Origin of the sequence: Rheinheimera sp. SA_1, from assembly GCF_001669775.1 — a bacterium.
Lineage (GTDB): Bacteria > Pseudomonadota > Gammaproteobacteria > Enterobacterales > Alteromonadaceae > Pararheinheimera.
This window is the reverse complement of the sequence record NZ_LXWK01000011.1, coordinates 1,326,446-1,384,116: the sequence shown is the minus strand read 5'-3', so window position 1 is coordinate 1,384,116 and position 57,671 is coordinate 1,326,446. Positions and strand designations below refer to the sequence as shown.

The following is a 57,671-nucleotide window of genomic DNA, read 5'->3' as shown; positions in this document are numbered from 1 at the left end:
GACGTTATTTGCGGTGCAAATCACTTTGGAAGGGCAAGTGGTGGCGATGGGACGCTTGGTTGGTGATGGCGGTTGTCATTGCCAGGTCTGTGATATCGCGGTATTACCGGAACATCAGGGCAAAGGCCTCGGTAAAATGGTGATGCAGGCGCTGATGGATTACATCCATCAGGAACTGCCCGATAGCTGTTACATCAATTTAATTGCTGACGGCGACGCCCGTTATCTGTATGAAAAATATGGCTTTACTGACGTCGCTCCGGCGTCCATTGGCATGGCTTTGATGTTACGACGTCGCACATGACAATAAAAACATTCATCGCAGAACTCTGGATCTGACAGCGGTGTTTTTCTTACATGTTCAATGTAAAGAAGTTGTTGAAATCAAGAGGTATTACCGCTAGGGTGTGGCGATTACCCCGATACTTTAAACCGTCCAAAAATGAGGGACTCTAAATGGAATTTCCACTGGATTTATTAACCAGCCCGGCTTTGTGGCTGACCTTGGTCTTATTGTTCACCTTGAAAAAAGGCATTCACTTTGTGCCGCAAAACCGCGGTTATGTGATTTACCGTTTTGGTAAATACACCAAAACCTTAAGCTCTGGCTTGAATTTTATTGTGCCTTTTATCGAATCTATTGAAGCGGATCGCAATTTAAAAGAACAAACCTTAGTTATTCCACAACAATCAGCCATTACCAAAGACAACATCGCGCTGATGATCGACGGTGTGCTGTTTATCAAAGTCATTGATGCGGCTGCTGCTACCAACAATATTACCGATTACAAATTAGCCTGTACGCAACTGGCGATGACGTCGATGCGTAACGCCATCGGCTCCATGGAGCTGGACGACTGTTTCCAGAATCGCTCGGCGATTAACGCCAAAATTCAGGAAGCGATGCAGGAGGCGACTCAGCCTTGGGGCTTAATCGTGCTGCGTTTTGAATTGCTGGAAATTGGCATTCCACCGTCGATCAAAGAAGACATGGAAAAACAAATGACCGCCGAGCGGCAAAAACGCTCTGCCATTCTGACCGCCGAAGGCGTGAAAATTGCTGCAATTACCACCGCCGAAGGTCAGAAGCAAGCCAGGGTTCTGGACGCGGAAGCGGCAAAAGCGGAACAAGTATTAGCTGCGGAAGCCAGCAAAGAAGCGCAAATTCTGGAAGCGACCGGTAAAGCCGAAGCGATCCGCTTAGTGGCGTTTGCTGAAGCTGCTGCCCTGACCACCATTGGTGAATCTGCGGCCACTACAGAAGGCCAGAAAGCAGTGGCATTGACGCTGGCACAAGGCGCGATTGAAGCGCATAAAGCCATAGCGAAACAAGGCACTATCGTACTGACCGATGGCAAAACCGGCGACAATATTGCCAATACAGTGGCGCAGGCGATGGCGGTTTCAACAGCGGTAAATCAGTCGGCTGCACGCCAGTAATTTTTGATATATCAATAAGTTGCCGCCACATCAGCCGTTGTTTCGGTGCTGGCGGCAAGTCTGCCAGTTTTTAATGGCAAAAACCGGTATTTGGAATAAGAGAATTACCCTATGCAAAGCATTATGGATTATTTCGCCCAACACCACGACCAGTTGTTATATACCATTGCTGCCATCAGTTTGTTGGTTGAGCTTGGGGTGTTAGGTATGAGCGGCCCCTTGTTGTTTTTCTCCTTGAGTTGCCTAATCACCGGAGTGTTGGTCAGTGTTGGGCTGATTAGTGGGTGGGAAATGGAAGTATTGCTGGTAGGTGTCTTGTCATTCGCCAGCGCAATCCTGTTGTGGAAACCTTTTAAAAACTATCAAAATTCTAAAGAAACGCCGAACACCAGCAGCGATATGATTGGCCGTCAATTACTGGTCAAGACCGCAGTCAGTCAAGATGCCGGTAGCGTCGCTTATTCCGGCATCGAGTGGCAAGCGCGCTTAGCCGCTGGTGCCACAGCCAACATAGCGCCGGGCGCCCACGCAGAAGTGGTGGCAGTGGATGGATCTTTGTTGTTGGTGAAGGCGCTGTAATTCAAGGTGGCAACGAACACTAGGGCGCCACTCACCGCGAAAGCGGTAGTGCGCCAGCTGGTGATTTGATCCGAACCGGCGTGATGGCGGACTGGCTTTCGGCTGAGTCGCGCCCTACGGTTGGTTGCTAATCACCCAGCGTAGGGCGTCACTCACCGCGAAAGCGGTAGTGCGCCGGAATTGTCTGTCTGGATTGCTATACGGTTATTTGGGCAAACGGCGGACTAGCCTTCGGCCGAGTCAGCCCTACATTTTATCTATAAATTCATATATTTGCGTAGAGTGTCAATCTCCTGATCCCGCTGTAACACCTAGCGTAATGTCCATGGTTACTCATTAAAGCTTAGTCTGGAAAATCTTTGGAAAACCTTATTTGGTAAGGCTATTCAGAGCTTTCCAGAAATCTTGATCGATTGTATTTAAGGCATAACCCAATTCACTAAAAGTCCTGTTTCACCAGATTGTGGCTTTGTTCCAAAAGCTGACTTTGGCTGCTTTTAAATAGCAGTTTTTGAATAGTCCACGAAAATGACTAAGCTCTCTATCAGCAGTAAAGACTGATTTAACGTATCGCATTCCTCAAGAGTTTTTTAATCACCGTCTTGCGAGCGCGAAACCGTTCCAGCACTTACCTACTTTGGTGAATATTGCTGGAAGCGGTTGAATTAGCGTAAGTGAAAGGTTAACTTCTTTTGAGTAAAATTCATGAAGAAGGCAATAGAATTTGCGTCTTGCGGGTTCTTTGCCTTTGAAAAAATACTGTTAAGCGCCCCAAGTGCCCCGCGACTTGTAGACACCTCAAAAGAGTTATATAAAGTCTCTAAGGAGGTGCCCAATGACACATATAAAAAGGAGTTTATGAATTAAATGATTCCTCATGAAATAGAGATAAACAAAATAGCAGTTGTAACTGTCATTTTAAGTATTCTTTTATCAGTTATAACCATCACTATTTTTGAAGTAAGTCCTCAACTATTGCCACTTAAGGCTGGTGTGATGATGAGCGCGATTGGTCTCTTGTGGTTCGTATATGATAAATACTTATGGAAAATACCGATTTTTAGAGTAATGGGGTGGCTTTGTTCTACTCCAAATCTAAATGGTCGTTGGGAGGGGACGGTGGATAGGGATGGGGAAAATACTCCTCACCCTTTTGTGATGGAAATTAGTCAAACAATGACTAAATTAAAATTTTACACCTATACAAAAAGATCCAAAGGCGAGAGCATTGCAGTGAAAATTGTTAAGGATGAATTAGACCAAAAATACAAATTGATAGCATATTGGAGAACTAGAGCAGCTAATAGAGAAGATGATTCAAAGTATGATGAATTTAATGGGGTGTCAGTTATTGATATTAGTTTCGACGACAATGGTATTCTAATGAGCGACTTCTATTTTACAGACAGAAACCCGCATACAAGAGGAAAAACTGATCTAAAGTGGGTCGGGGTAAAAACCATTGGGAGATTTAAATGAAAGTATACGAAATTGGGTATTTGTTCTCTCAGATTGGTGGGCGTTACCCAGGAATAAGCATTCCAGAAGAAGATGTAGCAGAGTACCTAAGGTTGATTGAACAATTGGTTGGCCATCAGGAATATCACAAACTAACTGAAAATCAAATCCGAAGAGACGGGGGTGAATACCATGTTACTTTGTTGACGCCGCAAGAATATGGGCGTAGTAGTTACGAAGATGTAGAAAAATACATTGGGAAGGAAATTAGTCTCAATTATTTAGGACTCGGCAAAGTTAAAAAAGGTAGAGATGAAGTTTACTTTGTAGTAATTGAGTCGCCACAAGGTGATTTAATTAGAGAAAATCTTGGATTTACCGAAAGAGATTTCCATATTACTTTGGGATTTACAAGTAGAGATATATTTGGTGTTCGAAAGGATGTCAGCACTCTAATAAACGGCTAATAAACGCAGCTACAGAGACATGTTTTACGCTGCGCTACAAACATGCTCGTGCTGCGAGCGTTATACAAAGTACGGAAACTAAGATACATTTAAGTGATAGAGCAAAGTATAAATACCTAAAGTTTTTCGGCTATTTATGTATTTTGTTTGGTTTAGTGAGTGGCTACGGTGCAATTCAAAACTTGTTCGATCCTGACTTTTTCGTCATCATCAATGATGTTAAGCGCTCAGATCCAGAGGCAAAACTCATCAGCCTAGCTTTTCCCGTGATCGCTATATTTATCGGTATTTTACTTAATCTAATTTCCCAAAATGAAGTTACATCAGTAAATAATGCTCGCTATAAATTCTGGTCTATTTTCAAGAAGTAAGAGCAAGTAAAACAAGCCGCGTCAATTGCCCCCTTCGGCCGCCCGCAACTTCCCCAATAAAGTAGACGCCTATCACAACGATGAGATAGGCAAAAATGGCAAAATTACGCAGTGACCAGCGGGTTGTGATCATGGTCAATTGAAGATTTGGGTTAACAGAACAACCACCTGCAGTAGCGCACCGGTAAACCCAATCATCCTGTTTTCGCATTCAGTATCACCACACAATTGACAGCCTTTCGCCAGTAATAAGTCGCTTGGGTTATTACATTTTGTTACAAGCAAATTAACTTTTTTTAGTTTTAGCGCTTGATTGACTGACACCTTAAGGTATCATTTGGTAATCCTAGGTTGCAGATGAGGCGCTTAGGTATCAATCAAGTACGATAAACTAAGGAGAGTGATGATGACGGTAAAAAATTTAACAGTAGCCGAAAATGAGCTGATGTACTTAAAACACAATGCACTCTTTGGCATCTTTTGGGGTTTGTTGGTCGCCGGAGATTTCCTGTATTCGTTGCTAAAATCGTTTGGCGTTGATGGCTGGGTCATCACATCGGTCGGGTTTCTGTATGTAATTGCGATAGTATTGTTTTTTGTAACATTGTCGAAATTGAGCCGCTATAGCAGCGGTATTAGCAAACGGGCTTTTTGGTATGGCAATTTTACCGATGAATTTAGTGGATTTTTAAACCAACAAGGTTATAAATCCAGCTTTTATACGGTCACCCTGGTGTTGACTGCAACTTGGGCTTTTGCCGGTATTGATGACTTTTCTGCCTGGTTTGATGCTGTGGTGTTAAGGGATTACGCTGGAGCACTGATTTGCATCATGATGTGGGCTTATGCAGTGCCAGTATTGCTGGGATTGAGAGCTGAACATGAGTGACGAACTGGATAACAATATTGCAAAGCTGCGCAGCAAACGTAAGCTGTCGCAGCAAGAGCTGGCCGACGCGATTGGCGTGTCCCGCAAAACCATCAGTTCGGTAGAAACAGGCCGCTTTACCCCTTCAGTGGTGATTGCATTAAAGTTGGCGCAGTTTTTTGCGGTGCCGGTGGAAGCGGTATTTACCTTGCAACCTGTGGACGAATAACCACAGGTTGCTGCTTGGTACGGATAAACCCTTGTTTATTGCCAATACACTTGTGGCATGTTTACGGTGGATGGGTCTTTGTTGATGGCCAAGGCGCTATAAAGCGACCGTATGAACTTTGTCATTTTCCCGGAGTCTATCTGTGCGGCTCTGTGCTTTTTATCTGATATATCACAGCGACTGATCTAAATCTGCGGGCTTCACGTAATGTTGTGTTGGCGTTTGCACGAACATTGATGTTGCCCACTGTCTGTCTCACCACTTCACAGTAACCTTGCCAGGCTCTACCGATCAGCAGTCAGGCTTGCTGGTTAAAAATATTCCCAAGCCTAATCAGTAAGATAAAAGGGTAATTTATGAACATCATAAAACGACTTTATACCGGCTTTACCGTATTGCTCGTCATCATGCTTGGCATCACTATTTTAGGGTTAGTTAAAATTGGGATAGCTGATAAAAATCTAAATCAATTGTCAGAACAAACTGCTGTTGAACAGCGGCAAGCGATTAATTTTCGGGGCAGTGTACATGATCGGGCAATTTCGATTCGCGATGCAGTGCTTGCTGGCAGGGTGAATGATGCGCAAAAACACCAGGCTGATATCGTTCGTTTAAATGATTTTTATCAAAAATCTGCGGTCACGCTTGACGATATGTATGCAAAAGTGAAACCCAGCACTACAGAAATCAGCTTGTTGCAAGACATCAAAGATATTGAACAGTCAACTCTGGCGGCAACTGCAGATTTGCTTGAAATGATTAACGCAAATAAGTTTTCCGAAGCGACTTTAGTGCTGCAGAATTCTATTTCTCCTGCTTATAGCGAGTGGTTAAAAAGGATCAATAAACTCATTGATGAGCAGGAAGGCAAAATTCAGCAAGAAGTCACTGCGGCCCGCGAGCAAACCAATAGTTTTCAATCAATTATGATTACGGTTACGATCATTGCGATGATTATTGGGAGCATTGTTGCCATACGATTGGTCAAGGCGTTAAAACGAATTGTTGGCGGTGAACCGGAGTATGCAGCTTTAGTCATCAATAAAATTGCGTCCGGTGATTTAACCATCAATGTTGAAGCCTCGACTGACAACAGTATTCTCGGCGCGGCCAAAGCACTCTCCAATCATTTAACCGGGATGACCAATAATTCCATGCGGGCAGCTGCTGAATTACTGGCAGCATCCGGCTCGTTATTGCACACTTCACAACAGAATGAAGATTTGATGAGCCATCAAAAATTTGAAACAGAACAAGGTGCGACGGCCATCAGTCAGATGTCTTCTACCGTACTGGAAGTAGCCAATCACACCAGCACTGCTGCCGCGTTAGCCCAAACCGCTATGGATGAATTCAGCGCTGGTCAAAAGGAAGTCAGTAAAACCCAACAGAGCATTAATGCGCTGGCAGATAAAGTGACCGAAGCTGCCGGAGTGATTAACAATTTGTCCGAAGACAGCCACCAGATTGCGAAAGTGCTGGAAGTGATCCAGGGCATTGCGGAACAAACTAATTTACTGGCGTTAAATGCCGCGATTGAAGCAGCACGAGCTGGGGAACAAGGCCGTGGTTTTGCGGTGGTGGCTGATGAAGTGAGAAATCTGGCGCGGCGCACCCAAGAATCGACCCGGCAAATCAAGGCTGTGATCGAGAAAATGCAACAAAGCTCAGTACTGGCCGTGACGGTGATGAAAGAAGGTAAGTCACAAGCCGATTTGAGCGTGGAACAGGCAAAATGCGCCGGTGAATCATTAAACGCTATTAATCTGTCGGTGACACGGATCAGTGATATGAACATCCAGATAGCGACCGCGGCTGAAGAACAGTCGGTAGTGGCTTCTGAAATCAACCGCAACTTCAGTCAAATCACCAGCTCTGCGCTTAAAGCCGAACACGAGGCCGGTAAAATTACCAGTGCTAGCCATCAGCTCGAAGCATTAGCGAAAAAGCTGGAATTAAATGTGAAGCAGTTTAAAACCAATAGAACGGTGTAACCGGTTAGCTAGCCAGGCACAGCAAAAATCTTCGTTTGCTGTGCTGGTGTCGAATTGTTCGTTGTCCGGTACAAAATATTCCAATCATGTTGGCGTCCTGTCACTTTACAGCAAGCACTTCGCGGCAAGTGCGCCAACATTCATTGAAGTTAGGTTCCCTACCTCATCGTCACAAACTCCTCCGCTGAAGTAGGGTGAATCGCCACACAGTTATCAAAATCAGCCTTAGTGGCGCCCATTTTAATTGCCACCGCAAAACCTTGCAGCATTTCATCAGCGCCAAAACCAATCACATGTAAGCCGACGATTTTTTCATCTTTACCGGCACACACCAGCTTCATCCGGGTCGGTTGGCGGTGGCTGGTCAGCGCGCTGTACATGGCGGTGAATTCACTTTGGTAAATCTTTACGCTATCACCAAACTGGTCGCGGGCTTCTGGTTCGGTCAGGCCGATGGTGCCGATGGCCGGGTGTGAAAACACCACCGTTGGTACCAGTTCGTAGTTGAGGTGTAGGTCAGTTTTACCGTTAAACAAGCGTTCGGCTAAGCGACGACCCGCGGCCACGGCGACTGGTGTTAAGGCCAGGCGGCCGGTGTTGTCGCCGATGGCGTAAATGCCCGGCACATTGCTGTTCTGGAATTTGTCGGTCTGGATAAAACCTTGCTCGTCGGTGCTGACGCCGGCGGCTGCCAGATTTAGTTTGTCGGTGGCCGGGGTGCGGCCGATGGCCCAAATCAGGCAATCGACTTCCAGCGTACGGTTATCACTGAGCTTTAATAACAAACTGCTGTCGGCTTGCTGCTCTACCGCATTCACCTGCGTATGTGGATGTAAGGTCAGGCCATCCCGCGCCATTTGTTCGACCAGCGTGTCGCTTAAGATCGGATCAAAGCTACGCAGCGGTTTTTCATGTCTGACTAATAAATGGGTTTCCGAGCCCAGTGCATTCAGCACCCCGGCAATTTCCACAGCGATATAACCGGCACCGACAATCGCCACTCGTTTCGGTTGTTCGGCCAGCGCAAAAAAACCATCACTGTCGATGCCAAAACGGGCGCCTGGAATTTCTGGCCAGCTTGGTCGGCCGCCGGTGGCAACACTGATATGGTCGGCGCTGTATAAAGTGCCGTTAACATCGATGGTGTTTTTATCAATAAAACGGGCAAAGCCTTGAATGACTGTGACATTGTTTTTTGCCAGAACTCTGTCGTAAGAGGCATGAATACGGCCAATATAAGCTTCGCGACTGGCCACCAGTTTGCTCCAGTCTAAAGCCGGAACTTCAACCGGATAACCGTAATCCGGCGCCAGTTTCAACGCTTCTGCCACCTGTCCGGCAAACCACATGGCTTTTTTCGGCACACAGCCCACATTAACACAGGTGCCACCCAGCGCTTTGGCTTCGATAATGGCGCATTTTTTGCCGTGGCTGGCCGCGCGATTGACGCTGGCAATACCACCGCTGCCGCCACCGATGGCGATATAGTCAAAATGTTGAGTCATAAGTTGGGTCCTGTGTGAAAGCGACGAAAAGCGAAGATAAGCAATGAAGATTGTTATATGGGGTCGGCCGGGTATTTGCAAGAGCTGGCGGCGGTAGAGCACGCAACCTCAGACGACTGGGCGTTTTTCCCCGATCGCTGTATAGTAATACAGTATTGCAACGTCGATGTGCAAAATACGAATTTAGATCAGGAGCTTAGAATGGATGTGATCAGTAACAACCCAACCATGGGCTGGCTGGTATTACTGGTAATGATGCTGCTGGTGCTGCTGGTGCTGCTATGGCAGCTTTGGTCGCGTCAGCGACTATATGCAATTTTGCGTCTGGAACAAGCCCGAACGGAAACGCAACTTGCCGCCACCGCGCAGCAACTGCAGGAGCATAAACATCAGCACTTTGCCCTGAACGATGAGCTAAAACAGCAGGCGCAGCATTATCAGCATCTTAAAGAAAAATACGACCGGCTGACGGTATTATTGCAGGAGCGGCAAAGCCATTATCAAAGCCAACTCGCCTTATTAAAAGACAATAAACAACAGTTAAAACAAGAGTTTGAATTGTTGGCCAATGAAATTTTGCAACGCAAGGGCGAAGACTTTAAACAGCAAAGCACTGAAAGTTTATTGCAGTTATTACAACCGCTGCAGGCTGATATGAAAGGCTTTCGCGATAAAGTGGAATCGATTCACACCGAAGAGCTGAAACAACGCTCTGAGCTGAAAACCGAGCTGGTAAACCTGCAAAAACTGAATTTTGCCATTACCGACCAAGCCGCCAGATTAACCAATGCCTTGCAGGGCCAGAAAAAAGTGCAGGGCAACTGGGGCGAATTGATGCTGGAAAACGTGCTGGACAATTCCGGCCTGCGGGCTGGCGTGGATTACCAGCGAGAAGTCAGTTTTCAAACTGATGAAGGCCGTCGTCGGCCGGATGTGATTATTTATCTGCCGCAACAAAAACACCTGGTGGTTGATGCCAAAACCTCTCTCGCTGCGTATACCCGGTATGTCAATGCGGAGCAAGATAACGAGCGTACATTGGCGCTGGCCGAGCATTGCCAGGCAGTAAGGGATCGGATTGTTGAGCTGGCGGATCGCAACTACTATCAGCTCAATGGCTTAAATTCACCGGAAGTGGTGTTTATGTTTATTCCGATTGAATCGGCTTATGTTGAAGCGCTGAAACAAGACCCCATGTTGTACCAAAAAGCGCTGGAGCGAAATGTGCTGGTCGCGACGCCGACCACGTTATTGACCAGCCTGAACATAGTGCGGCAGCTATGGCGGTTTGAAGATCAGAACAAACACAGTGCTGAACTGGCTAATCGGGCAGAGAAGTTCTACGCCAAGCTGACATCTTTTTTGGATAGTATGCAGGGCGTTGGCAAACAACTCGACAAAGCGCGGGAAAGCTACGATAAAGCCTTTGGCCAACTCTACAGCGGTAAAGGTAACCTGATTAAACAAGCGGCCGAATTTAAGGAACTTGGAGTGGCAGTGAAAACTGAAATGGCAGCCGATTTGCTGGAAAAAGCCAATCTGGAATTGCCCGGGAGTATAGAAAGCTGATGGTGAAGGTGCTGCTTCGCAGGTTGCAGATCGCATGGTCCATCGGCTTACGCTCCATCGGCTTGCAGTTCATAAGCTTCCAGTCCATCAGCTTAGCGCCCTGTGGCGTGATGTTCGTCATGCTGGCATTTCCGGTACAGGCTGTGAACCGCGCCGCGGAACCAGCCTGTAATTTAGTGGCGCATCTAAATGAAAACAAAGAAACAGTGGCCAAAGAAGGCTTGTCGATGCCACGTTGGTACGAATTACACCACCGTTTGCTGCGCTTATTAACCGATGAAGCCGGTTGTTCGCTGGAAGTGATCGGCAGCCCCTGGTCGCGTTCGCTGACCTTGTTGCAGCAAGGTAAAATCGATTTGATGTTGACGATGTCCTACACCGAAGAGCGGAATCAATACGCGGATTTTATCGGTATTCATTACATGGAAGAGTCGGTGCTGGTGCTGCATAAAGATCATCTGGCGACAGTCAAACAACTGGCCGACATTAAATTATTACCCGGGCCTATCGGCGTGCTGCGTGATGCTTTTTACGGCGCTGCTTTTGAGCAAATGAAAACAGAAGCGGCCTACCAGCCATTTTTACAATATGCCAATAGCCTGACCCAAAAGCTGAATATGCTGCAGCGCCATCGGGTACTCGGCATGATCGAAGACAAAACTCAGTTTTTAGAATGGAGCAGGGCCTATCCGGAACTGGCCGCTACTTATCAATTCAGCCTGACCTTGCACCGGGCGCCGGTATATATAGTGGCAAGCCGCAGCAGTTTAACCCCAGCCCGCCGGCAGCGGTTGCAGCAGGCCTGGCAACGGGTGTACGGCAAGCCAGCGCATCTGGCCATCCTGGCTGAATTTGGCTGGTCGTTACAATGAGCCGGCTGCCGAGTTCCATCCTGCCAGCGCCAACTTTAACACCATCTGGATCATCCCTGGCAGAAGCACAGACGATCACGCAACAAACCAGACCTATCGCCTGGGTTGGCGGTGCTCTGGACCCTTCGACCCGGTTGCTAAAACGTTTTGTGCGGCCAGGACAGCAATATTTTCGCTGGACTGAACATCGGGCGCTTCGTCAGTGGTTGGATGCACACCGCGATCAACCAACTTTGCTGATTGCGCACAGTTATGGCGCCAGCACTGCAGTTGCGGTAATCGCCGCTGGCCATCCGGTAACCGAGTTAGTGACTATTGATCCGGTCGGCTGGCGTAAACCAAATGGCAAAGCAGTGCTGCAACATTGTCAGCATTGGCATAATTATCAGGCTGCCGACAACCGTTTCAATTTTGCCAATCTGGTGGCGGTGGTGGGTGGCAACTGGCGACACTGGCCAGCCGCATTTGCCCATCAACACCTGACCGTTCCTGCTGATCATGCCCAGATTGTGGCGCAGGTGCTGAAGTCACTGCGTGACAAAACTACAGTCTCCTGAATATCCCGATTCATCGGCTATTTGTCGTTTTTGTTTTGCTGGATGTGTTGCACTGCTTTTAGAAAACTCCGGCCAGGCAGTTCCCACTTTTTGTCTGCCTTAGCCAAAAGCCAACAACGAATTTTGTAATCCTTTGTAATTGATTTGTCTGATTAAAATCATCGACTACTATAGATAGAGGTCAGATTTGTTTCTGATTCGATACTGAATGGCAGTGCGACAATGGGCGAAAAAGGCCGACTTTGAACAGCAGACTGGCGTGGTGATTTGGCATAACTCTGAGTTACAGACTTTATCAACCGTAAATTGCTTGTTGCCGAATCTCCTAATTTAGTTAATATTGAGAAGAATAGGCAGTTTTGCTTATAAAAAATCTATACCCAAAATCATTGAAGATGCAGGTAGGCCACGGTGGTTACCGTGACCAGTGAGCTTCAGCGAATGAGCGAAGGCGACGATCCTGCATCGTTCAAGGATGAAAGGTATATAAAACAATAAAATAATCCTTATCCAGGAACGGTAAAAATGAAACCAACATTGAGAGTCAAAACCCCTCTCGCCTTAGCAATGAGTTGCTTATTTGCAACAACGGCGTTTGGGTTACATGCACAACAAGCAACCACCGAAGAAGATAAAGCGGTTAAAGAAGAAGAAACCGAACGGATTTCCGTCATCGGTTCCCGTATCCGCAGTGGCGGTTTTGATAATGCCGCGCCGGTGTCGGTGATTAATGCCGATGTCGCTGTTAGTCAGGGTATTGGTAACCTCGGTGAATTATTACGCAGCTCAACCCTCGCTGCCGGCTCAAACCAGGTGACGTCAGCTTCTTCTACTGCCTTTGTTGAAGGTGGTGGTACCGGTGCTGAAACCTTGTCATTACGCGGTTTGGGTGCCAACAGAACGCTGGTACTGTTAAACGGCCGTCGGGCCGGCCCTGCTGGTACCCGTGGTGAAGTTGCGTCCTTTGATATGAACGTACTGCCAATCGAAGCCATTGAACGGGTTGAGATTTTAAAAGACGGTGCATCGTCTTTATACGGCTCTGATGCAGTTGCCGGTGTGGTGAACATCATCACCAAAAAAGGCGACGATGCTTCTATCAACGTCAACATGAACCAGCCACTGGAAGACGGTGGCGAAACCATGAGTGCCAACGCCACTTACGGTAAAACGGTCGATAACGGTTCGTTCCGGGTGTTAGTCGACTACAAACTCGATAAAGAACTGGCTAAAGGTCAGCGCGATTTTTACAACTGTGGTGAGCGTTATGTCTTTAACCCAACCACCGGCGAACGTGCGGACAATATCGACCCAAGAACCGGTAACTACCATTGTAGCGATTTGCCATGGGGTCATGTCTGGATATACGACTATCAGGACGAAGGCGGCAACGTGCGTCCAGGCACCAAAGCGCAATACGATTATGATGGCAATTTAGGCAAATATATCCCTGGTTTTGCGGTTGATCCTTCAAATCCTGGTTTTATGGTCACGCCTCCAGGCTGGTTCCCGGTCGCCTATGACAATAAAAGCGATGCTGTATTTAACTCGGATCACCCATTTCAGGATTTGGAATCATTAATTCCTAAAAAGGAAACGATCACCGCTTACGCCCAAGGTGATATTTCGCTGAATGACGACGTCACGTTGTATGGTGAAGCGCTGTTAAACCGTCGTGTCACCAATACCAATGGTTATCGTCAGTTCTGGGGATATGTCTACAGCGAAACTTTCGGTGGTGGTAACCCGTTATCGACTGGCTGGCGCGGTGACCAATTTTACAGCCCTACGCCAATTACCGATCACGATGGCTCTGAAATTACCGTCGATTACCGTCGTTTTGTCATTGGTGCCAATGGTAATCTGGGTGACTGGTTCTGGGATGTGTCTTATCAAAACAGTAACAGTGATGGCGATTACACCAACAAGCTGATTTATAAAGACTCTGTCGATATTTCGGCCTATGCCACTGGTTCTTGTGTGGGTCAAAAGACGGCAGTCCGCGGCGCTACTTGTATTGATGTGCCATGGTTGGACCCACAGTTCCTGGCCGGTAATATGAGCCAGCAAGTCAAAGACTTCTTGTTTAGCGAGGAGACCGGTAACACCATTTATAAACAGCAATCACTGGAAGGTTTTATTACCGGTGACGTGATGGATTTACCAGGCGGCCCATTAAGTTCGGCCTTTGGTTTTGCTTTACAACGTGATGAACTAATTGACACACCAGGAGCTGTAACGCTGGCGAAAAACGTCTGGGGTGCTTCGGCTGCGGGTATTACCGCAGGTAAAGATAACTCCAAAGCAGTATTTACTGAGTTTCAGATCCCGGTGTTAAATGATTTAACGCTGATTGAAGCGCTGGATGTTACTGCTTCAGCCCGCTACACCGATGTTGATTCTTACGGTAGTGACACCACGTATAAACTGGGCTTTAACTGGATGCTGGGTGAAGGTTTCCGGATCCGGGCATCACGCGGTACTTCGTTCCGTTCACCTGCACTTTATGAGTTGTACCTGAACGAACAAACCAGCTTCCTGGGTCAGCGGACAGTTGATCCATGTATTCGTTGGGGAACGATTACCGATCAACAATCAAATATTCCGAAAAATTGTGCTGCAGCTGGCATTCCAAGTAACTACACCGGAGGGGCTTCTTCTGCAACGGTCATTTCGAGTGGTGGCGCTGGTAACTTAAAAGCTGAAACTTCAGTGTCTGAAACTTATGGTTTTGTCTGGACACCTGATTTTATCAACTTCAGTATTTCAGCGGACTATTTTGATATCGCCATCGATTCGGAAGTGACCGAATTAACCGGTGCTCAGGTAACCTTTGGTTGTTACAATTCAGATAACTTCGCCATAGAACCACTGTGTAACCTGTTTACCCGCAGCACCCTCGATCGGCGTATTGAGACCATCCGTAGCGGTTTCCGTAATATCGCGACTCAGCATAACCGTGGTGTGGATATTGAAACGGCTTATGATATCGATACCGATTATGGTACCTATTCAGTCAGTTATGAACATACCATCCAGTTGGAAGCGACCCGTCAGTTGTTCGCCAACAGCGTGCCGGAAAGTTATGTCGGTGATTTTGGTCGTCCAAAACACGTGGGTAACTTACGTTTAGGCTGGGAGAAAAACGACTGGTCGGCGAACTACAGCATACGCTATGTTGGTGATGTGTCCGAACACGAAGAATATGGTAACGGTACTTACCGTGATACCACCACCATTCGTGGTCAGACCGTGAAGCTGGTGTTAGCTGCCGATGCGCAGATGTATCATTCAGCCTCTGTCACCAACAAAATGGGCGATCTCGGTTTAACCGCGACGCTGGGTGTGGCTAACTTGTTTGATGAAGAGCCTCCTCGCGTCAGTTACACCGGTGGTGTGCAGCGCCAAGGCAACTCAGCCTTCTACAGTATGTATGATCAGCTGGGACGCCGGGTGTTCGTGAACCTGTCATATCAGTTCTGATGTAATACAACACCATCAATGCCGGCACGGGCTTTCGCCTTGCCGGCATTTTTTTCTGCTGCAGTTGCCGGCTACTTTATGGTAGTTTCTGTAGCATCTACCCGTACACCAGCTGATGTTCTGTCGTCAGCCAAGAATAAGAGAAACTCTGATGCCAAGAGTCATTGCCAAACCTGACACCCTGAATGATTTAAATCCAAATTTTGCACAAGTGCCTTTGGCGCAACCGGTATTTATTAATTCCGTGCCTAAATGTGGCACGCATTTAATGCGCAATATCTTCCGGATGTTTGTGCCGGTGGCGCAGCAATACCATAAAATGTTTATTCAAATTCCGGTGTTACACCAGCATCTGGCCGCCTTTTCCGCCGAATCTCCGATGCTGAGCTGGGGTCATCTGCTGTTTTCTGATGATTCAGCGATTGCCTTACGTAAAGCGAAGGTGCAGCACGTGGTGGTGGTACGGGACCCGTACGACTGGGTGCTGGCCCGGGCCAGATTCTTTTTATCTGATACTTTTCAAGGCTCAATTGATCATCTCAAGGGTGGCAAAGTTTCGATTGATGAAATGTTGAATATGATGATATTTGGCATTTACCAAAAAGCGCCGACTTTAAATGAAATCTTCACCCACAATGCAGTGGCCTGGATGGGCACCGGGGTGAAATTGGTGCGGTACGAAGATGTGGTGAAGCATCTCAAAGCGATTGATAAACCTGAAGCCGAGCTATTTTTTAAAGATTTGCTCAGTGTGCTGAATCTGCCGCACTGGCCTGATGATTGGAAAGAACGCATTTTGACTGGTTCTGATCGCAAGCAAAGTGGTACCCATCGTGAAAATCTGGTCGGTTTGGAAGCAGAAATTCCGGATGAACTGCCACTGCTGCAAAAGCAGCTGGTGGAATATGCCGCGCCGGGGTTGCGGCATTTGTTGGGGTATTATTAGCGCTTGCTGTGGCGGACCCGGTGAGTCCGCCCTATGCGGTTTTCAATAAAATGTTATTGATAAATAAAGAATTGTAGGGCGCTACTCACCGCCAAGCGGCAGTCCGCCGCATGGCGACTTCACCTTTTACGACATCACCAGATGGTTACTTTGGTCTTGTAACCGCTGACACAGCTGTTGCACTGTGGTTTTAATTTCCGGTTGTACAGTGCCCGATTGCAGCAGCTGTTGCTCCAGTTCGCTGGCCAGTAAACTTAAGTCGGTGAGGCCAAATAACGCTGCCGTGCCTTTGAGTGCATGCGCCTGATAACGGGCGGCCGACCAGTCGGCTTGCAAACAGTTTTGTTGCAGTTCCGCCATTTGGCCTGGCAAGGTTTGCACAAAACGCGCCGTCATGGCTTCCAGTTCTGCTGTTGGTAACTGCAGTTGCTGGCGATGATGCTTGCCACCCAAAAAGTGACTTAACACTGCAGCGAACTTATTGCGATCAACAGGTTTCGCCAGATGGGTGGCAAAACCGGCCGCCAAATAGCTTTGTACTTCATGGGTCATAGTGTTAGCAGTGAGCGCCACACAAGGTGTATCAATACCGGCAGCCCGCAGCAACGCAATGGCGGCGACACCATCCATTTTCGGCATTTGAATATCCGACAGGATCAAATCAAAATCACCGGTTAGCGCTGTTTCGACCAATAACTCGCCGTTTTCAACCGCTGTCACATCCAATCCGGCATGTTGTAACATTCGCACCAGCAGCTGACGGGTGTCATTCTGATCTTCGGCCAGTAAAATCCGGCCGCGCATTTGTTGCCGTGGCAGGGGGGTTGGTGCGGTGCGTTGTTGTTGCTCCTGAATATCGCTTGGCTGCTGCAGCCAGATGCTGTCTGGTAGCACGTCCAGGTTGATGGCGGCGACAAAACAGCTGCCGGCTGGCGACGAGCTTTGCAGCTGTAACTGACCACCGAGTTTTTCACAGAGCTGACGTGCAATCACCAGTCCAAGGCCGGTGCCACCGTACTGCCGCTGTACTGACACGTCCGCCTGGCCAAAGGCATGAAACAATTTTTGTTGTTGATCCGGCGCGATGCCAATGCCACTGTCGCTAACGGCGAACTGTAGTTGGCCGTCGGTACGGCTGATCAGCACTTTCACAAAACCTTGTTCGGTGAACTTGATGGCGTTGTTACACAGGTTCAGCAGAATTTGTTTCAGCCGGGTCGGATCGGTTTTCACCATGGCGGGCAGTGGCAGCTGATAATCAAACTGGAATTCCAGCCCTTTCTGGCGGGCTTTGTCCTGCAATAAAGCGCTGATTTCCGCAGCCAGCTGACACAGATTGACCGGCAATAGTTCGATATCTAGTTTGTTGGCAGCAATTTTTGATAGATCGAGTAAATCGTTCAGCAGTGCCTGCAAATGTTTGCCATTTTGGCAAATGGTCTGAATAGCTTGCAGTTGCTCGCTGGCAGCAAATTCGCCGGCCAGAATGGCTTCGGCATAACCGATGACCGACGCCAGCGGTGTGCGGATTTCATGGCTAATGGTGGCCAGAAAACGGCTTTTGGCTTCGTTGGCCTGGGTCAGTTGTTCAGAAAGCAGTTGTAATTCCTGGCGCTGCCGGATCAGTTTTAACTGGGTGGCGACGCGGGCTTTGACCACTTCGGCATGAAAAGGTTTGTGAATGTAATCCTGCGCGCCCAGCTGCAGCCCTTGCTGTTCGTGGTCGGCCGATTGCAGGCCGGTAATAAAGATCACCGGAATTTGCGCGGTTAAGGTGTCGGCCCGCAGCGCTTTTAAGGTCTCAAAGCCATCCATGCCAGGCATCAGCACGTCCATCAGGATCAGATCCGGCGGTTGCTGGCGACATTTCTCCAACGCCTGCTGGCCGTTCTGCGCCAGGCGGATCCGGTAATCTGACCTTAATAACTCGGCCAAAACTTTGAGGTTGGTTTTTTCATCATCAACCAACAACAGATGAGCACGTTCCGACATGGTTATCCCTGAATTTCAACAGCCGCTGTAGTCCATAACACCCGGTTTTTGCCTTGCCGCTTCGCTTCATACAATAAATCATCCGCCTGTTTTAAGGCGAAGGCTGAAATCGACTCATCAAGTTGCTCCGGCCAGCAGCTATAACCGCCGGCGCTGATGGTCAGACATCCGCCGGTGGCCTGATGCGGAATTTGTAACTGCAAAATTGCTTCCCGGCAGCCTTCAATAATGCGGAAACTATCGTCAGCGGGGGTGTCGGGCAGAATGATAACAAATTCTTCACCTCCGTAACGAGCAATAAAATCGTAAGGACGGCGTAATTCTGCGGCCAGTGCTAACGCAACTTGCTGCAACACCCGATCACCGGCGGCATGGCCATAATGGTCGTTGTACATTTTGAAGTTATCAACATCAACCATCACCAGCGACAGGCAGCTGCGTTTACGACAGGCAGCACGCCACTGCCGATCCAGCACTTCCTGATATTTGCGCCGGTTAGCCACCGCGGTTAACGGGTCGATGTTGGCCAGCTGTTCCAGCATTAAGCGTTGCCTGGCGAGTTGCAGATGCAGTTTCACCCTGGCCATCACCACGGCGGCATGAAAGGGTTTGTTGATATAATCGCAGGCGCCCAGTAACAAACCTTGTTCTTCGTGCGTCACGTCGTTGAGCGAGGTAATAAAAATCACCGGGATCAGGTAAGTGGCGGGGTCCTGTTTCAGTTGCCGGATCACTTCAAAACCATCAATGCCGGGCATCACTACATCCAGCAGAATTAAATCCGGTGCAAATTCAGTCGCTTTACGGATCCCTTGTTCACCATCCTGCGCCAGGATGAGCTCGACCTCATCCCGCAATATATCGCTCAGGATTTTCAGGTTCGATTTTTGATCGTCAATGATCAGTACCCGTTGTTTTAGCTGCGACGCCGCCATAACACTCCCGCCATTCGCACGGCATATATCTGTCGGAGACCCGGTTGAGCCTGTTTCAGTCTTTGCAATAAACCGCTGCTTGTCAACTTTGCCCCCGGCATCGTTACTGCAGCAACTGTTGTAATAACTGCACCGTTTGACCGGCGGCTTTTTCATATTCTACCTGGCGGATGTCTGCCGCAATCTGCTCGACCATCAGGACGTGCGGATGATGGCTGGCCACTTCCAGCAAGGCCGGCAACAAATCTTCGGCAGCAAAATCAGACTCCTGCAATAACGGCAACAAAGTGGTTAAGGCTTCGGTTAAATGCTGGAACTGGATCTGTTGTGGTGCGGTCGGCGACACTTTGCTCAGTTGTTGCATCAGCAATTGCAGTTGATCACAGAGCAGCTGTAACGCTTCTGCGGTGGCAGTTTGCTGCGACAAGGTGGTTTCAAACTGCTGACAAAGCTGCGAGAACTCAAAGGCTCCAATATAAGCACTGGTTGATTTCAGCGAATGAATGTCCAGATACAGCGGCTGCCATTGCTGATGCCGGAACATACTCTGCAGTTTGCTGCTTTGTTGCTGATGTTCCTGTTGGAAATCGTCAATCAGCTTCAGATACAACGACAACTTGCCACCGAGGTTTTTCAACGCCCGATCCGCGTCTATGGCCGAACATTCATTTAGCTGTTGCCATTGTTGCTGCTCGGCCAGGGTTGGCCCCGTCGCAACAATCGGTGCCGGGCGTCTGGCGTGTGGTTCGGCCGGTAAATATTGCAATAAGGTGCTGTATAGCTGTTGTGGATCAATAGGTTTGGTCAGATGGTCGTTCATGCCGGCGGCTTTGCTTTTGGCAATGTCACTGGCCATCGCATGTGCCGTCATTGCAATCACCGGCAATTCGGTCAACAGCAGTTGCTGGCGAATATGCTGACAGGCGGTCAGACCGTCCATTTCCGGCATCTGAATATCCATCAGCACCAAATCATAACGTTGCTGTTGCAGGCGATGGATCGCCAGCAAGCCATTTTCAGCAATATCGACCTGCACCTGACTGTCTTTGAGCAGCCCCAGCGCGACCTGCCGGTTGATGGCATGATCTTCCACTAACAAAATCCGGTATCTGGCCAGATCCGGAATATCGCTGATGTCGGTGACCTGTCGCCGTGGCATGTCTTGTTCCAGCATAGTGTAGAGCGCATCCAGCAAAATCGACTGATTGACCGGTTTTTCAATAAACTGACTGATTTTAACATCCTGCAAACTGGCGCGGGCTTGCTCCCGATCATAAGCTGACACCATCAGAATATGCGGCGCATCGTCCAGTTGCTGAATGCGACGTGAGGTTTCAATGCCGTCGATACCGGGCATCCGCCAATCCATCAGCACAAAATCATAAGGTTGTGCAGCAGCCTTAGCCTGACGCACCATTTCAATCGCCTGATAACCATTGTCGGTCTGATCGGCGCTGATGCCCATTTCGCCGAGCAGGCTTAACAAGACCGTTCTGGCCAGCGTAATATCGTCGACCACCAGCGCTTTGAGCTTGCTGATATCCAGTGGTAACAACGCCGTCGATTGCTGGATGTCGGCCGATTGCACCTGCAGCTGACAATAAAACGTGGTGCCATGACCATACTGACTTTCCAGCCAGATTTTGCCGCCCATCAGTTCACACAGCTGTTTACAGATCGCCAGACCCAGCCCGGATCCACCATATTTGCGGGTGATGGAATCATCGGCCTGACTAAATGACTGAAACAAGCCTTGTTGCTGCTCTGGGGTGATACCGATGCCATTGTCGCTGATCGCCAGTTGCAGACTAAGCTGATTATCTTGTTGTTGCAGCAATTTTACTTGAATGCCGATGACGCCACGATCGCTGAACTTCACCGCATTACTGATTAAATTCACCAGAATTTGCTGAATACGCAGCGGATCGCCCATCAACATGGCCGGCAGTGCCGGATCGACATTACAAATCAGCTCTAAGCTTTTGGCATGGGCTTTCAGCGCATTCAGATTCACCGACCGCTGCAGTACTTTATCCAGACTAAAGCGGGAAATTTCCAGCTCCAGTTTACCGGCTTCAATTTTGGAAAAGTCCAGAATGTCATTGACCAGACTCAGCAGCACTTCGCCGGATTCCTGGATTTTACTGAGGTAGTCCTGTTGCTCGAGGGTCAGACTGGTTTTGTTGGCTAACCGGCTTAAGCCAATGACTGCATTGATCGGGGTGCGGATTTCATGGCTCATCCGCGCCAGGAACGATGATTTGGCAGCGGTGGCCGATTCGGCTTTAATTTTGGCGGACGCCAATTCCTGGGTGCGTTCCCAGACTTTTTGTTCCAGGTTTTTATTGGCGGCAACTACCTGATGATACAAGCGGGTGTTTTCTGACAAAATCGCCGTCTGATTGGCGAGCAACTGCAACAAATTGATGCGATCTTCGGTAAAAGCACCGCTGAGTTCAAAATGTTCCAGATAGAGCAAACCACAGAGCTGGCCGCTGACAATCACCGGAATACATAACACTGCGGCTGGCAGTGGTTGTGGTAAATCCTGAAACAAGCTGCCACTACCGGCAAGGTCATTCACCAACCTTGGCTGCAAGGTGCGACTGACCAGCGCTAATAATTGGCCCGACATGGCACGGCTGGCACTGGTTGCTGGTGCGCTGGCCTTCAGTTGCAACTGTTGTTGTTCGTCCAGCAACCACAAGCGTCCGGCCTGGGCGCCAGCATTTTCAACGATCAGTTCAATCATTTGTTGTAAAAAGGCACTCAGGTCAATCTGGCCGCTGAGCGTTTCAGCAGCTTTCAGTACCGAAGCCATATCCAGCAACTGGTTTTGTGGCTTGGTTTGCAGTTGCGGTTGTAACTGTTGCAACTGTGCAACTTTGCGATGTGCCTGCCAGTTCTGGTATTGTTGCAGCGCCTGTTGCCAGTGCAGACTGGCAAAATCGGCTTTGCCCAGACGTTGCCAGTAACCGGCGGTTAATTCTGCCGCAATGGCGTGATGCTGACAAAAACCGCTCTGCTGCGCCAGTTTCAACGCCTGATCATAAGCCTGCCAGGCCAGCGGTTGCTTTGCGATTGCGGCGAGCTCAGCTTCCAGCAGCGCCACTTTATGCTGATGGTTGGCCGATGCGCGGCGGCTCCATTGCTGCAACAGCTGCAGATATTGTTCGGCCAGCGGTTGCCATTGTGATTGCTGTTCCGGCTGTTGTTGGCAGAGGCGGGTGGCCAGCAGTGCCGCAAAAAAATAAAATTCGGTCTGGTGATACAACGACATCGCCACACCGGTCAGCGGTAATGCGGCCTGATAATGGCGAATGGCAGCTTCATCGTCATTAAACAAATAAGCCAGCATCAGTTTGATACTGTGATAACAAAATAAAATCGTGACATTGTTAGTTTGTTCCAGCAGCGGTAATTGCTCAGCTTCATTAAAAGCTTCGCCGCTGAGCAGGAGCACGTCACCTTCGCTGGCTTGTAAATCACTCATCTGCAAGTTCAGCACATACTGTTGCCACAGCCGGATATATTCGAGGTTATAAGCGAATTTTTTTTCGCTGATAAACTGGCGGTACTTCTGCAGATTGATGGCGACTTCATCCAGCGATGTGCCGCTCAGGCTCTGATAAAAGCTAAAAAACAGTGCCGAATGTACCGCATATTCCAGATTGCCCTGACCGAGCGCCAGATAAGTGTTTTGTTCCAGGGCTTGCAAGCTTTTTTGCAACGGTGCATTCCAGTGCAATACGGTCGCTGCCCGCTGGAAATTCAGCTCCGGGGCAAATTTCCCCTGATATTGCTGGTTCACAACTATAGCTAAGTCAGCAAAATCCAGCGCCTCTTTGTACTGACCAAAAGCGCCGCTGAGGTTCATGGCATGGGTAGAATAAGCTTTGCTGGACGCCGCACAATGGCCGTTTTGAATACTCAGACTGACCAAGGCGTAACTCACTGCCAGGTAATGGAGCGGGCTCACCAGATAAGCCACCGTCAGCAGGGTATTCAGAATTTCCATTGCCATCAGCAATTCCGCGGACGTCAGCGCGGGTTGCTGCACCAAATCGCTGATGCGGGTTTTATCATAGAGTTGCTCGAGCTCTAGATATCGCACCGGAATGTCATCGAGCTGACTGATGTCGACACCAACCGGCTGCAACACCTGCTGTGCCAGTTCAAATGCCGGAGCAAAGTTGTTGCGGGCAAACAACAATAATATCTCCAGCCGGGCCACCTGCATTCTGGGCAGGGGCAGATCGGCAGCCTGATGGAGCTGCAGACAACTTTGGTCTGCGGCATCATATTGTTGCGTCAGGTATTGGCAATTGGCCATGCCGAGTAAACTGTCAAAACGTAGTTGGGTAGTCGTAGGGGTGGGCGTGTCGTCGGCCTGACCGCTGAGGTTATAGGCTCGCTGATAATAGGCTGCCGCTTCATGCCAGGCATTGCCGGCATGCGCCTGCCGTGCCGCCGCCAGATTGAGCTGTGCAACAGCCAGAGCACCATAATGGCTGACGGCGTTATCACCGGCGGCATTCAGATGGTCGATATAGGAGAACAAATTTTGTTGTTGCTCTGCTTCGCTGCGACCTTGCAGATAATAATCAGCAATTGCACGGTGCAGCGCTGTGGCGTCGTCCTGCAACAGTGCAAAAGCCGCTTGTTGCAGCCGGTCATGCACAAATCGCAGGCTGGAAATTTGCGCACCATGCTGTTGGCTGTATGCCGTCATTATGCCGGTGTGGACGACTTCGCCAATCACCGGTTGCAATGCCGGATAAGATTGTTGCAGCACCGCAGCCAACACCTGCAGATCAGCGGTTTCGCCCAATAATGCGGCGACTTTTAGCAGTTGATGCGCGCCAGGCGACAAGGTTGCGAAACGTTGTGCGGTCAGTTCCACCAGATTGTCGGTAATATTTTGCCGGGCGATGGCGTTGATATCCCAGCTCCAGCGGCCTTTGTCATCGCAAACAAGTAAGTTTTTTTGCTGTAACATCAGCAAAAACTGTCTTAAAAAGAACGGGTTGCCACTGGTTTTTTCAATCAGCAGCTGGCTGAAGTCATGCAGCTGTGCCGGAGGCTGGCGTAAGGTGTCGGCCAGCCAGGCGGTCACAGCGTTTTGATCAAGTGATTGCAGCTCAATCCGCTGCGGTTCGACCCCGGCCTGCTGCAGTTTTTGCAGTATATGGCGCAGCGGATGGACTTCGTCCATTTCATTGTCGCGGTATGACAGGATCAATAAAATACCGCGCACTCCATCATCCGTCAGTAAGGCCTGTAATAAGCGCAAACTGGAATTATCCGCCCATTGCACATCGTCGAGCAGCAGCACCAATGGCCGCTTCGATTGGCTGCAAATTTGCCCCATCACCCGGAAAAACTGCAACAACAGCTGATCGATACCTGGGTCAACACTGGCATTAAAGCCGGTTTCGGTACCTGGGGGGGTAGCTTTGGTCTGAGGTTCGCCCAACAACGGTTGCAGCGATGGGATCAAGGCCTGCAGTACCGAAATCTGCCCGCCCAACACTTGTTGCAATTGCTGCTGCCACGTCTGCAATTGTGCCGCGGGTTCCTGCAGCAGTTGTTCAGAAAGGTCCGTCAGCAGTTGCTGCCAGGCGCTATACAGCTGGTTGCGCTGATATTGGTCAAATTTGCCACGGCAAAAATGTGGTCGTTCGATCAAGGTATGGCGGTATAGCTGGTCGATCAGCGCCGTTTTGCCAATGCCGGAATAACCTTCAATCAGCAGCAGCTGATTTTGTTGCTGTTGCCGCACCTGCTGATACAACGCCTGTAATTGTGCCTGTTGTGTCTCGCGGCCGTACAATTGACTGGAAAAATGCAGTTGTTGATCACCCAACCGTAATGACAGTTCCGGCAACTCCAACTGCTGCTGTTGTTGCCACTGATTCAGTAATAATTCCAGGTCATGACGCAAGCCACTGATCTGGCTGTATCTTTGATTGGAGTTTTTTTGCAGCAAGGTACTGATCAGTAAATTCAGCGGCGCCGGGATCAAGGGCAACGGCGGGGGGGTCAGCGCGATATGCGCGTGCACCAGTTCAATCGGTTGTTGTTGTTCAAACGGATAACGTCCGGCAACGATGGCGTAAAACAACACGCCCAGGCTGTACAAATCGGTGCGTTGATCCAGCGGCGCATTGACCCGGCCAGTCGCTTCCGGCGCGATAGTGCGCAGGGCGTTTAAGTCGTCGTACTGATGCAGTTTCAGGCTGTTGACGCTGCTGATCGCCGCCGCTTGTGATACATCCAATAGTACCAGGCTACGACTGTTCGCGCAGCGGAAAACTGCACAAGCGCGTAAATCGCCCAGCACCAATTGCCGCTGATGGAGCGATTCTAATAACAAAGTGAGTTGTAACATCCACTGCAGTTGCACACCAAGGTTGGCCGCCGCCAGATTGCCCAGTACCTGGCTCAGTTGTTCTGGCAAGGCAGTGGCAGAGAAACTCTGATAATCGTACTGATTATCGGACCAGCTGTGGATCGGCGCCGGTAGCTGTGGTTGCAGTTCCTGTAAATCGAACTGCGGTAGCGGCCGGTTTTTGTCCATTTGCTTAATCAGCAGTTGCTGACCGTGCAGACTGGCGCTGAATAATCTGACATAAGCCGATAAGGCCGACTGTTCCTGAACATCGGTAAAATTTTGCAGTGACAACATGCCTGGCACTTCCCCACAGACCCGAAGTTCCGGGTAACATCAATGTTTTTAGGTAAAGACTGAGCTTATGCATTAACTGTAAAAGAATAAAGGGCAAAACCGGAGTTGGTTGAGCTTTCGGGAATATTTTTCTGCCATGTGGCCCGGACAATCACAGTTCTTTGTTCGCTTTGCTATTTTTTTCATTATTTTTAAGGCTATTTTCAGCACCATGCTGGCTGGATCAGGTCGTCGCAGGCTATGCTTAGCGCACTTCAATAGGTTCTCTTCACGGACGATTTCAGCGGCAATTGACAGCCAACATTCATTTTCTGATTTGGATTTGTGATGACAGACTCAATGTTCGCCACCATCGCAGCCGCAGTGCTGCTTGTTCCGTCTGCTATGGTCACGGCTGCAGAGCCCGTGACGCCAGATGCAAGCGATCGGGAAACCGCTATCGAAGTCATTGAAGTGTATGCACAAAAACGGCCACAACCAAAATCTGAAGTATCGCTGGCCGTCAGCAGCCTGGATGGCGAAACTTTAGCGCAACGCCGGATAGCTGATACCACCCAGTTATCAGGGCTGGCACCAAATTTACTGGCTTCAACCGTGGCCGGCGAGGGCACCACACCGTCTTTTAATATTCGTGGTGTGGGAATGTTCGATTACAACACCTCGACTATTTCCCCGATTGCTATTTATAGCGACGATGTGGTCAGCGGCGGCGCCAACTTTTTAAGCAGCAGCCTGTTTGATTTAGAACAGGTGGATGTGTTGCGTGGACCGCAGGGTACTTTGTTTGGTCGCAATACCACCGGCGGTGCAATTTTACTCATGTCGCGGCAGCCTGACGGCGAATTTAGCGGTTATGCCAGTGCCGAAATTGCTGAGCACGATACCCGGCAACTAACCGCGGCGCTGAATATGCCGTTAACCGAGCAGACCTCAGCCCGGTTGGCACTGCAACATAAAGATTATCAATACAGTATGCAAAATCTGTTTCCGCTGGGGCAGGACGGTGGCATGCGTCATAACAATCTGCGATTGATTGTGCGCACTGAACTGGAAAACTGGGTGATCAGCAGCAAACTGACGCTGGAAGATATCGAAGGTGCGCCTAAACCAATTTACAGCGCGGGTATTCTGGCGCCAGGTAGCAATGGAGCTTTATGTCCGTTGTCAGAGGTCGGCAGCAGAAACTGTGTGGATAGTTTTGGTCTGACTGGTCCTAGCGATGATTTTTGGCAGACGGTCGCTGATACCCATGATAAAAAACATGATACTGAAGGCTGGACCGGCTCGGTCAATGTCAGTGGCGAACTGGCGCCTGGTTATCAGTTTAAATCAGTGACGGCAGTCAAAGATTTACAACGTTTTCATTCGTTTGATTCAGACGGCCCGGGTAATTTTATTGAAGGCAGTTTTGATTCCGACAACGAATTTTTCAGTCAGGAATTCAGCCTGGCAATAGAGCAGGATGGGCGCTACTGGATTTCCGGCTTGTTTTACCTCAATGAAAGTCTGGATCAGCAAAACGATTTAGATCTGTTCCGCGATTTTCGCGCTATTCCAGCGCTGGCGGCAGTACCTGCGCAATTTTTATATTTTAATCAGTTAGATAACCAGTCAGTTTCTGCCTATAGCCAGCTGGATCAACCATTATCCGAGGCCTGGACTTTGACCGCCGGTTTGCGTTACACCCGAGAACAAACCGACTATGTGGCGCGCGCTGATTTAGACACAGTACCGATGTATATTCCAAAACTCTGGGACTTAGCCGGTGAAGTGGCCGATAGCGAATGGTCCGGTAAGCTGGCGCTGCTGCAAAAAATCAACAGCAACTACAACCAGTATTACAGCCTGTCGCGTGGCTTTAAAGCCGGTGGTTATAACGGCGGTTATTCCACCAGCCCGCAACAAGCGGCAGATTCCACCTATGCACCGGAACGGCTGACCGCCTGGGAAGTGGGTGGTCATTGGCTGGCACCGCAACAGCAGCTCAGCTTCGACTGGGCGGCGTTTTATTATGATTACCAGGACCAGCAGGTGTTTGTGAATCAAACCTCTGGCCCTGCACCTTATCACGTACTTAAAAATGCAGGTGAATCAACAATCTATGGTGTTGAAGCCGAAATGAGTTGGCGGCCGGTCGCGGCACTAAAATTGGATCTTGCTGTAGGGCATATTCCAAAAGCTGAGCTTGGTTCAGATCAAAGCAATGCGTTGTTTGTCGCAGACAACCGTTTGCCGTTTACCTCAGAATGGATGGCCAGTGGTCAGCTGGAATATGACTTGTCGGCGGTGGTGAACCATTTGCTGCTGCAACTGGGTTTTGTCTACCAGTCAGAGTTCTTTTTTGATCAGTATGAAAACCCTTATATCCGGCAGGATGGCTACACTTTATGGCATGGTCGTATCGCCTATCAGCCAATGCCAGAACTGGAACTTGCTGTTTTTGGTAAAAATTTATTGAATAAACAATATACTGAGCTTAAATTTGATTCGATTGCTGCATTATCAGCAGTCACTCAATTGCGCGGTGAAGCTCGTCAGCTTGGCGTTGGTGTGACCTATCATTTTTAGGGCAGGACCAGATAAAGGCCGCGTATTTCACAACAATAACTAACATCGTTGTAGTTGCAGCTGGAAGTTGACCAAGCCACAGTGTCAAGGATGAAGGTATATTCCCGTACCTCTTGAAGTTAGATCGTGACAGCAAAGCTGTAGCGACGAGAAATCGGGTATATCCCCAAAATCATTGAAGTTGTAGGTAGGCGACGAGTAAACGAGACCCCAGGAGCATAGTGAACTATGTGACTAGGGCGAGTGAACGAAGGCAACAACCCTACAGCTTCAAGGATGAAGGGGATAAATGCTTATGCGCTTTCAATTGCTGTGGCCAGTCCTGGCCACTTTGCTGTTACCATTAATTGTGTCCTGGTTTGTCTATCCCACCCATTTACCTCCTGGTTTTGGCGAATTTCCGCCGCAATTTGTGGCGCAGGCGCCAGGTTTTAATTTGATTTATTTTATTCTGGTCGCCATTGGCGCGGTCTGGATTAGCTGCATGATGCTCATTCCACAAAAAATGGGTTTTAAAGGCGGTACGCCAGCGCCTGCTGCTGATCGCAAACCTTTGCCCTGGTGGTTTTATGCCGGATTGGTGGTCAATTTGTTTTTCTGGTGGCTGATGTGGTCACATTCGATGGCTTTTGGCGACCTGGTGTATTGGTCTTTTACGCCGCTGTGGTGGGGTTTTGTGTTTGTGCTGGATGGCATTGTTTATCAGCGCAATAACGGATCTTCGCTGGTGTCAAAACAACCGGTGCTGATGGCGCTGGCGGGTGTGGTATCCATTGGTGGCTGGGCTTATTTTGAATTTTATGATTACTTCGTCCTCGCCAACTGGTTCTACCCGGATTCTGCCGCTGCGCCCTGGTCAAAAACCGTGCTCACCATTGAGTTTTTGCTGACCTATAGCACGGTGACTCCAGTGATCCTGGAATGGTATTGTCTGTTGCTGACCTTCCCGAAACTGGTCGCGCGTTACAAAAATGGCCCGGTGTGGAATTTAAACGGGAATTATCTTATTGCTATTGGTGCGCTGTTGATTGGCCTGATGGTGTTGTATCCGTATCCGCTGTTCTGGGTGGTTTGGATTGGGCCTTTTGCGGTGATGACCGGTGTGCTGTTGCGGCTGAACATCTGGAATCCCTTTACCGATATTGCCAAAGGTGACTGGTCAGCTGGTTTATTGATTGGCATGGCGTCGTTGCTGAATGGCTTTTTCTGGGAATTCTGGAATTTTGGCAGCCACCATTTTGTGGCCGAGCCGGTAACGAATCCGAATTATTGGGTCTACAACATCCCTTATGTTGATGTTATTCACCTGTTTTCGGAAATGCCTTTGTTGGGTTATTTTGGTTATATCCCATTTGGCGTATTGGTGTGGCAAGTGTTTATCTGGTGCGGCAAACTATTTGGCTTTAATACCGATATTAAACTGTTCCCAAGTTCTTGAATAATGTTCTACCACGAGCGATTGGTCGTATTTTTGTTACGACCAATCGCAATCTGTTTCCTGGAGTTCTTCTGCCGTAGCTTTTTTGTTATGCTCGGCACAAACCAAAAACACTCTGCCTCTTTGCTTTAGGGAAACAATCCGATGAAATATCTCGCTCTAAGTGCCATCACCTTGGCACTGTTAACCGCTTGTGGTCCAAAACCTGATCCAACCGCCGCTGCGCCTGCTGTAGCCGCCGCCGCAACTCCAGCCGCTACTGCTGTCACCTATGCTGCAACCAGCAAGGGTGCTGTGATCGATACCTATTTCGAAACTCAGGTAGCGGATCCTTATCGCTGGCTGGAAGATGACCGCAGCGCCGAAACCGGCGACTGGGTGAAAGCACAAAACAAAGTAACTTTTGATTACCTGGCGCAAATTTCTTACCGCGAGCAAATCAAACAACGCTTAACAGAGCTGTGGAACTACGAGAAAGTAGGTACACCAAGCACTGAAGGCGCCTATAGCTACTTCTCAAAAAATGATGGCCTGCAAAACCAATCAGTGGTGTATCGCCAAAAAGCGGGTGCCGAGGCTGAATTATTCCTCGACCCAAACACCTTCTCGGCCGATGCCACCACTTCACTGGCTGATTTACAGTTCAGCGACGACGGTTCTATTGCCGCTTATGCCATTTCAGAAGGCGGCAGTGACTGGCGTAAAGTGATTGTGATTAACGCCGAAACCAAAGAAAAGCGTGAAGCAGAACTGGTCGATGTGAAGTTCTCTGGAATTTCCTGGAAAGGTAATGAAGGTTTCTTCTATTCCAGTTATGACAAACCAACCGGCAGCGAATTGTCGGCAAAAACTGATCAACACAAACTCTTCTACCACAAGCTAGGTACGGCGCAAAAAGACGATCCGGTATTATTCGGCGCAGTGGATGCCGAAAAACATCGTTATGTTGGCGGCCAGGTGACTGAAGATGGTCAATACCTGATCGTGACCGCGTCCAACGCCACCTCTGGCAATAAACTGTTTATCAAAGACTTATCCAAAGCCGATAGCGCCTTTATCGTCGTTGATGCCGAAGGCACTGCTGATTATCAACTGGTGACCAGCGTCGGCAGTAAGTTGTATTTTGAAACCAACCTCGATGCGCCTAATAACCGCCTGGTGATGATCGATGCCACTAAACCGGCTAAAGATCAGTGGGTTGATATCATTCCTGAAACCAAAAATGTATTAAGCGTCAGCAAAGGAGCCGGTTTCCTGTTCGCCAATTACATGGTCGATGCAGTGTCCAAAGTGCAACAGTTCGACCTTAACGGCAAACTGGTGCGTGACATTCTGCTGCCAGGTGTTGGTTCAGTCAGTGGTTTTGACGGCAAAGCCAAAGACAGCGTGCTGTATTACAGTTTCACCAACTACAACACACCAGGCACCAGCTATGCGTTTAACCCGCAAACCGGTGAATCCACAGTGTATTTCAAACCTGCGGTGAAGTTTAACAGCGACGACTATGAGTCGAAGCAAGTGTTTTACACCAGCAAAGACGGTACTAAAGTGCCGATGATCATCACCCACAAAAAAGGTTTGCAACTGGATGGCACCAATCCAACCATGCTGTACGGCTACGGCGGTTTTAACGTCAGCCTGACGCCACGTTTTAGCGTGTCGAATCTGGTGTGGATGGAAATGGGCGGCGTTTATGCGGTGCCAAACCTGCGTGGTGGTGGTGAATACGGCAAAGACTGGCACAACGCTGGTATTCAGCTGAAAAAGCAAAACGTGTTTGATGACTTTATCGCAGCCGGCGAATACCTGGTCGCCAATAAATACACCTCGAACGCTAAACTGGCGATCAGTGGTGGTTCAAATGGTGGTCTGTTAGTCGGCGCCGTGATGACACAACGTCCTGATTTAGTGCAAGTTGCACTGCCAGCAGTTGGCGTGTTGGATATGCTGCGTTACCACACCTTCACCGCCGGTGCAGGTTGGGGTTATGACTATGGTACCGCCGAACAAAGCAAAGAAATGTTCGAGTACTTAAAAGGTTATTCGCCAGTGCACAATGTGAAACAAGGAGTGGCTTACCCTGCGACGATGGTCACGACAGGTGATCATGACGACCGCGTGGTACCAGCGCACAGCTTTAAGTTTGCCGCTGAGCTGCAGGCAAAAGCCGGTGGCAGCAATCCACAGCTGATCCGCATCGAAACCAACGCTGGTCACGGTGCTGGTACACCGGTGTCCAAAACCATTGAGCAAGCCGCCGATGCTTTTGGCTTTACGCTGCATAATATGGGCGTGAAAGAACTACCAGTAAAAATGTAATTCGTAAATTAAGGGGTCAGAGTCAATTGTTAACAGAAACTGTTAACAATTGACTCTGACCCCTTTTTTACATCTGTGCCAAATGCAGGCTGATGTTGTGATAAGTATCCACCCAAAACCGGTCACGATGTTTGTCTAAATAGGCCAGAAATTGCTGATGTACCTTGCTGTCGACTTGCAGATGATCGCCGCCCACACCATGAAAAGTAATGCTGGCGATGGTGCCGTGTTGTGCAGCTTGTTCTGTGTAATCAATCAGTTGTTGCAAAGTGGGTGCCACCGGAAACCAGGTTGGTAATTGTTTGCCTGCCAGCTGGCTCATTGCGGTGACGGGCGGACCCAACACTTTAATACCACTAAACAAGGGTGCAACACCCGCCAGATAATCACCATCTTTGACCTGGGTATCGCCACAAGGCGGAGTAAAAGTGCGGCTGCTTTGTTGATCAAGCGCTTGTAACTGCTGATTGGCCAGCTGAATTTCCACACTGATTTTCGCCACAGTCCACTGATCCAAATCCTGCTCTTTGGTCACCCATTCACGATTGGCCAAGGATGCACGACAAGCATGATGCACACTGTGATTACCAAGTTCATGCCCGGCTTTGGCCAGCGCTTGCCACTCATCTTGCCTTGCTTTGTAGGCATCGGAATTGAGCGTCAGATAAAAAGTCGCTTTGAGGTTATGTGCGGCTAAGGCGCTGACTGCATGATCCAGCTGACTATCCAAAGCATCATCATAGGACAAACTGACCGCAGCTTTGGCGCCACGCGGCCAGGTTGTATGGTTTGTGTCTGCTGCCACGGTTGATGTAAGAACGCAGCTACTTGCCATCACTAACACACTGAATATACTCGATTTCATTTGCCGTGCCTGTCTGAACACCTTATGAGCGTTGCTCAAAGTGCCATAACTGGGGCCCAAACTCAATCCGTCAGTCGCCAGTGCCGGTTAAAGGCCGGATGTTGCAGTTGTTGGTGGCTGGCAATGATTAAAATTCCGTGGCGCTGCCAATGCGCGACACGGCTCAGCAGTTGGTCGGCATTGTGTTGATCCAACCCGGCGAAAGGCTCGTCCAGCAGCAAAATGGGTGTTTTTAGCAGCAATAACCGCGCTAAAGCAAAACGGCGCAACTCACCACCGGATAAGCCGACACCATATTCACCCAACAAAGTCGCGAGCCCGGTCTGTTGTTTTTGTAGCCATGGGGTTAAGCCGGTGAGCTCCAGCACTTCCAGCAACTCGGCATCGCTGGCGGTGGGTTTGGCGAGGCGCAGTTCTGCTGCGATAGTGAGCTGAAACAGCTGCGGTCGTTGAGCTAAGAGCCCAATCAGCTGATGTTGGCTACTTGGATCAATCTGCGAAAGCGGCTGGTCGTTAATGGTCACAGTACCGCTATGTGGCGCCAAATCACCGGCCAGCGTCAGCAATAAACAACTTTTGCCAGCGCCAGATGGTGCGTGCAGTAACACACAATCGCCGGGCTGAAATTGTAGTTCCAGTAGTGGCAAACCGGATAATGGCTGCAGAAAACCAGGTTGGAGCGCATGCAGTTGCAAACTGCAAATTGGCTCGGTCCCATGTTCTGGTGCTGCCGGCAATGGTATGAGCCTGGTATGGCTGGCGGTATCCTGCGCCAGCATCAATTGATTCAGCCGATCCCGCGCCGCCAGACTATAACCAAGTGCACTTTGCAGCTGTGATAAAGGCGCAATAATTTCGGCCAATCCAAGCCAGCCTAGCAATAACGCGACCAAGACTGCCGGGTGTAATTGCTGATCAGCTGACAGACTGGGATCAAGCAGCAGCGGCATGGCATTGATCCCGATACTGATAAGACCTGCCAGCAGCAACATTTGACTGCCAGCCTGTGCACCCAGCATCAGATATTGCAACTTACGTTGTTGCTGCTCTATCTGCAGATCTTGTTGCTGCAACAGCTGGCTGCTGGCGGGCCAGCGACCGAACATCAGCAACGTCGTTAGCAGTTGTAGTGCGTTGAGTAAATGTTCGCGCCTGGCACTTTGCGCCTGCACTTCCTGCCGCGCCAGCCGGATCCCTAAGCGCACCAGCAATAATGGCCAAATCAGTAGCAATAACAACAAGATCAATGCCGCGCCAGGTAACGCCGCCGGGGCCAATAACCACAACGCCAGCAGATAACCAAAGCCCGCCAATGCCGCCCAGCCCCAGGGCAACAGCACTTTTAATGGAAATTGATCCAGTAAATCCAGATCGGCAATCAGCCGCTGCAACAGATCGGCGCTGCCGGGGCGCACCAGCAACGACAACTGCAGGCTACTTTGCTGGCTCAACTGACGGAAACTTTGCAGCCGCAAGGTTTTTAACAGCGACAGCACCGTATGATGCGATTGCAGCCGCTCAGCGTAACGGCCGGCGGTGCGGAATATGGCAAAAAAGCGGATCACCGCACCGGGGCGCAGATAGTTAAAACTACCGGCCTGAATCGCGGCCACACCAGCCAGAGCCGCGGCGCTGATAAACCAACCGGAAAAGGCCAGTAATAGCACTGTGCATACCAAGGTAATGGCACCCAGCAGATAGCTGAATGACCAACCCACCGCATGAGCTCGCCATAAATCGCGTAACCTGATGCTTGAATTTGGTTTCATCCGGGCTCCTGCTGTAACAAGCCGGCATTGGCAAAGGCGCGGTTAGCGAGTAATACGCCATTTTCCAGGCTCAACACCTGATCCAGCCAACATAGGTGGTGCCACTGATGACTGGCAAACAACACTGTTTTGCCAATCGACAGCTCTGCCAGCAAAGCACAAATTTGCGCTGCGCTGTCGGCGTCCAGCTCAGCGACGGGCTCATCCAGCAACCAAATCGCTTTCTCTTGCAATAACAGCCGCGCCAGCGCCAGTCGTTGTTGCTGTCCGCCGGATAAACCGCGGCCATCTTCACCAACGACGGTTTCTAAGCCTTGTTGCTGTTGTAAAAAATGCCAAAGGCCAACTTGCTGTAGCACCGCCTGCATTTGTATGGTGCTGGCATCGGGCTTGGCCAGCTGCAGATTATCCGCCACCGTGCCCGGCCACAATTCAGCTTGTTGGGTCAGATAACCCATTTGCTGGCGCAATAAAGGTAATTCCGCCCATTCGAGCGATTGCTGATTGAGCCACATTTGCCCAGAGCCCGGAATAAAACCTGCCAGCAGCTGTAATAACGTCGATTTGCCGCAGCCACTTGGACCTTGCAGCAGATAACGTTTGCCTTGGTGCAGCTGCAATTGTTCGATTTGCAGCCTTGGTGCTGCCGGGTTACCAATCACAATCTGGTGTAGGGATAACGTGGTTAATTCCGGCAGCATTGCCGGCAAAGCGGCCGGTGTTGTGGCAGCTGGAGTCTCGGAAACAGGGGGGCTATCCGCCGACAGCGTATCGGCTTGCCATAATGGCGTCAGGTTTAGCGTCGCTGCCTGGGCCTGGGCTTTGGCGTGGTAGTCATTGCCGAGCTGGCGCAGCGGCTGATAAAACTCCGGCGCCAGCAGCAGAATAAATAACGCCGGTTGATACAACACCGGCACCTGCTGTTTTAACCATGGCAGTTCGCCTAATAAGCCCAAACCCAGATACAGCGCCACCAGCGCTATGGCTAATGACGTAAACAGCTCCAGCACGGCGGTGGATAAAAACGCCAGCCGCAACACCTGCATGGTACTTTTTTGATAACGTTCGGCTGCGCCTTGCAAATGCTCCGCCGCGACGCCGGTGGCGTTCAGGCGTTTAAGCAGCGGCAAACCTTGCAGGAAAATATATAACCGACCGCCCATCCTGCTTAGCACCTGCAATTGCTGCTGACTGGCTTTGCTGGCTTCGCGCCCGACCAGCACCATAAACAGCGGCACCAAAGGCGCAGTGCACAGCAATAACGCCGCAGCGAACAGGCTATGCCAGCCGACGGCGATGGCAATCAACAGGGGCGCCACGACCACTTGCACCAGTTGTGGCCAATAGCGGCTGATATAACCGTCCAGCGCATCCACTTGTTCGGTGATGAGCGTCGATAAACTGCCATCAGCACCAAAACGTTGCCGTGCCGGGCCCAACAATTCCAGTTTTTGCAGTAGCTGTTGGCGTAATTGCCGTCTTAACTCGCGGCTGACTTGTTGCGCCAGCAATTCTTTGCCCGATAACAACAACTGGCGCAGCACAAATAAAGCGGCAAAACCAAGCCAGCTGGCAAGCGGCGGCGGTTGGTGTTGTAATAAACTGGCGGCAATATCTGCCAGCCACCAGAGCTGGGCAATCAACAGCGGCACGCTCAAAGCTGCCAGTAACGCGGAAATAGCCAGCTGCGACCGGTAAGGTCGCAGCCATTGTTGCAGTAGCGACTGACGTAAAGAGTGTTGCGACGAAGTGCGCATCAACAACACATCAGTTCTGATCTGACTCTTCTTCGGCGTAGCCGTTAAACTCCAGCCACATCGCATTGATAATGCCAAATGAACAGGCCAGTAACACTCCTAAAATCCAGGCGAAATACCACATAGGTCACTCCTCAATACTTTGCTTAATAAAGACCGTGCGGGTTATCACGGATATGCTGTTCATTCAGCCGGCCAAACATTTTGACGTAGCTCCAGATGGTGTAACCAAGCACGATGGGGACAAAAATGCAGGCCACCACAAACATTATTTTTAACGTCAGTTCGCTGGACGTTGCATCCCACATCGTCAGACTGTGATTGGGGTTGGAACTGGAAGGTAGGACAAACGGAAACATCGCGATGCCACAGGTTAGGATCACGCCGGCCTGGCCCAGGGAGGACAACACAAAAGCCACGGCGCCTTTACCCAATTTGCTGCAGAGACCAGCCAGGGCAAAAGCCGCCACGCCTAATATTGGCGCCAGCCACAACAATGGATAAGCGGCATAGTTGCTAAACCAGGCGTCGGCTTTGACTTCGACCGTTTTGCTGACCGCATTATTAATGGCGTTATGGTCCAGCACGCTGGTGACCACATAACCATCGATACCGGCTTTGAGCCAGACACCAGCCAGCACAAACAACAGTGCAGCGCCCACACCACTGACCATGCCAACAGTGCGGCTGCGAGCAAGGACTTCACCATCGGTTTTCATTTGCAGATAAGCCGCACCCTGACTGACAAACATCAGCAGACTCATCACGCCGACTAACAATGCAAACGGATTCAGCAGCGCAAAAAACGAACCGGTGTAATAAATCCGGAGGATGTCGTCAAAGTGAAACGGCACACCTTGCAATAAGTTGCCAAAAGCGACACCAAAAATAATCGGTGGAATGGCCGAACCGGCGGTAATCGCCCAATCCCAGTTGCTGCGCCAATTAACATTTTCCAGTTTGGAACGATAGTCAAAACCAATAGGCCGTAAAAACAACGCCGCTAACGTCAACATCATCGCCAGATAAAAACCGCTAAACGCTGTGGCGTAGACCGGTGGCCAGGCGGCAAACAACGCGCCGCCTGCGGTGATCAGCCACACCTGATTGCCGTCCCAGTGGGGCGCGATGCTATTGATCATCACCCGCCGTTGTTCGTCATTTTTACCAACGACTTTGAGTAAAGCGCCGACGCCCATATCAAAACCATCCGTCACGGCAAAACCAATCAGCAGCACGCCAATGAGTAACCACCAGATAAACCTTAAAAATTCATAATCCATGTTACACCCCCTGAGCCTTGCCAGTTTCCAGATCATATTTGCCGGTATGCAACGACGAAGGTCCTTTGCGGGCAAAGTGTTGCATCAGCCAGATTTCAATCACCAGAAACACCGTATAAAGCGCCGTGATCAGGCCCAGACTGGTCCAGATCTGCCCGGCAGTCAGTGCGGAAGCCGCCAGATGGGTAGGTAAAACTTCACCGACAGCCCAGGGCTGACGACCATATTCCGCCACAAACCAGCCGGCTTCACAGGCAATCCAGGGTAACGGCAGGCTTAATACCACCAGTTTTAAGAACCAACGTGGTTTTTGCTCTAAGCGTTTGGCGCTAAACCAGAAGGCCATAGCGAACACGAACAGCAGAATAAAGCCAGCGGCGACCATGATCCGGAATGACCAAAACATTGGGGCGACTTGCGGAATGGAATTATCAACAGCCTGCTGAATTTGCTCGACGGTCGCTTTGGATGGGTCTTTGTTGTAAGCAGTCAGCAGCAGGCCATAGCCTATGTCTTTTTTCACTACTTCAAAGGCGGTTTTAGTGACGTCGGAAGTATCACCCCCACGTAATAACATCAGCAGCCGGTAAGCTTCCATGCCGTTGACGATGCGGGTGCGGTGGATTTCTTTTAAATCTTCTAAACCCAGCACTTTTTCATCGATGGACCGCGTCGCGATCAGCCCCAGCGCATACGGCACTTTTACGGCGTAGTCGGTGGTTTGGGTTGCGCTATTCGGGATGCCGATAATGGTAAAAGATGCTGGTGCCGGATGCGTCACCCATTCCGCTTCAACCGCCGCCAGTTTGACTTTTTGCACATCGCCCAGCTCATAACCGGACTCATCACCCAGCACAATCACCGACATCGTTGCCGCTAAACCAAAAGCTGAAGCAATGGCAAAACTGCGGCGGGCAAAGGCCATATCGCGGCCTTTCAGCATATACCAGGCAGAAATCGCCAATACAAACATCGCACCTGTGACATAACCGGCCGAGACGGTGTGGACAAATTTCACCTGCGCCACTGGGTTAAAAATGACTTCAGAGAAGCTGGTCATTTCCATCCGCATGGTGGTGTAGTTAAATTCGGCCCCGACTGGGTTTTGCATCCAGCCGTTGGCGATCAAAATCCACAACGCCGATAAATTCGAAGCCAAAGCCACCAGCCAGGTCACCGCCAGATGTTGTACTTTCGATAAGCGGTCCCAGCCAAAAAAGAACAAACCGACCAAAGTCGATTCGAGGAAAAACGCCATCAGACCTTCAATCGCCAGTGGGGCACCAAAAATGTCCCCGACATAATGCGAATAATAAGACCAGTTGGTGCCAAACTGGAATTCCATCGCCAGGCCGGTGGTGACGCCAAGCGCGAAATTAATCCCAAACAACTTGCCCCAGAACTTGGTCATGTCACGGTAAATTTCTTTACCGGTCATCACATACACCGACTCCATAATCGCCAGAATAAAGGTCATGCCGAGCGTCAGTGGCACAAACAAAAAGTGGTACATAGCAGTAAAAGCAAACTGCAAGCGCGAGAGTTCGACGATATCCATGAACCGTCTCCTGTAATGGATAACTTTTAGATAACCAAGGACTAATCTAGTCGGTAAACGTCGACAATGTGTTGATACGCATCAAAGGAATGACGGTTGGGCAAAAGAAAAATCAATTACCCCCCATTGATTTATTCAGGCGGCGATTTTCTTAAGGGTCTGGATAAACTGGTCGACTTGCTGCTCGGTGGTGGCATCCAGATGATATTTCTGATGAAAACCTAAAGTTAGCGTCATACCCGCAGCGAAGAAATACAGATCGTAACCATCAAAACCAGTGGCTACCTGCATGCCCTTGAATTCAAAACCGTTGCCCACAGGTGTGATGGCGGCTTGGCCTTGTTGCTCAATGATGCCAAAGACTTTTAACAGTAGTTTTGCGTCGATCAGGTTTTGCATAGATCCTGCATTTTAAAAGTGATGCCATGAGTGGCGACTATTGCTAAAGGATACGACAGTTTCACGACTTTGGATGTTGTAGGTGATGAAATTGTTTCTAACTTCGGGATTGAAGTCAGTGATTAACCAGCGTTTATTTTAATTTTGTTCTGACCACAATTAGCTTCAATTAGCTGTTGTGTTAATTGACTTAGTCGATGGCTTGCAGCACTTTTTGCCGTTGCTGTTGGATGTGCTCGAAAATAGCCGGATCCAGCTGCCGCCATAACGGATGTTGTTCGGCGAGGTAATAATTGTCGTGCGGCGAGGGTAACCAGTCGTGTTGCAGCAGCTGTAGTGCCAGTTGATTGGCTTGGTCGGTTAAACCCACCACGCACAATAGTTGCAGGCTAAGACCGTCGGCTTCGCTGTCTTCTGCGTGTCCCTTCGTCATTTGCGCTGCGACAAAATCAGCGATCAAAGGCTGATATTGTTCACGATCAGGTTCGCGCACTGTTAACAACCAATACAGCACCAGCACTTGCTGTTTTTGCGCCAGCGCCAGCCGGGTGGCGGCCAGCGGATCTTTGGCAAAATCGGGCAACAACTGCAGCAACTTCGGTTGTTGTAACTGAAAATCGACATCATCGGCTAATAACAACGCTTGTAGCTGAAACATCCGGTGATCGGGGCGGCGTTTCGCCCGCTCGCTCAGTAAATGCCGTGCCTCTGCTGGATGACCACTGGCCTGTGCCAACATTGCTTTTCCCAGCAACACAAACTGATGTTGTGGATATAGGGAAAAAGCTTGTTCCAGCGTTGTAGCAGCTTCGGCGAACTGGTTTAAACTCAGCTGTACCATCGCCAAATTCACCAGGCGTCCCGGATGTTGCAACCGGTCCGGAAAACGTTCGGCCCATTTTAAATAGGCGATGGCGCGCGTGGCGGTGAGCGGTAACATTTCCAGCTCGTCCAGTGCTCGGTCAGAATAATCACCGTCCAGCAGCAATGACTGGCGAAACTGATCCCGCGCTTCACTGAGCATACCATTGCCGATCAGGCTGTAGGCATAATGCCGTTTTAACAAGCCCGATAAAGGGTCGAGCTTAGTTGCTTGCTGCAATAACTGAATGGCCGCCGGAAATTGATCCTGACTGCGATAAAGCATGGCGCGCCACAGCAAAGTGTTGCGATCCTGCGCATCCAACGCCAATGCCTGATCCAGATATTGAGTGGCTGCCGGGATATTTTGTTGCGACAGCATCAAAGCACCAAAACTGGCCAGTGCCGCCGCTGAATCCGGTTGTAGTTGCAGCGCTTGTCGCAATAACGGCTCGCACAACGCCAGCACTTTTTGTAGCGGCCAGTCGCTGTAAATATGCATAAAGTGATAGCTGTTACACAGGTCGGTTAACAGCGGTGCATACTGCTGCTGCATCGGCAGTAACTCGGTCAACAGTTCAACCGCCTGTTGTACCGCCGCTGCTTTGGGCTGTTGCGCCAACCATTTGGCTTGTTGATATTGTTGCCACTGCGTTTGAGAGAAACCGGCAGCTGGCGCCAGTTGTGCTGGTGGGTGCTTTGCTGGCTGTCGCACTGCTGCGGCAGTCTGGGGAGGATGGTTTGCCGCAGGACTGGGCGTGGTTACCGTTTGCCATAACCACCAGCCGAAACCAGCCAGAACTATGAGTCCGATAGACCATAAAGGAGGGATGGCTTTTTTAGCTGCGGCCGGTTGCGGATGGCTAAATTCAGACTGGATTACCGTTGTCTGCTTTGAGGCAGTCTGGGCAGTTGCAGCTTCAACACGCAACGCCGGTTGCAGCAGCCGGTAACCTTTACTGTGTACCCGCTCAATCAGTTGATAAGGTTTTTGCTGATCCTGCAAAGCTTTACGCAGCTGTGCCACCACTTTATACAAGGAAGCATCCGACACCACCAAACCCGGCCACACGCCTTCGAGCATCGCTTGGTCGGTTACCGTTTGGCCATCGGCCTGCAGCAATAACACCAGTGCCGTCATCACCCGAGGTTCCAGCACTTGTTCTGCGTTTTCACTCTGCAGCGGCTGGTTATGCAAAACAGTATGTTGCAGCAAATTGCTGGCCGGATCGATGCGCCAATCTGCCAGTTGCCACTGTATTGTCTGCTGTGCTGCTGAAAAAATAACGTCACCTGTTATGCAGAGTTAAAATTAAAGTATTGATATAAAACGAATAAAATAACTTCAGAAAAACTTCAGACCATCTTCAGGCTTTGCTGCCGGCATTTTGGCAAGCTGCAGCCTGAATTTTGAAAACCGGAGTTATCTGATGAAGTCACCCAATTGTGTTGCACCAAAAACCTTGTTATTGGCTCTATTCTTTCAACTGCTTTATGCCAATCCGCTGCACGCAGCAATTGACACCGAAAGTCTGCTGATTGAGCATGTTACCGTATTGTCGCCCGAGCGCGACAGTGCCTTAACCGATCAAAACGTGTTGATCCAAAACGGCCTGATTGTCAGCATCAGCAAAGCTAATGTCGGCCATCAATTCCCCACGGCTATCAAACGCATTGACGGTCGTGGCCGCTTTTTAACGCCGGGGTTAATGGATAGCCATGTGCATGTCAGCAATACCCCGGGTTTATTGCCGGATATGCCGGGTGCCGCACAATTACATCAAGCATTCGCGCAACAACAGCCCCGCAGTTATTTGTATTTTGGCGTGACCCAAGTGCTCGATACTGGCAATTCGGTCGAAGGCATCAGCGAATTTAACGCCCAGCCGCAAAAACCAGATTTGTTTCGCTGCGGCGCGGCGCCGGTGATGGATGGTTATCCAAATCATCAGTTACCTAAAGCCAAACGTTATCAACAACGGCCAGATTTTATTGTCGAAGCTGCACATCACCATCCACTGCCTGCGGCCGTTGACGCGAAGCAGCAAACACCAGAAGTGGTGGTGGCACGAATTGCACAAAGCGGCGCCGACTGCCTGAAAATTTTTATTGAAAATGGTTTTGGCGACGCCGATCATCTGCCGGTATATAGCAAGGATAGCTTACAACGGTTGCGCGCTGCAGCGACCAACCATGGCTTGCCGTTACTGGCGCATGCCAATGCCTACGATATGCAGTTGCAGGCGGTAGATGGCAAAGTGGATGTGATTGCCCACGGCCTGTGGAACTGGAGTGGTATCGATCGCAACATCCGCAAGCAAGCCGAAGCGAACAATCAATTGCCAGCAGCAATCATGCAACATTTGGCCAAAGTACATGCGGCGGGCATTGGCTATCAACCAACTATTCAGGTCATTTCGCGGATGGGCGCCCTGTTTGAAGCTGATGCGCTGGCCGATCCACAACTGAAAAAAGTGGTGCCAAAAAGTTTGCTGGAATGGTATCAAACACCGGAAGCCCAGTGGTTTCGGGATGAATTACAACTGGATTTTGGTAAAACGCCAGCAGTTGAAATAGCGGCCGTGTTTAAAAATGCCAGCTTGCAAGGCGCCAAAGCTGCCAAAGTGCTGAGCGACATGAACCACCCATTGTTACTTGCCAGCGATACACCGTCATCGCCAACCTACACCCATCAGCCAGGCTACGCCACTTACCTGGAAATGCAGGCCATGGCCGAGGTTGGGATCTCAGCACGTACTATTTTTCAGGCCGCCACCATCAATAATGCCAAGATGCTGAAAATTGATAGTAACTATGGCACCGTCAGCGCAGGTAAAGTCGCCAATCTGTTGTTACTTAAAAAGAATCCTCTGGAGAGCGTGCAAGCTTGGGACAGTATCGAACTCGTCATTTTGCACGGAAAGGCAATACTGAGGGCTGAACTGATGGCGCAATAAGGCCGTTGCTGAATTGAGGGGCATCAAATGTAAATTGTGGGGTCAGAGTCAATTGTTAACAGAATTCTGTTAACAATTGACTCTGACCCCCTCATTAACAATTAAAACATCAATGCCATCTTGCCGCTAAACCACAATGCTGAGATTAAACCAGTACAACCCAGCGCATTGATGATATGGAACCAGACTTTATGCACCGGTTTGGCACTGTGGCGTTGGATGGTAGCAAACAACGCCGCTACAGCGATGATGTAGGTAAGCACCGGTAGGAACCAACCGTTGCTATAAGTACCGACTTGCATAAAGGCAATACCGGCGGTGACGGTCAGCGCCAGATCGCGGGTTAACGCCGGGTTGTTGCTGGCTGTGTTAGAAGTTGTGTTGTTTGTGGTGGTATTAAACTGATTCATGATGATGTCCTTTTAGTAGTGAATAAGTGTGTTTAATCAAGCTTCATTACCAAGACACGGCTGCGCAGCCGGGTGTGACAAACTTTTTTGTTTTTTCAAAAATTTATTTTCAGATTCTTCAGCCTGCTTGTTCAGGCCAGGCAATCTGGCGAACTATGGTTGGTTTTGTGGTCTTTCATCGCATCTTGCAGTCGTTTGGGTATAGACTGAATCTAACCTTTCAAAAGAAGTAGCCTTATGAGCCAGTTAAACCTGAACCGTCCTGATGAATTACAACGTGATTGTGTTGATGACTTTTTCGAAGATTTTCGTGATGCCTACGAGCAATGCGAAACCACGCTGATTGAGCTGGAGCAGAATCCGCAACAGTCGGAATTGCTACATGGCATCTTCCGGGTGGTGCATACCATCAAAGGCAATTTGGGTTTTATCGGCTTGTTTTCGCTGATTCCGCTGCTGCAAAGTCTGGAAGATGTGCTGGATGATATTCGAAAAGGCCGGATGGCCTATGACAGTGCACTCTGTGACGTGATTCAGCTGACGCTGGATCGCACCCAACAATGGGTAGAGGCCAGCATTGCCAATGAGCCTAAACCTTTGTCAGCCACCAGTTTGCAGCAAATTTGCCAGCGGCTGACCGGTCTGGCCAGTACTGATGAACGTTCCAGAGAACAGCGGATCCGGCATATTTTGGGTTTACTGGATCCCGAGCATCCACAGGGGCTTGCCATTACCGCTGATGTGTTGCCGGATACGGTCAGCCAGAGTACGGTTGATGAAACGGATCAATCGGCATCTTCAGCCATCGCGGCTTGTCGGCGGTTATTGCAGTATTACGGCATCCGGATGGATGCTGATTTAGAGTTTTTTATTCAGCTGATCCCGGCGCTGGAGCAACGTCATCCGCGCTGGCTTGGCCGCACCGCGCGGCAATTGTTTCTGGTGCTGGAAATGAACCGCCTCGCTGGTAATAAAGAGTCAGGTAACAAAGTTGATACGCTGCAACTGGCGGTTGCGGTGATGCTGCATGATTTGGGCATGTCGTTTTTACCGCTGAATATGCTGGATGCGCAGGGGTTAGCCGATCCGACGCAGCTGACGGTGTGGTTGCGCCACGCCGATATGGGCGCCAGTTTAGTCGCCAGTTCACCACGTTGGCAGGACGCAGCCGCAATGATTTGGCAGCATCACGAACATCATGATGGCACTGGTTTTCCGGATGGATTAGACGGCGGTGATATTAGCGAAGGCGCCAAGTTACTGCTGATTGCCGATGCTTTTGACAATATCGCCAACGATGGCGATCGGCCAGAGCAGCGCAAGATATCGTTGATCAAAGCGCTGCAGCATATCAATAGCGGTTCAGGTACGCGTTATGATCCGGATTGGGTCGGGATCTTTAGCGAAGTGATTAAGCTGCACCGGCAGCATTTTCAGCGCTGATGTGGCGATGAATGACGGAATTTAATCAACAATAAGACAGGGCACACAGCAGAGAAACTTCATCTTTGCTGTGTGTTTTTAAAGTCATGCAGAAGATAAGATTTAAACCGCCGGCATTAAGGCGCTGACCAACCCAATCACCCCACCAAACACACCACCCCAGACCACCAGCCAGCCGAGATGTTGTTGAATGAGTTGTTGGATCAGCTCTTTTACCAGCTGCGGCGTCAGTTCATCCAGACGCGCTTGCACTAATAAGGCAATTTTTGGCTGCAATTGACTGATATTTTCACCGCTGGCCAGCTGTTGTTGTAATTGCGCCTGCACTTCCGGGCTATCGGCCAGTTCAATTAATGACGAGCGTAATTTAGTGATAAAAGGCTGTTCCAGTGGTTGGAGCATCGCCGGGCCACCAAACATTGCCAGCATGCCGCCTAACGAAGATTGCTGCACTGTGTCGAGCAGCGCGGCAAACGCCGGTGATAAATCAATGGCTTCAATAACTGGCGCTAGTTTTAGTTGCACGGCCGGTGAGTCTGCTTCAGCAGCTGCATTGCCAGCGGCCAGCCGTTGCAGGTTTTGTGTGCTGAAAAACTGCTCCATTACCAATTTATGCAAAGCGATTTTAATTTCGCTAAAGCGCGCCGGAATCACGCCTGAGCCATACAGCAATGGCACTTTTTCAAACAACATATGCACGGCCAGCCAGTTGGTGATGGCACCAGAAAAGGCAAATAACCCGGTGGTCCAAAGCCAGGGCAGGGCGGCGAACCAGCCAATTGCCATTGCCAAAACGGCTACTAAATTTGTAATCAGACTTTTATTCATAACCACTCCATAAAACTGCTGTCCAATACGACTTTTCTAAACTGCTTTTCAACACGGGTCTTAAAATCACGACCAGCTGCGGCTTCTGCCAGCAAAGCGCACATTTTAATCAGACTGCAGGCCAGCGGCAAATCCTAATCTCAGGCTGCAGCCTAACAGACTTTACTGACAGTTAGCCAATGGCGTTAACTCAGTAGATTAGATTTAACTTAATAATGAAATATCTGCGATTTTATGGTGAATATGCCAGAACTTAGCAGCGAAAACTCGCTATTTAAGCGCTTTCTGCTTGAATTAAAAAGCTTTGGGGCCTGGTGGTTTTTGTGGTCTTGCCGAAAATCAATTGGTGGGGGAAAAGTTGTACCCGTATTTATAACGTATTACGAGGTTACACCAAATGAACAGGATGTTTTATCTGCTGCTGGTCAGCATGTTGTTTGTTAGTTGTATGGCAAATGCGGTGTTAATGAGAGGTGGGGGGAAAGGTAATAATACTTCTTCTGAAGCCCAAAACTTTTATCGGATAGCAGACGAGTATGTTAATGCGCTTGGTGTTAAGCCAAGTTTTATAGCTACTGATCATGAAACTTTAGTACAGGGTCAAATTCCTGCTTTCGCAGTTCCCACTTATTGTTATGTGGACGTGACGACAATGCCGCCTGATTTTGTTAATGACCCCTGCTATTACCAGTTTTATCAAAACGAACTGCTGCAATTTGAAGGTTATATGGGGATGTTTTTTGAAAATGCCCCGCTGATGGATTTAGTCTGGACTTTAACCGGTGCTGATTACAGTCAGTCCTTTGCTGGCAGCCATTTGGAGCGAGCAGCGTTTTTAGACACCACCATGCCGCTGTTGGCTGCCGGTGAATACCAGATTGGATTAAAGGTGACCTTTTATGCTGGTCAAGGTTTTAAGTTTTATACTGACCCTTCTGTGCATTCCGATAACTTAAATTGTGGTGAACTGATTCCGGGTGACGAGAGCAGTGGCAGCTGCAGTTATAGCTGGGCGGCCGCGGAAAGTTTAAGTTTTAGCTCGGACTTGGAAAAAGTAATCATTCTGTCTGGCAATAAACCTTTAGATATTCCTATACCAGCCACGACTGCTTTACTGTTGCTGGGTGGAAGTGTGTTGCGATGGCGAATCCGGAAATAACAGCAGTGCCTGCTTTTTATCTTTTGCCATTAACAACGACAAGTTTGATTGTAGTTGCTTGAACTTGTCGTTTTTATGCAGCGCTAGCAGCAATGGATCATAACTGAGCCACCATTCGCGCCAACCCCGACTGATTGCAAGTTCTAGTTGCTGTAAGGCTTTTTGATGGTCGCCAGTTAAAACTGCCAGTCTGGCCCCCAAGTAGTCAAGCTCCCAATCAACTTGATTACCTATTTGGGCGTTGTTCAGTTGTTGCTGACACTGTTGAATATATTGAGAGGCGGCTGCTGCTTCATGTCGTTGCTGTAGTGCCCAAGCCAATTCTATTGCCGGACTGCAAAATGGCATCCCGTAAAGTTCCGATTCTTTGATCAGGGTTCGCGCCTTTAATAGTAATTCAATACCTTTTTGTTTGTCGCCAATTAACACCTGATACCAGCCAGCTTCAAAAGCTATCCATCCGTCGTCAGGGCTAGCTGCGAGCTGAAAGTTCATAATTTGGAATAATTCGTGATACTTACCACTTTGCAGTAGCAGAGTGTTTTGATAATCAGATTCCGTGGCCAGCCTACTCGCTTGATCAACCATACCAAGTCGCAGAATCACACTAATGTAATTACTTTTAAAGTGTTGATTTTGTGGTGATAATAGGTGGGCTTGTTGCCAGTATTTTATACTCTTGGCAAGCTTCCCCTGAAAGGCCGCAACACCACCAAGTCCTGCATATCCCCAGGGTGATTTTGGAAAGTCAGCTATAAGTTGTAAAAAACGCTGCTCTGCTTCAGGATACAAACCACGTAATGATAGTTCTAGCGCACTGTTATACAAAGTTGCAACGGACACAGGGTCCAACCGGTATGAATGCTCAAGCGAGGCCAAAGATTCGTCATACCTACCCAGTCGATACAAAATCTGATATCGCCACATATAAGCAATCGCCAGGTTCGGATTAAGGCTAATCGCCTTATCATAAGCCGCCAGCGCTTGATCATCCTGCTGTTCAAATTCAAAAACTTTACCCTGCACCGCAAAAGCTTCCGCCATATTCGGCTCACGTAAAAAGGCTTTGGCCAGACTTTGACTTGCCAGTTGCGCGGCAACATCAGCTTTGAGCACACCAAATTCACTTTTACCTTCACTCAGCAGTACAAAAGTATCGGCCAGCGCGACATGCGCCTGGGCGTATTCCGGATCCAGAGCTATTGCCTGTTCAAACAGCTTACGTGCTTCTTTAATCGCTTCAGTGGTTTGCAGCCGATATTGCTCGCGGCCTTTCAGGTACATCACATAAGCGTCGACACTTTGCGTATTGGCGTGGTTGCTGATTGCAGATTGATCCAGATAATTATCCTGCAGCAAGTTGACCACAGCACGGGCGATTTGCGTTTCGAGGGCAAAGACGTCACTTAAGCTGCGTTGCAGGGTTTCAGTCCAGAGGGTGTGGCCTTTTTCGGTTTCTAAGAGTTCCAGCCGGATTTTAAGTTGGTCGCCGGTGCGGCGTACGCTGCCGGTGAGGACGGTTTTCACCTCAAGTCTGCGGCCGATGGCGATAGGGTCGAGACCTTGTTTACTCAGCACTAAACCTGAGCCTGATGCTGCGACGGTCAGGTTGGGCATTTTACCGAGCAGACTGGTGATTTCTTCGGTCAGACCTTCAGCCAGATATTGTTGATCCTGCTCCGGGCTTTGATCTTTAAAACCCACCACAGCAATCGAATCGGCAACTTTTACTGTGCTGATGCCTTCCTGTGCTTTGAGGCTGTTACTGCGCACTTGCTGAAAATAACTAAAACCGATGCTGCAGGACAACAGCAGAATGCCGCATAACGCCGTCCAGTTTTTCCAGCCCAGCGGCGTGACAGTGCCGGAATCATCGGCGGGAGTTAGCACAATACCGTTGCTGGTCAGGTCATAAAACCAGGATAAATACAGCACCACCGGGAACAAGGCAAATAAAAGTACTGCAGAAAAAGTGCCGACCAACGGCGACAAGCTGAGCAATGGCACCACCACCGACACCACCTGAAGCAGCAACCACACTACACCGACGTAGGGTAAAACGGTATTGATCACCTTACGGCGTTTTAATTCCGAGAAAAACATTTTAAAGCCGGACACAGTCCTTTCCTTTTGCTGTTTTTTGTTGGTGTGTTGCTGAAAATTGCCAGACGATGCAGGCGTCTGAACTCGTGAATAAGCGTAGTCTAATAAACAAGCACTTGGTAATGAATCAGTTAGCGAATTTTGGCGGTGTTATTTATGTGCAGTCGCTGCAGGCGGCAAGGGTTGTAGCCTTGTGTGCACTTGCTTGCGCTACTTTATAAATTACAGTGATTGGCGGGTTCAATAGTTGCAACTTAAACGATTAAGGTGTAGGTTTAGTTTGATGTTAAAAGGTGAAAGTTTAAGCAGTTTTAGTATGGTTGTTTCATTTTCCTGCAGAGTCTGGATGAGCAGACGGCACGATGAATTTTTTAGAATACCAAGTAAAAAAATAATGAGTGCTGCTCACTATCGTTGGCTGACGCTCACATGATAAAAATACAGTGACAACAGGACAGACAGATGCAACAAATTCAAAAAGTACCGGCAGCACCCGTGCTGACGATGGACAATCATACCCAGGTTAAGTGGATGACTTGCCTGATGTTTTTTGTGTTTGCCATGACCACCGATGCGGTTGGGGTGATCATTCCTAAAGTGGTCGAGCAATTTCAGTTATCGCTGACTGAAGCGGCGGCTTTTCATTATGTGCCGATGATTTTTATTGGTTTGTCTGGCTTGTTTCTGGGCCGGCTGGCCGACAAAATCGGGCGTAAAAAAGTCATTCTGGCGGGCCTGGCTTTGTATACCCTGGCTTGTATCGCTTTTGCCTTTGGCGATAACTTTATGTTTTATCTGCTGTTGCTGGGTGTTTGTGGCTTAAGTATTGGTTTGTTTAAAACCGGTGCGCTGGCGCTACTCGGCGATATCAGCAGCAATGCCGATGGTCACACCAAATTAATGAACCGGGTGGAAGGTTTTTTCGGGCTAGGCGCTATTGCCGGACCAGCCTTGGTCGGTATTTTGATTGCGGCCAATATGGCCTGGACACAGCTATATCTGCTGGCAGGGCTGATTTGTGCAATCTTGCTGGTGCTGGCCTGGCGGATGGAATATCCGGCTTATCAGCCGCAGCAGCAAACTTCGTTGTTTCAGAGTCTGGTCCTGGTCAAAGATAAATATGCGCTGGGTTTTTCGCTGGCCATTGCCTGCTATGTGGCGACTGAAGTTGCGATTTTTGTCTGGTTGCCCACCTTATTGCAGCAGTATCAAGGCGATTTCACCACGTTGGCGGCGCATGCCATTACGGTGTTTTTTATTCTGCGTACTGTCGGCCGTTTTCTGGCGGAATGGCTGTTAAGCCGTTTTAACTGGACGGTGTTACTAGCCTGGTTTGGCAGCGCGATTTTTGTCTGTTTTGCACTGAGTATGCTGGGAGGCGTCGATTGGGCCTTGTGGCTGATGCCATTGTCCGGACTCTTTATGTCGATGATGTACCCAACGCTGAATTCCAAAGGCATCAGTTGTTTTGAACGCCATCAACATGGTGCAGTCGCTGGTTTAATTCTGGCCTTTACCGCTTTAGCCGCGGCATTAGGGCCGCTATTGATGGGCTTGGTCGGCGATTTATTTGGTAACGTCCGTTACGGTTTTTACCTCGCCACCGGTTTTGCTCTGTTGATGGCGATTGGTTTGTGGTGGAACCATCTGGTGCAGCCAGCAGCGAAACGTCTTGCTGCCGTGTCCCACTAAGCAGTTCTGGGTAGCAATCAACACATCATTTGACTGAGATGAACATCAGGTTTGCGCTGGTCGGTTTCAGCCAGTGTTTTGTGGCGCTGTGGCTGAGTCCGGGCTATGACGCCTCTATCATTGAGACCACATCTTGACCCCAATGCTACTGATTGCTGCGACAGCGCTGGCTGATGGCGGCTTTCATAGTCATCAGCGCACTGGCATAGCCGTTGCTCTTCTTGCCTGACGCCAATAATAACGCCACTTACCAGGCAGGGATGTTTTATGTCTTTGACTCAGCACACCAATCCATTTACCAGCACCATCAACCCACAGGGCAGCCATCGCATTGCAGTTGATGAGCCTCTGCCAAGCTTGTCGTTGCGCCAATTGTGTCAGCTGCCGCATGCGGCAGTGCAGCCTCAGCAGCGCCTGGCAGTGATGCGTGCTGCAAGAGCGACACTGGCAGATCCGGCGGTTGTGGTATCCGCCACAGATGCGGACAAACTGGCGGCACTGGCGCATTACCTGTGTGACTGGCCGTTGCTGCAGACCATGCAGCAGCGGGGCTTGTGGCTTCCCACCCCGCCAGAACAAGTGCGGCCAGCGATTCAGTTTGGTCAGTTTACCCAGGCACTTTGCATGTTAGAGCAGCCGCCGGCCACAGGCGCTGCTGCCCAGTGGCTACAGCCGATGCGACAAGCACTGCAGCAATTGCTGCATCAACAGCCGTATCCGGTTGAAGCTTTGCTGCAGGGGCCTGTCAGTCTGACGCCGCTGCAGTTTCATCATGTAGCTGATTTTATCTGGCAATACGCCGATCCAAACATTGGCCGGCTCTGTAATCTGCCGGTTTTTCCATCCGCAGAACACTGGATGACCTGGTTATACCTGTGCCAGCAGGAGCCGGCACGCCATCTGTTTGCGGTGATGCATGCCGATTATGGTTTTATCGGTTCGGTCAGTTTGCAGGTATTTGATGGTATTGGTTTTTTCTATTACTGGCTCGGCGCAGATTTTCAGGGCCAGGGTTTTGGTCCGGCGGCTGTTGACCTGTTAATGCAGCTGGGTCGGCAGCATTTGGGGATGGATTGCTGTTATGCCAAAGTGTTTAATTACAATCTGGTTTCCAATAAGGCTATCAGCAAGTTGGGATTTCAGCGGCTGGCGCTGCGGGCATTGCCACCAGCCGACACTGAAGTGTTTTATTATCTGGGGGCTGCACAAAGTCGCGCCACTCATCACCGTAACCTTAGTCTTTTGTTACAGCAGATGAATTCTGGGATTGATCTGGCAGAGTTGCCGCCACTGTGAGCTGTGGCGGCTTTACTGTTATGAATTCAAGCCATTACTTTTTGGTTTCTTCAATGAAGTTGTCAGGTCATTGGCGCCCGAGGCGGCGTAAGTATCGCGGTCTTGGCTCACCAGCAACCGGTGGATCTCCGGCTCGTTCTGCTGAAGCTCGAGCGAAGCCTCAATTCTTTGGCCCAGTCCAGTCAGATACTTGTAGAGCAGTAAGCCGGCGAACACACGAGGGTTATAAAATATTTTCACCGGCGGTTTGATCACGAACATCGTGGTTGGTATGCGAAACATAAACGGCAGGTAATTAACAAACAACCTGGATGACCAGAGTTGAGTGGCGACCTTGGTGTTGGTGCGGACAGATTTCGGTAGCGTAAAGGCGAGCACGCCGATGCCAACCCAACCAACAATCTCTGCAAACCGGTCGGTAATTACATCGCAATAGCCACCGGCCAGCTGCTTTGACTTATCCAAAATCAGCATATTCGGCTGCATGATTGTGTACTGTGAGGTTATTGTGTTATTCCAGATATATTTTTGGACAGCAAAGGATTGTTTCATCTGGTGTAGCCAGATCTTTTGAAAACTCCAGCCGGTACTTAAAATGCTGTTAAAGTTGATTGCATTATAATATGTCTGATAAAGCGCTTTGCGCTGAGCGAAGTATCTTCTGGTTAGATCCGGATTTTGAAAAATAGTTAATATATTAGCTGGGTGTGCTGAGCGGTAGGTGCAGCCAACTACTTTATCCATTATAACGCCAACGCCGCTTCCAGTGTAATAAATGGCTGGTCGGGTCAGCTTGGAAAATTGGTCAAAAATAAAATTTTCAACACGATATTTTGGTCGCATGAAAAAGTATGCATTTTCAATGTTTTTATGTTTTATGAAATCGTAAGCACAATCATGCCCATATAAAACTTTATTTAATGCAAGGTCGCCATATATCCGGCGTTGTTCAATCAGCACATTCTTGTAAACAGTCAGCGAATTGCTACCGCTTTGTATTCTGTCTTTGATCTGGTCATAAATTGTTCTGCTGCCTTCGCTCATGATATCCCTCGATGTTGAATGCTGGAGGCGACTGATCCTGCGATAAATTCTGCAAAACCAGTGCTTCACCGCCGAGCTGAAAAAAAACGGCCGGAATGGGCAGATTCATAGGCTGGGAGGGGTCATCTTGACCTTGGTCAGGCTACGCCGGATTGGAATTTGCTGGTAATACTGGCGGTTTTTGGTATACACGCTGACCATCGCCGTCATGCTAAGAGATTTGTAATCGGTCAGACTTTGTGACTCCAGATCAATGCCATAGCATTCAACACCTTGTGTCAGGCAAGGGAATAAATAGCCATAGACTTCTGTGGTGGAAAAATCGTGTTTAGTCGCCACGCTTTTGTTCAGCAGAGCTTTTTGCAGTTCAGCCGCCAGGCTGCCTTGCGTGCCAATCGTCAATAGTAAAAGTGCATTCTGCGATTCGGGGTTGTTGCTGAACTGCTCACGCAGCTGCTCCATATTGGCATAGGTGTACTGTTTCGAGGCTGCGCTGGCATTGCTGGTCAGATACAGCTTCAATGTGGCCGGATCCTCGATTTGCAGAGAGTCCAGGTACTTTGCTATCTGCGTGCTGTCCAGCCACTGGTTCACACCGTTATACAGCAAAGGGACGCCGGCATTACCTAACCCACAGATTAATAAGGTACATTCGTTGCCTTCCAGCTTCATTTGCGGTGCTGATTCTGCCAGAAAAGTTTCAGTGTCCTTGCGCAGTTTGTTTAGTACCGCCAGCGAAATTTTGTAATACATATCACTGGTCATCAGCTCGGTATCAAGCTTGTCAACCGAGTTGTCATCAATAGATAACCTGCCGATCAAAATATCCTGGAATATCAGCGCGTCAGTCCGGTTGGAAAAAAATGGCTGGATCCATTCTCTGGTTTTGGGTTTTTCTGCGCTGATCACAGCCCTGGTAAAGTTTGCACCAAATACATTGTCAAACAGTGTGGCCATGTCACTGAGCGGGCTGCAGATATATTTCTTCATGATGGTCTCCAAATGATAAGGGTATTTTAATCGTCAGACTGCGATGCACAGATCAATGAAGGCAAAAAGTCTGCCAGTGTGTCTGGCATATAGCATTTATCCTATGATTATTATTGATTTTCAATGTAATCAGATGTTTGTGTTTTGTTTGTGGCTAGCGCTAGCATTGTATGTAGTTGTGGTGGCGGGCTATTGTTGCGGTGAGTGTTTTTTATGTGGACGGAATTGTCCATGTATAGCAGTGTACTGGATGATTTAGTCTGTTCATGCGCTGAAACTTAATTTGAATTAGTGACAAATTCAAAAAAAATAAAGATGAATTCAAAAGCGGTACATTGCACGGCGGTGCTAGCATCATTTTCATTTGGACACGGAGAGCCCTGAGTGAATGCTGCAAATGATTTAACCACGATATGTTCGGAGGTATTGCCGGGTGTCATCAGCCAGAATAAAGCGATGAAAACGCTGGCGGCGTATTTGGCGAAAATTGCGCTCAGTGACGGGGCTGTGTTCCTGCATGGCGAAACCGGTACCGGCAAAGATCTGATCGCCCAGGCCATTCACCAGAAAAGTGGCCGGTTGGGGCGCATTGTCAGCGTGAACTGTGGCGCTATTCCGGAGAATTTATTTGAATCGCTGTTTTTCGGCCACGAAAAAGGTGCCTTTACCGGTGCCGACAAAAAGCAACAAGGTTTTTTTTATCAGGCCAATTTCGGCACGCTGTTCCTGGATGAGATCGCCGAACTGCCGTTGATCCACCAGGCCAAATTATTACGGGTGCTGGAAAGCCGCCAGTTCAGCCGGATCGGTAGCAGTGAAACCGAAGCATTTACCGGACGGGTCATCAGCGCTTCGCATGTCAATCTGGCCGAGCAGGTGCAGCAACGGCTGTTCCGCGAAGACTTATGGTATCGGATCAATCTGTTTGAGATCACGGTCCCGGCGCTGCAGCAGCGGCGGGATGATATTCCGCTGCTGGCGCAGTATTTTGCCCGCCTGAGCAACCGGATCCGTTTCAGTGGCTGTGCGCTGAAATTGCTGCAGTTCGCTGACTGGCCCGGCAACATCCGGCAGCTGAAGAATTGTGTCGACAAGCTGGCGGTACTGGCAGATGGACCTGAAGTAACTGCGCAAAGCATCCAGCAACTGGCGATGTGTGAAGAACATGTCGACTGGGCGGTGCGGGTGGCGCAGGAAATTATTGAAATGCCGGTCAACAACAAACTGAAAACCATTTATGACGCGCTGATTGCCCAAGCGGTCGAACGCAGCAATGGCAATAAGACAGAAGCGGCGCGGCTGCTGGGGGTGCATCGTAAAGTGATTGAGCGCCGGCTGGCGCAAATCCAGACCCGCGGCGGTGCGGCGCACGAGGTCATGCTATGAGCCAGACCGTTCAACCCATGGCACCGGCAGATGCCGCCCGTCAACAACTGCAACAACTGAAAACTGATTCCAGCCAGCAACTGGCACAACTGATGCTTGAGCAGCAACACAAGCTCAGCCAGATGGTACAGCAGTTGCAAGATCAACAGCCGGTGGCCGCGCCCGCAACGCTTAGCAGTGAAGAAGGCAGCGCAGCAGGCAGTACATTGGCGCTGGCTGGTGTGTTGCAGTTGCAGCAGGGCAATATTGGCAACATGGACCTGTTGCTGCAGCGGATCCACACGACGATGAACAGTGTGCTGGCTACGCCTGGTCCACAGCGAGGAGGGAGTGATGATGACAAAACCGGTCCAGCTGTTTGATGCGGTGAAAACTGCTGATGGTGACTACGAATGTCAGCCGATCAGTGCCACAGCATTTGACGGGCCGCTGGAGGCGACGTCGTCGGATGCGGCGGCAGGCACTGCGACAGATCCCACGGCGCAGCAGGTGTTTTTTATTGACAGCAACATCATGCAGTCCGTATGGCCGGACTGGGCAGCCGAGGCCCAGGCGGTGTTTCTGCAAAGCCTGCACAGCAATGCGCTGGGCGGTCACACCTCTTATTTTCAGGAGGTGCACGCGCGTTTTGAACAGATGCGGCAGTCCTTGCAGCAGCAATTGGACCAGTACAGCCGCTATGGTTAACTACTGTGGAGTCTGCATATGAGTGTGTCAGTTGCCGCGATCGCAGAAGCCGCAGCCCGGTTTGCAGCGGATGAGCTGAAGGCATTTCGCGCATTTATTGATGTCAGCAAAGCGTTACAAGGTGCGGTGAAAACCCAGCAAAACCAGGCCGCCGACACTTTTAACGCCATGCAGGCCGCGCTGGACAGTCTGCAACAGCCGGTCGCTGCCAATGGGCTGGCAGTGATTGCCGTGCTGGAAGCTGATGCCGCTTATCTCAAGGCGCTGCAAGCTGTGACGCTGCTGCCGGCTGATGTGAATCAACCGACGGTCACGCTGGCTTATATGCAGGCATTTTTACAGCAAGTGGATACGACGATGGCGCAGCAGGTACAAAGCGCAGACAGCGAGGGAGCACAGGGCGATGAGTGAAAGCAATAATGCGACCAGTTCTGCCCAGCAACTGATCCAGCCGTCGGTGAATCAGTCCATTGCGCTCGCAGTACAAAGTGCAGTCGATCTAATGCGAAATCTAAATACGATTGAGACCACAGTCATCGGTGTGGCGTCGGCCGCCTGGCTGGCCGAACCAGGAAATACGGCGTACAAAGACATTATCGAAAATGCCACCAAAACCATCACTTTTGCGGTGGAAAACCTGGCAAAAGTGGGCACAGTCGGTGCAGGCGTCCTGACGGATCTGAAACCGGATTGATTGGAACCGCTGCCCGCGCAACCACCTGAAAACAAGGAGAATATATGACAGAGATGAATCACGCCGTGGTGCAAAGTGTTGCACTGGTCAACGCGCTGACCGTGGGGATGGCGCCAGCGATGGCCATGGGCAGCCAGTATCAGCAGCTGGCATATAACATCGGTCTGGCGACGCTGAATCAGGTATTTGCCCAACAACAGGCCAACATCACG

At 49.6% G+C, this 57,671-nt stretch carries 44 protein-coding genes (2 of these 44 running past the window's edge); 27 read left to right on the top strand and 17 right to left on the bottom strand.

Annotated features, from left to right (window positions below; translation table 11 throughout):
- From A5320_RS06770 to A5320_RS06730, 8 genes are all read left to right on the top strand, one after another.
- On the top strand, window positions 1-304 hold the 3' portion of the coding sequence (locus A5320_RS06770) for a GNAT family N-acetyltransferase (RefSeq protein WP_068062572.1). The gene continues 119 nt to the left of window position 1, outside the view; the window shows 304 of its 423 coding nt (coding positions 120-423); the start codon falls outside the window, past its left edge; its stop codon occupies window positions 302-304.
- Between the two features lie 152 nt (window positions 305-456).
- Window positions 457-1,440 carry an SPFH domain-containing protein gene (locus tag A5320_RS06765; RefSeq protein WP_068062569.1) on the top strand — a complete coding sequence of 328 codons (984 nt, stop codon included), beginning with the start codon at window positions 457-459 and terminating at the stop codon, window positions 1,438-1,440.
- A gap of 111 nt (window positions 1,441-1,551) precedes the next feature.
- Window positions 1,552-2,019: an NfeD family protein gene (locus tag A5320_RS06760; protein WP_068062566.1), complete on the top strand. Its 468-nt coding sequence runs from the start codon at window positions 1,552-1,554 to the stop codon at window positions 2,017-2,019.
- 867 nt (window positions 2,020-2,886) lie between these two features.
- The gene (locus A5320_RS06755) at window positions 2,887-3,498 is read left to right on the top strand and encodes a hypothetical protein (protein ID WP_068062563.1); all 612 of its coding nucleotides are present in this window, start codon (window positions 2,887-2,889) and stop codon (window positions 3,496-3,498) included.
- Window positions 3,495-3,944: a hypothetical protein gene (locus tag A5320_RS06750; RefSeq protein ID WP_068062560.1), complete on the top strand. Its 450-nt coding sequence runs from the start codon at window positions 3,495-3,497 to the stop codon at window positions 3,942-3,944. The genes A5320_RS06755 and A5320_RS06750 overlap by 4 nt, the downstream gene beginning before the upstream one ends.
- Before the next feature lie 777 nt (window positions 3,945-4,721).
- Window positions 4,722-5,204: a hypothetical protein gene (locus A5320_RS06740; protein WP_068062555.1), complete on the top strand. Its 483-nt coding sequence runs from the start codon at window positions 4,722-4,724 to the stop codon at window positions 5,202-5,204.
- Window positions 5,197-5,412: a helix-turn-helix transcriptional regulator gene (locus A5320_RS06735; protein ID WP_068062552.1), complete on the top strand. Its 216-nt coding sequence runs from the start codon at window positions 5,197-5,199 to the stop codon at window positions 5,410-5,412. Before A5320_RS06740 ends, A5320_RS06735 begins: the two co-directional genes overlap by 8 nt.
- Before the next feature lie 356 nt (window positions 5,413-5,768).
- Complete coding sequence (locus A5320_RS06730; protein WP_068062549.1) at window positions 5,769-7,406, top strand: methyl-accepting chemotaxis protein; 1,638 nt, start codon at window positions 5,769-5,771, stop codon at window positions 7,404-7,406.
- 158 nt (window positions 7,407-7,564) lie between these two features.
- On the opposite strand, the gene gorA is transcribed toward A5320_RS06730, so the two are convergent.
- Window positions 7,565-8,911 carry a glutathione-disulfide reductase gene (gene gorA / locus A5320_RS06725; RefSeq protein WP_068062547.1) on the bottom strand — a complete coding sequence of 449 codons (1,347 nt, stop codon included), beginning with the start codon at window positions 8,909-8,911 and terminating at the stop codon, window positions 7,565-7,567.
- A 201-nt stretch (window positions 8,912-9,112) separates the two neighbouring features.
- Between gorA and rmuC the strand changes: the two genes are divergently transcribed.
- From rmuC to A5320_RS06700, 5 genes are all read left to right on the top strand, one after another.
- Entirely contained in the window at window positions 9,113-10,480 is a 1,368-nt protein-coding gene (rmuC, locus tag A5320_RS06720) for a DNA recombination protein RmuC (protein ID WP_082971569.1), read from the top strand.
- The gene (locus A5320_RS06715; protein WP_068062544.1) at window positions 10,480-11,352 is read left to right on the top strand and encodes a substrate-binding periplasmic protein; all 873 of its coding nucleotides are present in this window, start codon (window positions 10,480-10,482) and stop codon (window positions 11,350-11,352) included. The genes rmuC and A5320_RS06715 overlap by 1 nt, the downstream gene beginning before the upstream one ends.
- Window positions 11,349-11,909, top strand: coding sequence for a hypothetical protein (locus tag A5320_RS06710; RefSeq protein WP_068062541.1), 561 nt, complete (start codon window positions 11,349-11,351; stop codon window positions 11,907-11,909). The genes A5320_RS06715 and A5320_RS06710 overlap by 4 nt, the downstream gene beginning before the upstream one ends.
- 525 nt (window positions 11,910-12,434) lie before the next feature.
- Window positions 12,435-15,392, top strand: a complete 2,958-nt coding sequence (locus tag A5320_RS06705; RefSeq protein ID WP_082971568.1) for a TonB-dependent receptor domain-containing protein — start codon at window positions 12,435-12,437, stop codon at window positions 15,390-15,392.
- A 151-nt stretch (window positions 15,393-15,543) separates the two neighbouring features.
- On the top strand, window positions 15,544-16,338 hold the full coding sequence (locus A5320_RS06700; RefSeq protein ID WP_068062538.1) for a hypothetical protein: 795 nt from the start codon (window positions 15,544-15,546) through the stop codon (window positions 16,336-16,338).
- Window positions 16,339-16,464: 126 nt separating this feature from the next.
- On the opposite strand, the gene A5320_RS06695 is transcribed toward A5320_RS06700, so the two are convergent.
- The 3 genes from A5320_RS06695 to A5320_RS06685 all read right to left on the bottom strand — a co-directional run bounded on the left by A5320_RS06695 (window position 16,465) and on the right by A5320_RS06685 (window position 25,953).
- Window positions 16,465-18,330: a response regulator gene (locus A5320_RS06695; protein ID WP_068062536.1), complete on the bottom strand. Its 1,866-nt coding sequence runs from the start codon at window positions 18,328-18,330 to the stop codon at window positions 16,465-16,467.
- 2 nt (window positions 18,331-18,332) lie between these two features.
- Window positions 18,333-19,265, bottom strand: a complete 933-nt coding sequence (locus A5320_RS06690; protein ID WP_068062533.1) for a GGDEF domain-containing response regulator — start codon at window positions 19,263-19,265, stop codon at window positions 18,333-18,335.
- Window positions 19,266-19,368: 103 nt separating this feature from the next.
- The gene (locus A5320_RS06685) at window positions 19,369-25,953 is read right to left on the bottom strand and encodes a response regulator (protein WP_068062530.1); all 6,585 of its coding nucleotides are present in this window, start codon (window positions 25,951-25,953) and stop codon (window positions 19,369-19,371) included.
- Between the two features lie 327 nt (window positions 25,954-26,280).
- Between A5320_RS06685 and A5320_RS06680 the strand changes: the two genes are divergently transcribed.
- The 3 genes from A5320_RS06680 (at window position 26,281) to A5320_RS06670 (ending at window position 32,278) form a co-directional block, all read left to right on the top strand.
- The gene (locus A5320_RS06680) at window positions 26,281-28,521 is read left to right on the top strand and encodes a TonB-dependent receptor (RefSeq protein ID WP_068062527.1); all 2,241 of its coding nucleotides are present in this window, start codon (window positions 26,281-26,283) and stop codon (window positions 28,519-28,521) included.
- A 295-nt stretch (window positions 28,522-28,816) separates the two neighbouring features.
- Window positions 28,817-29,959 carry a hypothetical protein gene (locus tag A5320_RS06675; protein WP_197490006.1) on the top strand — a complete coding sequence of 381 codons (1,143 nt, stop codon included), beginning with the start codon at window positions 28,817-28,819 and terminating at the stop codon, window positions 29,957-29,959.
- Between the two features lie 144 nt (window positions 29,960-30,103).
- Window positions 30,104-32,278, top strand: a complete 2,175-nt coding sequence (locus A5320_RS06670; protein WP_068062521.1) for a prolyl oligopeptidase family serine peptidase — start codon at window positions 30,104-30,106, stop codon at window positions 32,276-32,278.
- A 67-nt stretch (window positions 32,279-32,345) separates the two neighbouring features.
- Here A5320_RS06670 and A5320_RS06665 read toward each other — a convergent pair whose 3' ends face one another.
- The 8 genes from A5320_RS06665 to A5320_RS06630 all read right to left on the bottom strand — a co-directional run bounded on the left by A5320_RS06665 (window position 32,346) and on the right by A5320_RS06630 (window position 41,986).
- Entirely contained in the window at window positions 32,346-33,143 is a 798-nt protein-coding gene (locus A5320_RS06665; protein ID WP_068062518.1) for a polysaccharide deacetylase family protein, read from the bottom strand.
- A 62-nt stretch (window positions 33,144-33,205) separates the two neighbouring features.
- Window positions 33,206-34,912, bottom strand: a complete 1,707-nt coding sequence (locus A5320_RS06660; RefSeq protein ID WP_068062516.1) for an amino acid ABC transporter ATP-binding/permease protein — start codon at window positions 34,910-34,912, stop codon at window positions 33,206-33,208.
- Window positions 34,909-36,669, bottom strand: a complete 1,761-nt coding sequence (cydD, locus tag A5320_RS06655; protein WP_082971614.1) for a thiol reductant ABC exporter subunit CydD — start codon at window positions 36,667-36,669, stop codon at window positions 34,909-34,911. The genes A5320_RS06660 and cydD overlap by 4 nt, the downstream gene beginning before the upstream one ends.
- Window positions 36,670-36,679: 10 nt before the next feature.
- Window positions 36,680-36,793, bottom strand: a complete 114-nt coding sequence (gene cydX, locus A5320_RS06650; protein WP_068062509.1) for a cytochrome bd-I oxidase subunit CydX — start codon at window positions 36,791-36,793, stop codon at window positions 36,680-36,682.
- Between the two features lie 22 nt (window positions 36,794-36,815).
- The gene (gene cydB / locus A5320_RS06645; protein WP_068062506.1) at window positions 36,816-37,952 is read right to left on the bottom strand and encodes a cytochrome d ubiquinol oxidase subunit II; all 1,137 of its coding nucleotides are present in this window, start codon (window positions 37,950-37,952) and stop codon (window positions 36,816-36,818) included.
- A gap of 1 nt (window position 37,953) precedes the next feature.
- Complete coding sequence (locus tag A5320_RS06640) at window positions 37,954-39,510, bottom strand: cytochrome ubiquinol oxidase subunit I (RefSeq protein WP_068062502.1); 1,557 nt, start codon at window positions 39,508-39,510, stop codon at window positions 37,954-37,956.
- 135 nt (window positions 39,511-39,645) lie between these two features.
- Window positions 39,646-39,909, bottom strand: coding sequence for a DUF3081 family protein (locus A5320_RS06635; RefSeq protein WP_068062500.1), 264 nt, complete (start codon window positions 39,907-39,909; stop codon window positions 39,646-39,648).
- A 190-nt stretch (window positions 39,910-40,099) separates the two neighbouring features.
- Window positions 40,100-41,986 (bottom strand): tetratricopeptide repeat protein, encoded by a 1,887-nt coding sequence (locus A5320_RS06630; RefSeq protein WP_157605673.1) that lies wholly within the window; start codon window positions 41,984-41,986, stop codon window positions 40,100-40,102.
- 214 nt (window positions 41,987-42,200) lie between these two features.
- On the opposite strand from A5320_RS06630, the gene A5320_RS06625 reads away from it, so the two are divergent.
- The gene (locus A5320_RS06625; RefSeq protein ID WP_082971567.1) at window positions 42,201-43,727 is read left to right on the top strand and encodes an amidohydrolase family protein; all 1,527 of its coding nucleotides are present in this window, start codon (window positions 42,201-42,203) and stop codon (window positions 43,725-43,727) included.
- A 101-nt stretch (window positions 43,728-43,828) separates the two neighbouring features.
- On the opposite strand, the gene A5320_RS06620 is transcribed toward A5320_RS06625, so the two are convergent.
- A complete protein-coding gene (locus tag A5320_RS06620; RefSeq protein WP_068062494.1) occupies window positions 43,829-44,137 on the bottom strand; it encodes a hypothetical protein in 309 nt (102 codons plus the stop codon).
- A 237-nt stretch (window positions 44,138-44,374) separates the two neighbouring features.
- Here A5320_RS06620 and A5320_RS06615 point away from each other — a divergent pair, with 237 nt between their 5' ends.
- On the top strand, window positions 44,375-45,580 hold the full coding sequence (locus A5320_RS06615) for an HD domain-containing phosphohydrolase (protein ID WP_068062491.1): 1,206 nt from the start codon (window positions 44,375-44,377) through the stop codon (window positions 45,578-45,580).
- A 102-nt stretch (window positions 45,581-45,682) separates the two neighbouring features.
- Here the strand turns inward: A5320_RS06615 and A5320_RS06610 are convergent, their stop codons facing one another.
- Complete coding sequence (locus A5320_RS06610; protein WP_068062488.1) at window positions 45,683-46,408, bottom strand: DUF445 domain-containing protein; 726 nt, start codon at window positions 46,406-46,408, stop codon at window positions 45,683-45,685.
- 406 nt (window positions 46,409-46,814) lie between these two features.
- Between A5320_RS06610 and A5320_RS06605 the strand changes: the two genes are divergently transcribed.
- Window positions 46,815-47,567, top strand: a complete 753-nt coding sequence (locus A5320_RS06605) for a hypothetical protein (RefSeq protein ID WP_068062485.1) — start codon at window positions 46,815-46,817, stop codon at window positions 47,565-47,567.
- On the opposite strand, the gene A5320_RS06600 is transcribed toward A5320_RS06605, so the two are convergent.
- Window positions 47,520-49,685 (bottom strand): tetratricopeptide repeat protein, encoded by a 2,166-nt coding sequence (locus A5320_RS06600; protein ID WP_082971566.1) that lies wholly within the window; start codon window positions 49,683-49,685, stop codon window positions 47,520-47,522. The genes A5320_RS06605 and A5320_RS06600 overlap by 48 nt on opposite strands.
- Window positions 49,686-50,132: 447 nt before the next feature.
- Between A5320_RS06600 and A5320_RS06595 the strand changes: the two genes are divergently transcribed.
- Window positions 50,133-51,362, top strand: coding sequence for an MFS transporter (locus A5320_RS06595; protein ID WP_068062482.1), 1,230 nt, complete (start codon window positions 50,133-50,135; stop codon window positions 51,360-51,362).
- A 267-nt stretch (window positions 51,363-51,629) separates the two neighbouring features.
- Window positions 51,630-52,658 (top strand): GNAT family N-acetyltransferase, encoded by a 1,029-nt coding sequence (locus tag A5320_RS06590; protein WP_068062480.1) that lies wholly within the window; start codon window positions 51,630-51,632, stop codon window positions 52,656-52,658.
- 18 nt (window positions 52,659-52,676) lie between these two features.
- Here the strand turns inward: A5320_RS06590 and A5320_RS06585 are convergent, their stop codons facing one another.
- Entirely contained in the window at window positions 52,677-53,702 is a 1,026-nt protein-coding gene (locus A5320_RS06585) for a hypothetical protein (RefSeq protein WP_068062477.1), read from the bottom strand.
- Between the two features lie 105 nt (window positions 53,703-53,807).
- Window positions 53,808-54,692 carry a hypothetical protein gene (locus tag A5320_RS06580; RefSeq protein ID WP_068062474.1) on the bottom strand — a complete coding sequence of 295 codons (885 nt, stop codon included), beginning with the start codon at window positions 54,690-54,692 and terminating at the stop codon, window positions 53,808-53,810.
- A gap of 384 nt (window positions 54,693-55,076) precedes the next feature.
- On the opposite strand from A5320_RS06580, the gene A5320_RS06575 reads away from it, so the two are divergent.
- The 6 genes in view from A5320_RS06575 to A5320_RS06550 are tightly spaced (at most 44 nt apart) and all read left to right on the top strand, a layout consistent with a single transcriptional unit that may run on beyond the window.
- Window positions 55,077-56,078 carry a sigma 54-interacting transcriptional regulator gene (locus A5320_RS06575; protein WP_068062471.1) on the top strand — a complete coding sequence of 334 codons (1,002 nt, stop codon included), beginning with the start codon at window positions 55,077-55,079 and terminating at the stop codon, window positions 56,076-56,078.
- A complete protein-coding gene (locus tag A5320_RS06570; protein WP_068062468.1) occupies window positions 56,075-56,440 on the top strand; it encodes a hypothetical protein in 366 nt (121 codons plus the stop codon). The genes A5320_RS06575 and A5320_RS06570 overlap by 4 nt, the downstream gene beginning before the upstream one ends.
- Window positions 56,412-56,765 carry a hypothetical protein gene (locus A5320_RS06565; protein ID WP_068062465.1) on the top strand — a complete coding sequence of 118 codons (354 nt, stop codon included), beginning with the start codon at window positions 56,412-56,414 and terminating at the stop codon, window positions 56,763-56,765. Before A5320_RS06570 ends, A5320_RS06565 begins: the two co-directional genes overlap by 29 nt.
- 18 nt (window positions 56,766-56,783) lie before the next feature.
- On the top strand, window positions 56,784-57,176 hold the full coding sequence (locus tag A5320_RS06560) for a hypothetical protein (RefSeq protein WP_068062461.1): 393 nt from the start codon (window positions 56,784-56,786) through the stop codon (window positions 57,174-57,176).
- On the top strand, window positions 57,169-57,459 hold the full coding sequence (locus tag A5320_RS06555; protein WP_068062459.1) for a hypothetical protein: 291 nt from the start codon (window positions 57,169-57,171) through the stop codon (window positions 57,457-57,459). Before A5320_RS06560 ends, A5320_RS06555 begins: the two co-directional genes overlap by 8 nt.
- Before the next feature lie 44 nt (window positions 57,460-57,503).
- On the top strand, window positions 57,504-57,671 hold the 5' portion of the coding sequence (locus A5320_RS06550) for a RebB family R body protein (protein ID WP_068062456.1). The gene runs 45 nt beyond the window's last position; the window shows 168 of its 213 coding nt (coding positions 1-168); the start codon lies at window positions 57,504-57,506; the stop codon falls past the right edge of the window.

What these genes read in the sequence shown, in the direction of transcription:
- A5320_RS06620 (WP_068062494.1), bottom strand. Translation starts at nt 44,137, where the DNA reads ATGAATCAGTTTAATACCACCACAAACAACACAACTTCTAACACAGCC.
- A5320_RS06730 (WP_068062549.1), top strand. Translation starts at nt 5,769, where the DNA reads ATGAACATCATAAAACGACTTTATACCGGCTTTACCGTATTGCTCGTC.
- A5320_RS06765 (WP_068062569.1), top strand. Translation starts at nt 457, where the DNA reads ATGGAATTTCCACTGGATTTATTAACCAGCCCGGCTTTGTGGCTGACC.
- A5320_RS06635 (WP_068062500.1), bottom strand. Translation starts at nt 39,909, where the DNA reads ATGCAAAACCTGATCGACGCAAAACTACTGTTAAAAGTCTTTGGCATC.
- A5320_RS06700 (WP_068062538.1), top strand. Translation starts at nt 15,544, where the DNA reads ATGCCAAGAGTCATTGCCAAACCTGACACCCTGAATGATTTAAATCCA.
- A5320_RS06595 (WP_068062482.1), top strand. Translation starts at nt 50,133, where the DNA reads ATGCAACAAATTCAAAAAGTACCGGCAGCACCCGTGCTGACGATGGAC.
- rmuC (WP_082971569.1), top strand. Translation starts at nt 9,113, where the DNA reads ATGGATGTGATCAGTAACAACCCAACCATGGGCTGGCTGGTATTACTG.
- gorA (WP_068062547.1), bottom strand. Translation starts at nt 8,911, where the DNA reads ATGACTCAACATTTTGACTATATCGCCATCGGTGGCGGCAGCGGTGGT.
- A5320_RS06565 (WP_068062465.1), top strand. Translation starts at nt 56,412, where the DNA reads ATGATGACAAAACCGGTCCAGCTGTTTGATGCGGTGAAAACTGCTGAT.
- A5320_RS06740 (WP_068062555.1), top strand. Translation starts at nt 4,722, where the DNA reads ATGACGGTAAAAAATTTAACAGTAGCCGAAAATGAGCTGATGTACTTA.
- A5320_RS06665 (WP_068062518.1), bottom strand. Translation starts at nt 33,143, where the DNA reads ATGAAATCGAGTATATTCAGTGTGTTAGTGATGGCAAGTAGCTGCGTT.
- A5320_RS06680 (WP_068062527.1), top strand. Translation starts at nt 26,281, where the DNA reads ATGACAGACTCAATGTTCGCCACCATCGCAGCCGCAGTGCTGCTTGTT.
- A5320_RS06555 (WP_068062459.1), top strand. Translation starts at nt 57,169, where the DNA reads ATGAGTGAAAGCAATAATGCGACCAGTTCTGCCCAGCAACTGATCCAG.
- A5320_RS06735 (WP_068062552.1), top strand. Translation starts at nt 5,197, where the DNA reads ATGAGTGACGAACTGGATAACAATATTGCAAAGCTGCGCAGCAAACGT.
- A5320_RS06580 (WP_068062474.1), bottom strand. Translation starts at nt 54,692, where the DNA reads ATGAAGAAATATATCTGCAGCCCGCTCAGTGACATGGCCACACTGTTT.
- A5320_RS06605 (WP_068062485.1), top strand. Translation starts at nt 46,815, where the DNA reads ATGTTTTATCTGCTGCTGGTCAGCATGTTGTTTGTTAGTTGTATGGCA.
- A5320_RS06710 (WP_068062541.1), top strand. Translation starts at nt 11,349, where the DNA reads ATGAGCCGGCTGCCGAGTTCCATCCTGCCAGCGCCAACTTTAACACCA.
- A5320_RS06760 (WP_068062566.1), top strand. Translation starts at nt 1,552, where the DNA reads ATGCAAAGCATTATGGATTATTTCGCCCAACACCACGACCAGTTGTTA.
- A5320_RS06570 (WP_068062468.1), top strand. Translation starts at nt 56,075, where the DNA reads ATGAGCCAGACCGTTCAACCCATGGCACCGGCAGATGCCGCCCGTCAA.
- A5320_RS06685 (WP_068062530.1), bottom strand. Translation starts at nt 25,953, where the DNA reads ATGTTGTCACTGCAAAATTTTACCGATGTTCAGGAACAGTCGGCCTTA.
- A5320_RS06560 (WP_068062461.1), top strand. Translation starts at nt 56,784, where the DNA reads ATGAGTGTGTCAGTTGCCGCGATCGCAGAAGCCGCAGCCCGGTTTGCA.
- A5320_RS06690 (WP_068062533.1), bottom strand. Translation starts at nt 19,265, where the DNA reads ATGGCGGCGTCGCAGCTAAAACAACGGGTACTGATCATTGACGATCAA.
- A5320_RS06590 (WP_068062480.1), top strand. Translation starts at nt 51,630, where the DNA reads ATGTCTTTGACTCAGCACACCAATCCATTTACCAGCACCATCAACCCA.
- A5320_RS06640 (WP_068062502.1), bottom strand. Translation starts at nt 39,510, where the DNA reads ATGGATATCGTCGAACTCTCGCGCTTGCAGTTTGCTTTTACTGCTATG.
- A5320_RS06660 (WP_068062516.1), bottom strand. Translation starts at nt 34,912, where the DNA reads ATGAAACCAAATTCAAGCATCAGGTTACGCGATTTATGGCGAGCTCAT.
- A5320_RS06625 (WP_082971567.1), top strand. Translation starts at nt 42,201, where the DNA reads ATGAAGTCACCCAATTGTGTTGCACCAAAAACCTTGTTATTGGCTCTA.
- cydX (WP_068062509.1), bottom strand. Translation starts at nt 36,793, where the DNA reads ATGTGGTATTTCGCCTGGATTTTAGGAGTGTTACTGGCCTGTTCATTT.
- A5320_RS06695 (WP_068062536.1), bottom strand. Translation starts at nt 18,330, where the DNA reads ATGTCGGAACGTGCTCATCTGTTGTTGGTTGATGATGAAAAAACCAAC.
- A5320_RS06675 (WP_197490006.1), top strand. Translation starts at nt 28,817, where the DNA reads ATGCGCTTTCAATTGCTGTGGCCAGTCCTGGCCACTTTGCTGTTACCA.
- A5320_RS06705 (WP_082971568.1), top strand. Translation starts at nt 12,435, where the DNA reads ATGAAACCAACATTGAGAGTCAAAACCCCTCTCGCCTTAGCAATGAGT.
- A5320_RS06585 (WP_068062477.1), bottom strand. Translation starts at nt 53,702, where the DNA reads ATGAGCGAAGGCAGCAGAACAATTTATGACCAGATCAAAGACAGAATA.
- A5320_RS06610 (WP_068062488.1), bottom strand. Translation starts at nt 46,408, where the DNA reads ATGAATAAAAGTCTGATTACAAATTTAGTAGCCGTTTTGGCAATGGCA.
- A5320_RS06670 (WP_068062521.1), top strand. Translation starts at nt 30,104, where the DNA reads ATGAAATATCTCGCTCTAAGTGCCATCACCTTGGCACTGTTAACCGCT.
- cydD (WP_082971614.1), bottom strand. Translation starts at nt 36,669, where the DNA reads ATGCGCACTTCGTCGCAACACTCTTTACGTCAGTCGCTACTGCAACAA.
- A5320_RS06755 (WP_068062563.1), top strand. Translation starts at nt 2,887, where the DNA reads ATGATTCCTCATGAAATAGAGATAAACAAAATAGCAGTTGTAACTGTC.
- cydB (WP_068062506.1), bottom strand. Translation starts at nt 37,952, where the DNA reads ATGGATTATGAATTTTTAAGGTTTATCTGGTGGTTACTCATTGGCGTG.
- A5320_RS06715 (WP_068062544.1), top strand. Translation starts at nt 10,480, where the DNA reads ATGGTGAAGGTGCTGCTTCGCAGGTTGCAGATCGCATGGTCCATCGGC.
- A5320_RS06615 (WP_068062491.1), top strand. Translation starts at nt 44,375, where the DNA reads ATGAGCCAGTTAAACCTGAACCGTCCTGATGAATTACAACGTGATTGT.
- A5320_RS06750 (WP_068062560.1), top strand. Translation starts at nt 3,495, where the DNA reads ATGAAAGTATACGAAATTGGGTATTTGTTCTCTCAGATTGGTGGGCGT.